We start from the raw sequence: 57671 nt of genomic DNA on the forward strand, positions 1-57671 counted from the left end.
CGTCCCTCGATGTTGGACGACTCCGTCCCGGGTGGCACGAAGGCCTCAACGGCAAGAGCGATCGCGCGGAGCGCCCGGTCCATCGCCGGCTGGGCGTCCGCGAACAAGATCGTCGTCGACGCCTCCTGCACGGTGGCGGTCACCAGCGAGATCAGGGCCAGGCTCTGGTTCTCGCTCGACGAGGCCTCCATCAACTCGAGCGCCTCGACGCAGTCCTGCGCGGCAACCAGGAGCCATTTACGGTAACCCTCCTGGTTGCGTGCCTGGTCACATGCCTGTGCGGCGAAGTAGGCGCTGTCGGCCGCGACGACCCGAGCCGCGAACATCAGGTCGGCGAGCCGCATCCGCCGGGCGGCGCCGGCCATCGCGAGTGCGGACAGCCGCGCGGTCTCGTGCTCCTCTTCGGTTTCAGCGAGCACCTTGTCGATCTCGGTGCGCTTGATTCCGGTGTACACCACGCGCGGCAAGTCCTGGATCTTCAGATACAGCGTCCCGGCGAACGTGAAAGCGGCTCTGGCCCGCCAGAGATCACCGGCGTCGAGGGCCGCGTATCCACTCAGCGCCACGTCGTTCGCGAACTCCAGCGACACCGACTCCATGGCGTCGATGTCCTCGTAAAGCCGTTTCGGGTCGGTGAGCGCCATGGACACGAACGCCTCGACGCTGGTCACAGAATCACCAGCACGGCCCAGGCCAGGGCGCCGACCGCCACCACCTGCCCGACAACCGCCGCGAGCAGCGCCCGCGCCTTCCAGTCGTTGCCTTTCTGCAGTACGGTCAACTGCTCAAGCCTGGTCGCTGTGACCTTCTTCAACGCGAATTCCCTGCCCTTGGGCCAATATCCCGGCAGCAGCTCTGCCAGCGCGTTCGGGTCGGTCAGGCGAACCCGCTGCGGTACGTACGTCGCGATACCGAGCAGCGCCGCCACCACGAACGCGATCACCGCGACCGAGAGCGGCGCCCTGGTCGTGTCGGGCAACACGAAGCCCTGCCGGTTGGGCACAAACGCACCCAACGCGACCAGCAACGTGACAAGTGTCCCCGACACAGTGATCACAGAAGCGCCGCGTGCCTCCAGCGTCTCGCGCCGCTTGTCCTCAACGGCGAGCAGATCCTTGACGAACTCCGGAAACACCGCGTCGTCGCTCACCTGTCGTCCCCCGGGACCTCCGGCTGGGACTCCTGGCCGCTCGGCCGTCGACCGCCACGGAGCCGGCGCTTCGACGGCAGTGGAACCCAGGCGTCGTCCACCTCAGGAGCCGGCTCTTCCTTCTCCACACTGTCGTTCTCCGACACGGACGGAGCTTAGCCGGTGACGTCGGCGCCGGTCGAGGTCGTGGGCGGCGAGGAGCTACCGGGGCGGGCCCTGGTGCTGGGTGCTCCAGGTGGCGATCTGGCTGCGGGACTGGAAGCCCAGGGTGGTCATGATGTTCTGGACGTGGCTCTCGGCGGTGCGTTCGGCGATGTGCAGGGCGGCCGCCAGCTGCTTGTTGGTGTATCCCTTGGCGACCAGCCCGGCCACTTCGACCTGCCGTGGCGTCAGCGGGTGGTCGGCCAGCCGGCTGTCCAATGCGGACACTTGGCCGGCGAGGAGGAGCATACCCAGCCGCTTGGCGGTGGCCGCCGCGGCTCGGACGTGCTGTCTCGCCTCGCCGCTGGCGCCTTTCTCGCACAACGCCCGCGCCAGCTCGTACCGCGACTGGGCCGCGTACGGCAACAGGCCGGCCTCGTCGTTGGCCGCCACAGCCGCGCGGAAGTGGTCGATCGCGGTGTCCCCTTCGGCGGTGAGTCCCAGGTAGTGGTGCGTGGAGCCGAGGGTGATCTGCAGGCCGGCGCCGGTGGTCACGTGCAGGTCGGCATGCGGCGAAAGCGCCTCGTAGTCCCGGCTGGCGGCGGCCTTGTCGCCGAGCGCCGCCGCGGTCGCGCCGTGTACCGCGGTGACCAGCAGGGCCATGTACTGCGGCAGTCGGATCGTCGTGGGAAAACGCTGATAGATATCGGCGGCCTCATCCGTGCGACCGAACGCGAGCAGCCATGGCGCGGTGTGCAGGAACTGGCTTGCCACGCCAAGGGGGTGGTCGGCCGGCGGCAGCTCCCAGCTGTCCGGGTCGACGTGGTCGCCGGTCAACCTGCTCAGCAGCATCGACTGCCCGGCCCAGAACACGCTCTGCGGCCTGAGCAGCCGGATCTCGTCGATCAGCCGGGCGGCGACGGTGAACCGTCCCCGCGCCACCGCGAGGGCGTTCCGGCTGCGCACCAGCTGCCACCGGACGCTGGGGTTGCCCAGCCGGGCGGCGACCGGCTCGACCATGGCGACCTCCGCGTCGGCGGCTGGGACCCGACCGGCCTGCACCATGGCGTCGAACCGCCACAGATGACCCCAGAACATCGCGTCGAGATCACCGGTGACCCGGCCAAGCGTCACCATTTCTGAACCGACGGACAGTCGCTCCAGGTGGCCGTGTGCAGCGGAATGGGCAAGTTGCTTCGCACGCAAGGCGATCCGCGTCGCGACCGTGTCGTCGAGGCGGCGAGCCATCGCGTAGGCCGCGTCACTCACGGCGATGATCCGCTCGGGGTCGTCCCGATGCACGAGGGTCAGCGCGTACTGGGCGAGCACCTGGGCGCGCAGCGAGCTGTCATCGGGCGGCAGGCCGTTGAGGGCTTGCTCGCACCATGCCTCGACCAGGGGCACCCAGGCCGGGTCGGACACCTCGGGCAGGGCCAGGGCCACCCGACCGAGGTGCTCGGCGTCGCCGGTGCGTTGGGCGAGTTGGGCAGCGGACACGCACCGCTGCTGCGCTCCGGCCGTGTCGCCCTGGAAGAAGTGCGACCGGCTCGCATCGATGAGCAAGGCGCAGCGTGCGGCCGATGGCAGGTCGTCGGGTGCCGCGGCGAGCGCGCGGTCGAACAGGCCGGCCGCGTTCTCGAAGGCCAGGTCCGCGAGCGCGGCGTGGCCTGCGGCCCGAGCGCTCGCGCACGCCAATGCCGCGTCGCCGAGCGGCAACGCCGCCAGCCGATGGCGGGCGATCTCCGCGAGCCGCGACTCGGGCAGGCACTCCGCGACCCGCAGATGGATCGCCGACCTGTCCGATATGGACAGATCGAGGCGCAGTGCCTCCTGGAACAGGTCGTGCTGGAACTCGCGTTCCGAGGTCAGCACGCCGGCTGCGACCGCGTGATCCACATGCGACAGTACAGTCCGGACGTCCGCATCGGTGATCATGGCCAGCGCGTCGACATCGATCACCGAACCCATCACCGCCGCGGTGGTCAACGTGCGGAGACAGTCCGCGTCGAGGACAGCGAGGTGCTGGTGGATGGCGTCCCGGATGACCTCGGGCAGCGGTTCGTCCGCGGCCAGCCGGCCGACCTCCAGGACGAACAGGGGGTTGCCCAGCGTGCGGGCGCGGACAGCCTCGGCGTCCGGCTGGTTGCCCAGCAACGCGCCGACCTCGGCGGTGGACAAGCCGGTCAGCCGCAGTTCGACGCCGTTGTCATGTCGCCCGACGAGGGCCCGTAGCCGGTTGCCGTGCGCCCGCGTCGCGAACTCGGCCGGGCGCAGCCCGCCGACGATCATCAACCGGCCGTCGTACTGGCCTCGGACCAGGTGTTCGAACAACGCAAGCGACCCGGCGTCGGCCCAGTGCAGGTCGTCCAGCACGATGAGAGTGGGCGTGGGCGTCGCCGCGAGCGACCGGCCGATCCGGTCGAACACCGCGAACCGCTGTTCGGCGCTGACCGGCGCGTCACCCGTGGCGAACTCAAGAACCTGGCGCCACAGCCAAAAGCCCGGCGCACCGTCCTCATCGGACGCCCGCCCGCGCCGGACTGTCCAGCCACGACTCCCGGCGGTCCGGCCCAGTTCGGTCATCAGACGGGTCTTGCCCATTCCGGGTTCGCCACTGACCAGGGCGAACCCGGTGCCGCCCCGGCCAGCCCGGTCCAGCAGGTCCATCAGCGCGGCGAACTCACCCGCCCGGCCCACGAACCTCGTCATCGTCTCAGTATCGCCGATCAGGGATTTCCACGGTGCCCACGTCGTCGGCGCCGCATACAACGACAGGCATGAACACCGTTGACTGGAGCATGGGCCGGTTCGAACAGATCGCCCCGCAACTGCTGCCCGCCGCCCGCGCCGCTCTCGACCTCATCGCCCTGAAACCCGGCACCCACCTCGTCGACATCGGATGCGGCACCGGCAACGCCGCCCTGCTCGCCGCCCAGGAACCCGGGGTCCTCGTCACCGGCGTGGACCCCGCGCCGCGACTACTGGAGATCGCCCGTCGCGGCGTCGAGCGGCTTGACGTCAAATTCGTGCAGGGCGACGCCGCGGCGATCCCCTTGCCGGACGCGAGCGCGGACGTGGTCATGTCGGTGTTCGGCGTGATCTTCGCCGCCGATCCAGTCGCCGCCGCGGCCGACATGGCCCGTGTCGCCACGTCGGACGGGCAGATCGTGTTCACCGCGTGGCTGCCGGGCGGCCTCATCAACGCGGTGTCCGGCGTGTTCATGGAAGCAGTGGCGAAGGCCACCGGCGGCCCGCCAGGCCCGATGTTCGCCTGGCACGACGAAGCCACTGTGCGCGAACTGTTGCGCCCCCACGGGTTCGACGTGCGACTGCACGAACGTGAACTGACGTTCACCGCGGCCTCGGTCGCCGACTACTGGCAGAACCAGGTACTCGATCACCCGTTCGCCCTCGCCTTCGGCCCCCTGCTGCGCCAGCACGACCTGCAAACCGACGCACAGGAACGGGCGATCGCCCTGCTCACGGAAGGCAACGAGAACCCGGCCGCCTTCCAGGCCACCGCCCGCTACGTCCTGGTCACAGCACGGCGCCAGTGACCAGCGGCGCCGATCTGGGACACTGCTTGTCAGTCGTCCGTGGTCGCGCGCAAGCGCAGACCGCGCCCGGGTTTCTTGGCCTTCATGGCTCGTTGCCGCCTCGCGGCTGTTCTTCGTTGTGTCGCGGGGTCTGGTGGGTCGGGGGGTTTCGGAGGCTGTGGCGGGGGCGGCTGCTCATCCGGTTCCTTGTCTGACGCTGTGGCTTGGGGCGGTCCCGGGTCGCGCTGGAACCAACTGGCGCAGGCCGCCACGAACACTCCCAGCCCGACACCACCGATGACGAGATAGATGAGCTGGTCAGTGCTCATCGGACACCTCGGCCAGCCGCGTCGGTCACTCGCACGCTCACGCTCATCCGTGCGGCGAAGATCAGCAGCCCGACCGCACCCAGCAGGCAGCCGAGCACCGCCACACCGGGCACAGCCGCCTTGATCTCTTGCTTGAGCAGGGCGACCACCACCGTGACGAGGAACCCGATCGCGCTGGTCGCGGCGCCTTTGGCCAGCGCGGCGACCCGGTCCCGCTCCCAGACCACGTACTCCAGCGCGAACGTGTCCGGCCAGACCGGTCGTCCGACCCGGCGCCACCCCCACGACGACAGCGCCGCCCCCGCCGCCAGCGAGACGATCAACGTGAGCCACTGGGCCCACCCTTGCGGCCACAACCCGATCACCGTAGCGACACCTTTCCACGACCCGTGTTGTGTCTCATCGCGAGCGACGCCCAAACGTTGCGCCGCCGTCGAGCTCGGGCTATGTTGTGTACGATACCGTATCGTACACTTCGAGGTGACATGGTCCGAGGAACCGAACGCGAGCAGGCCATCCTGGCCGCGACGCTCGAACTGCTCGGCGAGGTCGGCTACGCGGCGATGACCATCGACGCGGTGGCCGCGCGGGCACACGCCAGCAAAACCACGATCTACCGCCGCTGGAGCGGCAAGCCCGAACTGGTCAAGGCGGCCCTGGACCACCTTGACGCCGATGAGGTGGCCGACCCGCCCGACACCGGCACACTGCGCGGCGATCTCCTGGCCGCGCTGCGCGCGTCCTGCGCGCGGATCGACGACCGGTACGTGGTCCTCATGACCGGCCTGATCCACGCGATGCGGCTGGAGCCCGACCTCGCCGACGCCCTGCGCGCCCATGTGGACAACGAGGACTTGTCACCCTTCCAGGTGATCGTCGTGCGGGCCGCCGTCCGCGGCGAACTGCCCGCCGACACCGACTCACGGCCGGCCCACCACGTGGCCGAAGGTCAGATCCTGCGGCACATGCTGCTCGGCCGACCACTCGACGCCGACTTCCTGACGACCTTGGTCGACACACTCCTGCTCCCGCTGTTGACCCACCACTTCCCCTCGGAGCCAACCTGATGCCCAGCATCCGAGCACGCCTGCTGGCCGCCGCCGTCGCGGCACTGCGTGTGCAGAAAATGTTCGACGGTCCTGAACGGATCCGCCGCTCCGTCGCCGGCGACCGCCGCAAAGGCCCCGCCGCCCCCTCAGCGAAGGTCCGCGAGCGCTTTTCCGTGCGAGAGGAGGAGTTCAGCAGCTGCCGTGTGTACACAGTGGCCCCACGCGACGGCGACTCCCCCGCACGGCGGGTGCTCTACCTGCACGGCGGCGGCTGGACGATGTCGATCACCGAGCCGCACTGGGGCCTGATCGCCAAGCTGGCGCGGCGCCTGGACTGCGCGGTCACCGTGCCGCTGTTCCCGCTGGCACCCGAGCACACCGCCCGCGACACCTTCGCCATGCTGCTGCCCTTCTACGCCGACCTGGCCGCCCAGGGCGAGTTGACGGTGATGGGCGACTCCTCCGGCGGCAACCTGGCGCTCTCGCTCGCTATGCAGGCTCGGTCGGCCGGCATGCCCCAGCCCGCGCGGATCGTGCTGCTGTCCCCCGCCCCGGACGCCACGTTCAGCAATCCCGAGCTCGCCCGACTGGACCACCGCGACCCCATCCTGCCCGCCCGCGGCCTGCCGGAGTTGGGCCGCGTCTACGCCGGCGACCTCGACGTGCGCGACCCGGTGGTCAGCCCCCTGTTCGGGATGCTGACCGGCCTCCCGCCGACCGCGATCTTCACCGGCACCCGGGACATCCTCAACGCCGACGCCCACCGGCTGCGCGAAAAGGCCACCCGGGCAGGGGTTCCGGTGGCCTGGCACGAGTATCCCGACATGCTGCACGTCTGGCCCCTGTTCCCGATCCCCGAGGCCACGCACGCCCTGGAACAGATCGCGGCGTTCATCACCACGGCACCGACGACGTCCCACTCATGACAAGGAAGAAATCCACTATGGACCCGGTCCTGATCGTCGGCGCCGGCCCGAGCGGCCTTACCCTGGCCTGTGAGCTGGCCCGCCGGGGTGTCGCGTGCCGCGTCGTGGAGAAGGCGCCGCACCTGTTCGCCAGCTCCCGTGGCAAGGGCCTGCAACCGCGCACGCTGGAGGTCTTCGACGACCTCGGCGTGATCGACGAGGTGCTGGACGCCGGCATGCCGTTCCCGTCGTTCCGGCTCTACGCCGGCCGCGAGATCGTCTGGGAGCGGACGCTGCAGCAGATGCTGGGTGTCGGCGCGATCGAGCACCGAGCTGACGCGCCGTACCCGTTGCCGTGGCTGCTGCCGCAATGGCGTACCGACGAGATCCTCTTGGCACGATTGCGCGCGCTCGGCGGTGACGTCGAGTTCCAGACCGAGCTCGTGGCGTTGCGCCCCGACGCTGACGGCGTCACCGCCACGGTCTCCCGTGACGGTGACGTGTCCGAGATCCGCGCGGCCTACCTGGTGGGCACGGACGGCGGGCGCAGCACGGTCCGCAAGAGCATCGGCGTCGGCTTCGAGGGTGAGACCTTCGAGAGCGAACGGACCCTGCTCGGCGACGTGCGGGTGGACGGCCTGGACGGCGTTTACTGCCACATGCTGACCCGGGACGGCGACGTCGGCAACCGGTTCTCGTTCTGGAACCTGCCGTGCACACCGTATTTCCAGTTCGTGGTGACCATGCCGACCGAGCAGGTTCCGGAGCTTTCCCTTGACGGGCTGCGCGGCCTGCTCCTGGAACGCACCGGGCGCACCGACATCCGGCTGCACGACCTGCGCTCGATCTCGCTCTACCGCGTGAACGCGCGGATGACACAACAGTTTCGGGTAGGCCGGGTACTACTCGCGGGTGACGCGGCGCACGTGCACTCCTCGGCCGGTGGCCAGGGTCTCAACCTCAGCGTTCAGGACGCGTACAACCTCGGCTGGAAACTCGCCGGAGTGCTCGACGGCGCGCCCAACGCGTTGCTCGACACCTACGAAGCCGAACGATTCCCTGTGGCCGCAGACGTTCTCGGCCTGAGCACCGCGTTGGCCGAGCGTAACTTCGCACCACCATCCAACACCGGCACGAGCCCAGCGATCACCCAACTCGGTATCGGGTACCGCGGCGGCCCACTCGCCGCGGAGAACCGAGCCACGCCGGGCCTGCTCCAGGCAGGCGACCGTGCGCCCGACGGTCCCGTGCACGGTCCAGACGGCGCTCGACTGTTCGACGTCTTCCGCGGCACCCACTTCACCCTGCTTGGGTTCGGTGTGGACGTGGCCGAGTTCGAGCGCCGCCGCCCAGGAGTGGTCCGGGCTCGGACAGTGGGACAGCACGACGGTCAGGTGCGGACCACCTACGACGCGGCCGACGGCGCGCTCTTCCTGATCCGCCCCGACGGCTATGTCGGGGCGGTATCGCAGACACCCGCGGCGATCGAGGACTACCTGTGCCGCGTCACCGGTCGCTGAGGTCAGTTCGAGCGGCGAGTTCGTCGTAGTACGGCTTCATGGCGGGGTAGTACTCGTCGAAGTCCCGCTGCGGCGAACCGTCGCGCGCGGCGACGAGCAGGTCCATGTAGTACTCCCACCCCGGGCCGACCTCGCCGATCTTGTCCACGGTGTCCAGGTGGTTGACGAGCCGAAGTTCGGTCAGGCCCTGCTGTTCCGACAGCAACAGTTCCATCCGCCACGCGCCGGCCTCGTCGGACGAGGAGACCGCCAGGCGCCGCGGCGGTTCGCACGCGTCGATGCGGAGTTCGAACCAGGGTGACTGCTCCTCGAACACCATCTGGACCTTGATCGTCCGGCCGGGCGCGGCATCGCCCTCCCAGGGACCGAACCAGCGGGCGGTGCGTTCGGGTTCGGTGACGCTGGCCCACACGTCCGTGATCGGCGCGCGGAACGTGCGGGGCAGCACCAGGTCACTTCCGACAGCGGTGCGGAACAGTTGGCCGGTGGGCACGAGACTCATGCCGTGTTTTCCTCTCCGTGTTCAGTGGCGTCGCGGGTGACGCGTTCGCGACGAGTGCGGTGGACTTCGGTCTCCAACGCGTCAAGGCGTTGCTGCCAACCAGAAGGCCGGACGAACTGGGCCAGCCACTCGATGAGCTCGGCGAACCGGTGCGCGTCAAGCGCGTAGAACCGTTGCCTGCCAACGAGTTCGTCGTACACCAGGCCGCTGTCCCGCAGCACGCGCAGATGACGGGACACGGCCGGCCGGCTGATCGCGAAGCCCGCGGCGATCTCCCCCGCCGAGAGCCGCCTGTGTCGCAGCATCACGAGGATGTCCCGACGCACCGGGTCCGCTATCGCCCCAGCGATCTGATCCACCCAAGAAGCGTAACCGATGGGTTACGCGTTAGCAAGACCCGAGGTCCTGATGAGCGGCACGTCCCGCGACAACTCCCGGAATCCGACGCTGTAGTACAGCCCGCGCGCCGCGGGATGTCCCGGCCCGCCCAGGCAGGCGACCGTCACGTGAGTGGCCCCGGCTGCCCGCGCCTGACGCATCCCGTGCAGGAGCATCGCCCTGCCCAGTCCCAGCCGCCGGTAGCCCGGATGCGTCCCGACCGGCTCGAACTCGGCGGTCTTGTTCGCTTCGTCGAGCCACATGATCGTCGAGGACGCCATCGTCCCGTCCGGCGCTTCCACCAGGATGTGCAGGTCGCCGCGATACGTCGCGCTCTGCCGGACGCCCTGGTAGCCCTCGGCCGTGTACGTCGACGGGGCCCAGGCGTCCAGGTGGGCCTGGACCGCGGCCGCCGGCCCGGCTTCGTCGGCGGTGCGGAACCGGAATCCGGCCGGCAGTACCGGCTGTTCCACGTCGGTGAGGTCCCGCTCGTTGAGCTGGGTCCATGATCCGGCCGGGTCGGTCTGATAACCGTGCGCCGCCCAGCGCTTCAGGGCGAACTCATCGGCGGCGCCTGGCGACACCGTGCGCTCGATGTCCCCCGCTGTGGCGGCGTACCAGTCGATCACGTCGTCGACCAGCTCGGCGTGGTCGGGATGGACCTGATACGCCAGATAGGCGCCGGTGACGTCCCGCACCGACCCGTCGCTCCGCCGCATCTGGTGTGGCAGATAGACCCAGCCCCACGCCACCAGATCCGCACCGGCGAACCACAGCCGACGCCGCCAGGTCTCGCCGGCGCCGGCGTGCCCCTTGCCCCAGTTCCAGGCCAGCTCGCCGAACGACGCGTCGCTGTTCACCAGGTCCAGGCGCACGGCGGTGACGCGCTGCGCCAGACCCTGCATGAGCTGCACGTCCGCGACGGTCACAAGCTCGACGTTCGTCATAGCGTGTGACTGTGTCAGCACGCCGCGACGCAGTCGAACCGTTTCCCCCGTGGCTAGTGCGGGGCTTGCTGTGAGTGCTTGGGCAGGAGCCTGACCAGCAGCAGCGCCAGGACGAAGACGCCGGCGCAGATGCCGAACACCAGCTCGGCGGCGGCGAAGTAGGACGGGTTGGCGGGCCCGCCGACGCGGGCGAAGAACACGGTGCCGAGCGCGGCGACGCCGATGGCGCCGGCGAACTGTTGGGCGGCGTTGAGGACGCCCGCTCCGGTACCGACTTCTTCGGTGGTGGCGTCGCCGAGGATGAAGTCGAACAGGGGGATGAACAGCAGGCCGGAACCGAGGCCGGTGACGAGCAGGGCGGGCGCCAGTTTCCACAGGGTGATGGCGTCACCCCAGTGTGCGGTGGACCACCAGAGGCCGAGCAGGCCGACGACGGAGATGGCCAGCCCCAGTGACAGGTTGAGGCGGCCGAGTTTCTCGGCGAGCACCGCTCCGGACAGCAGGGTGGCGACCGCGGTGCCCACCGCCCAGGGAATCAGCGCGAAGCCGGTGTGCAGCGGCGTCCAGCCCATGCCTGACTGCAGCAGCAGGTTGATGACCAGGACGAACGCGCTGAGCGCGGCGTAGAACCCGCCGACGATCAGCAGGCCGACCACGAAGCTGCGTTTGCCGAACAGCGACGGGGTGATGACCGGGTGGCCACTGTGGCGTTCGGACACGACGAACAGCCCGAAGGCCACCAGTCCGGCGGCGATCATCGCGTAGGTCCACGCCGGCCAGCCCAGGTCGCGGCCCTGGATGAGCGGCACGATCAACAGCGCCGAACCGGCCGTCAGCAGGCCCACGCCACGCAAGTCGAGGCGGGCGCGGCGGTCCTCGCCACCGTGCCGGGGCAGCACGCTCCAGCCGAGGGCGGCGGCCAGGACGCCGATCGGGACGTTGATCAGGAAGATCGAGCGCCACTGGCTGCCGAACAGGTCAAGGTGCAGCAGCCACCCGGCCAGGATCGGCCCGGCCACCGTGGCCAGCCCCATGATCGGGCCGAACGGCATCAGCGCCTTGCGCAGGTGCTCCGGCCGGAAGACGATCTTCACCAGGGCCAGGCCCTGCGGGATCATCACGGACCCGAACAGGCCCTGGAACACGCGGGCGACGATCAGGAACCGGGCGCCGGGCGCGAGGCCGCAGGCCAGTGACGCGAGGGTGAAGCCGGCCATGCCGAGCAGGAACAGCCGGCGGCGGCCGAGCAGGTCGCCTAGCCGGCCGGAGGTGACCAGGCCGAGCGCGAAGGCCGCGGTGTAGGCGGACAGCACCCACTGCAGGGTCATCGGCCCGCCGCCGAGGTCGGCGCGGATCGAGGGGCCGGCGAGGTTGGCGACGCTGGTGTCGATCAGGTCCATCAGTTCGGCGATGACCACGACCACCAGGACCAGCCACGCCCGGCCGAGCGGAAGCGGAGTCGGGCGAGCCGACTCCAACGAACTTAGTTCAGTACTCACGAACTAAGTTCTAGATGACGAACTTAGTTCGTGTCAAGCTATAGTGACCGACATGCCCACCGACCCCGAACAGCGCCGCGCGGCCCGGCACGCACAGCCCCACCCGGACCCCGCGCCGCCGGCGCAGCGCAAGACACCGATCACGACCGACCGGGTCACCGACGCCGCGTTGCAGGTCATCGCCACCGAGGGCTACGACGCGCTGACCATCCGCCGGGTCGCCGCCGTGCTCGGCACCGGGCCGTCCTCGCTGTACGCGCACATCCTCAACAAGGACGACCTCGACGATCTGATCATCGGCCGGCTCTGCGCCGAGATCGAACTGCCCGAGCCCGACCCGGCCAGGTGGCGGGAGCAGATCCTCGGCGTGTACGCCCAGATGCGCGACCTGTACCTGAAATACCCCGGTGTCTCCCGCGCCGCCCTGGCCATGGTCCCCACCCACCTCGAAACACTGCGGGTCGGTGAGGGAATCCTGGCGATCCTGCTGGCCGGCGGCATCGAACCGCAGGCCGCCGCGTGGGCACGCGACGCGCTCACCCTCTACGTCAACGCCTACGTCCTGGAACGCTCACTCGTTCGACAACGGCAGCAACACCCCGACCACAGCTGGGTGCTCAGCCGTGAAGAACTCGTCGACCGGTTCAGCGCCCTGCCCGCCGACCGCTTTCCGTACACCCGACGCTATGCGGCCGAACTGACCGCCGGCAGCGGACACGACCGGTTCGACTTCACCCTCACCCTGATCGTCGACAACCTCACGGCGTCTCCTTGACCACGTCGTACACGAGGTGCGTCAGCAGGACCGGTCGTCGCAGGTCGCGCAGCATCCGCAGGCCGACCCCGCACCACAGGACCCATCGATGGCCGCCAACGAATAACCGCAGGACAATGCGGGCGCGGCGGTGATTTTCACCGCCGCGTTCGGTGAGCAGTCGTCGGAGTGCGTCCAGCCGTGGATGTAGCGGCCGCGGAGACCTTCGACGAAGGTGGCGATCCGGGACCCGTCGTAGTGATCCAGGTGGTCGATGCGGCCCCATGCGGTGAGTGCGATCCCGGAGTCGAGCTTGTCGTAGGGAGCGAGGACCACGTCGGCCCCGTAGCGCCTGGCGATGCTGTTCAGCGCGTCTATCTGGTCCCCTGGCAGGTTCTGGGCGTACTGGATGACCACGTGACCGTGCTCCATCGCGTGGACAGTCAGGCCTTCGGGAACCGGACTCGGGTATACGCCGGTGGCGATGGTCGCGGCGAAATGCGGGCCCGATGTCGGCGGCACTGAGTCATACCGCACTGACGTCGCGCGCACGGGTGAGATGTGTGGACTGTCGAGAATGGACACTGCGGTGCCCGGCAGGCAGGGCGAATCGCGCTGTATCGCCTTGGATCCGGTGATCGTGGCGGACGAGAAGCTGTACGGGCCGACGACGAGGAGCGCGGCGATGCCGACAACAGCCACGAGCAGCCCGGTTCGCCAAAGCCAGCGTCGAGTCTCGGTCATCGTAGCGCTCCTGTGCGTTGTAGGCGTCGCTCCCGCAGGGCCAGCAATACGGGACCGGCGATCTGGCCGAGAGTCACGAGGATCAGCGCCACGGACTCCCAGAAGGCGACCGAGGTCGGATCGGGGCTGAGCAGGTTGCCCGGGACCCAGACCACCATGCCGAGCAGGAACGGCACGATCCAGGCGAGGAAGACCCAGCCCACGGCGAGCATCCCGGCCAGGTTGACGACGCCGAACCAGCGGGCCACCCGCCGGTCGTGCTCACTGATGGTCGCCAGTTCTTCGGTCTCCTGTGGACTAAGGCGCCACAGGCGGTCTTTGTTGGTGAGCAACGTCGCCCGGTAGAGGTCGTTGCAACGCAGGGCGTTGGCCAGTACGGCATACATGTCGCTGCGCATGAACACCGCGGCGAACTGCCAAACCAGGCCGTAGATCAGCGTCAGCACAAGCGCCGCGAGCAGCCGGTCCATCGTGCCCGGCAGGATGATCGCGGTGGTGCGATTGGCCAGCCGCAGACCCAACGCCGTCGCCAGCCAGACCGAGTCGATGGCCATGCCGGCCAGGAAAGGGCTGTAGCGCTTGTGTCTTGGCACGGTCACGATCTGGGTCAGGTCGGTTTCGAACACCAGAAAGGCGCCGCGGTAGCTGACCCGGAAGACGGCAGGGACGCCGACGGCGCGTCCTGCCAGCCAATGCCATGCCTCGTGGACACCGGCGACCAGGAACCAGATGGGGATGAGCAGCAGCACCGACAACCCCGGATCAGGCAGCCACCAGCTGTCCTCGAACGAGGGGCGCAGATCTGGCCGCAGCAGCAGTATCCCGACCGCGAACGCCGCCGCGGCACAGTAGAGGGTCCAGGCTGTCCGGCCGAACAGCCGACGGGCGACGTTCGGGCTGACGCCTTCTATCCAGCGAATCTGCCGCGACCGGCCGGTCGCGGCGGCGACTTGACCAGGCGGATCGAGCAGGCCGGCGGCGGCGAGTCCGTCGAGGAAGTCCGGTCCGTCGACCTCGGCACCAGCCGCCTCGCTCGCCAGGGCGGTCGCTTCGGCCAGGGAGCCGCCCGACTGCAGGCATTCCACGAACACCGCCCCCGGCTCGGGGACGGCGACATAGACACCGAGGTCCGGGCGACCGACGACGCACTCATCCCGGTCGCGCGCGACGACCAGCCGGCCGATGGCGGCGGCCACGTCGTCGGACACCGTCTCGGTCATGTCTTCTCCTTGGTGGGAAAGGCCCCGGCGCGGTCACAGTCCCGCGCCGGGGCGTCAGGTCACGAGTCGCAACCGGAGGCGACGAGCGTGGGGTGGCAGCTACCCGTGAGCCGCGTGTTCTCGATGCGCTTGATCGTGAGCTTCATTCTGTTTCACCTCCTTGCCGAAACGTTGTGGTCGGGCCGAGCGATCCGCAGATCGCGCAGCTGGGGTCGCGTTGCCACACGGTGTTGTTCCGGGTCGCGCAGGCGTTGGCGAAGTCGATGATCAGCGGCCGTCCGGCATGGGCGGGCGGTTCGAAGTCGGTGAGGTAGCGCAGGACCTCGAAGGCGCAGAACGCACCTAGCAAACCCGCGACCGGCCCGATCCCCCGGTTGGCGCGCGGTTTGCCGCGGAACAATGCGGCGGCCGAACGCTCCTGCGGATCGACGTCGTCGCCCGGACCGTCATCCGGCGAACAGCGCAGGCAACCGCTGACACCGGGGTTGACCGACCACACCACCCCTTGCGTGACGTACATGCCGCCGCGGACATAGGGAGTGCGCCGCGAAACGCAGGCGTCGTTCACCCATCCGTCGATGCCGACCGGACTGTCCACACCGGACATCACCAGATCCGGCCGGAAGCGGTCCAGCAACTCGGTGACCGAGTCGACGCTGTCGATCCGGGCTTCGACCGCGTCCACCTTGATCGCCGGATCGAACGCGCGGACCCAGTCCGCGGCCACGGCCACCTTGTGCGCGCCGAGATCCGACCGGCGATACAAATACTGGCGCGCGAAATTGCGCAACTCGACCGCGTCCCGGTCCAGCAATGTCAGCCGGCCGACACCGAGGCCGCACATGTGTGGAATGGTGTTGGAATTGAGCCCACCGGTGCCGAGCACGAGTACGTGCGCGCCGCGTAACCTTTCCTGGAAATCCTCACGACTGCGCGCCAGGGAACCGAACGACTCGAAGAACGCGAGATTGCTGAAATAGCGTTCCTGCTCGGTTTCGTCAAGGCGACCCAAATGACCGCCGTCTTCGAGCAAACGATAATGGTCGAGCACCTCAACCGCCGCGACCACGTCGTCAACGGGAACCTGTCGGCCCTGCTCACCCAATGCCGCGGCAAGCTCAGACACAGTGCGGCCGCCTGCCCGCAGCAACACCAGCAGCGCTTCGACAGCGCCATCCTCGTCATCGAGGACGAACTGGTCGCGGACGTCGTAAACAAGCCGCAACTGTCGGTCGACACGCTCCCACACGATGCTTTTGAGCTGCGGTCGCATATGTGAGCTCCTCACCGGGCTCGGGTGATCCACGTTCACCATCGTTACCGCATTTCCGACCCGGCGAAACAGCCGGCACTGCAATTGCGGACTTCAGCCCATGCCACTGCACTGACGAGAGCAACGAAAATTCGAACGAAATCACTGTGACAAATGTAACCTCGGCTTGGCCGTGCTCCGCGCCACACCGCGCAGGGCCGCTCATTCCTGCTTGGACAGTCTTGGGTGGATGGTTCACCGGGCCCAGCCGACCGTCGGACACCGCACCTCGGGCCGACGGGACCGACGCCACCCACATGGACGATCGCGCCCCGGTCGCCCCGGGGAGGTTTGTCCGCCTTTCGACGGATGGCGATCGTCGAGCCGACTGAATACCCGGTTGGCTTATTCGCACATGCGACTCTGTTCGGCAGACTGGGCCTTTGTGCGTTGGAAACCTGCCAGCCGACGAACTGGGGGCGAGGGAGTACATTATGACCATCCATCGCCGTGGTACCACAACGGACGCACCGCTCGCTGTTTCGCCGTTGTACGCACATGACATCGACGCCGATGTCGTGCCACGGTTCCAGCTCTGCGAGAACATGGTGTCCGCCCCGCTGGCCACGGCCATTGTGCGGGACGAGTTGCTTCTGGACGGCTCGGCCCGACTGAACGCCGCGACGTTCTGCTCGACTTTCCTGGAGCCGGAGCTGGCCGCGGTCGTCGTGGAGAATCTGACCAAGAACATCACCAACCACGACGAATATCCGGCGAGTGTCGAGTTGGAACGCCGCTGTTTGAATATCCTGGCCGACCTGTGGCACGACGAGGACATGCGTTTCGCCGGCGTCGCCACCACCGGATCTTCGGAAGCAATCCTGCTCGCGGTGCTCGCGGCGCGGACCCGGTGGCGCGATAACGGCCACAACATCGACGGGCGGATGCCGAACCTGGTGTACTCGACTGCCTGTCATCCCTGCTGGGACAAGGCGTGCCGCTACTTCGACGTCGTCCCGCGCAAGATCCCGATCCGGGCCGACCCGACCGGTGTCGGCATGCTGGACGTCGACGCCGCCGTCGCCGCCTGCGACGCGGACACGATCGGGGTGGTCGCCACGCTCGGCTACCCGGCCACCGGTCGCTACGACCCGGTCGCTGAGCTGTGCGCGGCCCTGGACCGACGCGCCGCGCAGGACGGCCTCGATCTGTCAGTGCATGTGGACGCGGCCAGTGGCGGATTTGTCGCTCCGTTCCAAAGTGACGTCGCTCCCTGGGACTTCCGGCTCAACCGGGTCGCCTCCATCAACGCCTCCGGACACAAGTACGGCATGACCAACCTGGGGCTCGGTTGGGTGCTGTGGCGCGATCCGGCGCTGCTGCCGGACTCCCTGTGCTTCGAGGTCAACGTGTTGGGCGGGGAGCCGGTCAAGACGTTCTCGCTCACCTTCTCCCGCCCGGCGGCGCCGGTGATCAACCAGTACACCACGTTCCTCCGGCTCGGCCGGGCCGGCTACCGGTCGCTCATCGACCGGTGCAGCGAGGCCGCCGCGATGATCGCGACCGGCCTGACCGACCAGGGCTTCCGGTTGTGGTCGACCGGGTCGGACCTGCCCGTGGTCAGCTTCGAACTGCCCGATCCGGACACCCGGGGCTGGACCCTGGGGCACCTGTCGGCCAAGCTCCGCGAACGCGGCTGGCAAGTCCCCGCCTATCCCCTGCCCGCGGACGCCGAGAACGTGATGATCGCCCGGGTCGTGTGCCGTCCCGGCTTCTCGGAGAACCTCGCCGGCCGACTGCTCGAAAACGTCGCCTGGGCCATCTCCTCGCTGGACGCGCACAAGGCGGCCCACCCACCCGTCACCGACACCGCTTTCCACCTCGCCTGACCACCCGGCGGCCGGGCACTGGAACGACCCGCACGAACTGGTGCCCGGCGCGCAGGCCAACCTTCGACGAGCCCGCCCCTGACCACCCCGGTGTCCCAGGTTTCGCCGGGACACATGGCTCACGACGCTGGGAACCTGGCCCTGTTAGCTGGTTTCGGGACGACCGGAACACCAGCACGGGGGTGGTTTGCGAATGTGCCGGATCTATGGACACTTCAACTCGGCTGTCCCACCGGCTCACCTGGACATGGTTGCCGATCGGCAGCGGCACGGCGGACCGGACGCACACGGGCGCGCCGCCGGAGCGGAGTGGTCGGTCGGCGCCAATCGGCTGGCGATCATGGATCTGGCTGGCGGGCGGCAGCCGTACCAGCTGGCCGGCGGTGCCGTCCAGGTCGCCTTCAACGGGGAGATCTACAACCACCGGGAGCTCCGCGAATCGCTGCGGCACCGGGGATACCACTTCGCCGACCACTGCGACGGGTCGATCCTCCCGGCGTTGTACGACGTCTACGGGGACGACTTTCCCGACCATCTCGACGGTATGTACGCGGTGGCGGTGCTGGACCTGCGGGGCAAGCCCCGGTTGGTGCTGGCAACCGACCACGTCGGGATGAAACCTCTGTTCTACTCGTGGCATCCGGGGCAGGGTGAGCTGTTCTTCGCGTCCGAGATACCGGCGTTGCTGGCGTTCGAGGCGGTGCCCAGGACACTGTGGACTCCCGGCCTGGACGCCTACCTGGCCACCAAGACCCCGTTCGGCGAGCAGACCATGTTCGCCGGCATCAGGACCCTGCCACCGTCGACCACCGCCGTGTGCGACCACAATGGACTTTGCCTGATTCACCGGACATCGCCCACAACCGAGGTCGATCCGACGGAAACCGTTGTCCGCGACCGGTTGCGCGACGAAGTTCATCGTTTGCTGGCCGCGGACGTCCCGGTCGCCACGATCACTTCGGGCGGGCTTGATTCGAGCCTGGTCACTGTGCTCGCCGCGGAGGTCGCGGCGGACCTGCACACGTTCAACATCGCGTACACCGGTTCGTGGCCCGACGACGAGCGGCATTTCGCCCGGGAGGTCGCGGCCCACGCCGGGGTCACGTACCACCAGGTCGAGATCGACCCGGCCACGTTCCCCGACCTGCTGCCCGAAGTGGTCCGGCACCTGGGCCAGCCCAACGCCGATCCGATCACGCTGAGCAGCCACGCCCTCTTCGCCCGAATCCACGACGCCGGCTTCAAGGTCGCGCTCACCGGTGACGGGGCGGACGAGGTGTTCGGCGGCTACGGGCGGATGCGAGCCGCGACCGAGGCGGCCGCCGCCGGCCAGCCATGGCAATCGTCCTATGTGGACGAGCTGGCGGTGTTGCCCACGGACATGCGCAGAAAGCTCTACACCGCGGACTACGCCGTCGAACTGGACAGCGACGAACCCGCGCTGCCCGCCGCCGCGACAACCGTCCTGGACCGGGGCAAGGGCACGGTTCTTGACCGGATCACCGAGTTCGAACTGGCCCACCGGCTGCCCGCGTACCACCTGCGCCGGGTCGACCACATGAGCATGGCGAGTTCGGTGGAGGCGCGGCTGCCCTACTGCCAGCGGGAGATCGTGGCACTCGGCCGGCGACTGCCCGACCGGCTAAGGATCGAGGGCGGCAAGGTGAAACGCGCACTGAACGCGGCCGCCGCCGGCAGTCTGCCCCCGTCGGTGCTGGCCAGGAAGAAACAGCCGTTCACGCTGCCGATCGCCGCGATGTTCGCCCCGGGGTGGCCGTTGTGGGACTACGCACACGACCTCCTGGCGCCGGACCGCCTGCGTCGCGCAGGTCAGGTCGATCCGCAGGCCGTGCAGGCCCTGTTCGACGTGCAGGCGGTGGGCCCAGACGCTCGGGCGTCGCTCGCGCTGTGGGCGCTGCTGGTCCACGAGGTGTGGCGCGAACAATTCATCGACAACCCGGAAGGGACGTGACACGGTGCTCGGTCATCTCGCGTACGCGGAAGGAAGCCCGTGCCCGACGCTGGTCCTGGACGGCTCCCGAATGCCCCGGCAGCCGGCCGCCCTGCTCGCCGCCCTCACCGAGGTCCGCCGGTGGCTCAGCCGGGCCGGCGGCGGCCACGTGCTGAAGATCGCCCTGGTCGAACCGTCGGCGAACCCGATGTTCGACCTGGACTACCGGTTCGTGCAGGCACTGCCCGAGGCACCGGACCGGTTCGACCTGCGCGGCTCCTGTGGCCACTCGATCCTCTCGGCGATCATCACCGCCGCGCGGTCGGGAATGCTGCCCAGGCTGACCCCGGGCGTGCGGATCGGGGTGAACGTGGTGAACAACGGCGATCATGTGGTCTGCGAGATCGACGAGGTCAACCGGGACGACGCCGTGTTCAGCGTGCATTTCGTGTACCAGCCGCCGATGCCGGTCGACCAGTTGCTGCTGACCGGCCAGCCGGTGACCACTGTGGACGTTCGTGGCCGGGCTGTGCCGGTGTCGTTGGTCTCCGCCGGGAATCCGTACGTCTTCGTGGCCGCCGACACGGTGGGCGTCCGCACTGAGGACGAACTGTTCGCCGACGACCCGGCGTTGTTCGACCAGCTGATGGCCGTCCACGTGGCCGGCGCGCGACACCTCGGCTGGCCGCCGACAGGCGCGTTCCCGAAAGTGGCCGCCACGCTTCCGGTGGGGCAAGGCCGCCTCGCCGTACGCGCGATCTCGGTTCCCAGCTGGCACCCCACGCTCGCGCTCACCGGAGCCGCATGTCTCGGCGCGGCAACCGGAATCGCCGGCACCGTTCCGTGGCAGGCGGCCGGACGACCGGAGGACGCCACAGGCGGCGTCGACATCCGGACTCCAGGAGGAAAGTCGACCGTGGCCGCGGCGACCTGCGGGACGACCGGCGGGCGGGAGCTGACCTGGATCACCGTGGGCAACCGGCGGGTCACCTGTTACGGCTCGTTCCTGCTGCGGCCGTTGGCCGACCTCCGGGCGGAGGAGGTGTCCGAATGTCTGTCGGTGTCGATCTGACCCACCTGCCGGACAGCCTGGCCGACGTCCTGCGCGCGGCCGCCGAGCACACTGTCCACACCGGACTTCCCGACGACGACGCACTGCTGGAGACGCGTAAGTCCGGGCTGTTCGCGGTCGGCGTGCCCGTCGAGCACGGCGGTGCCGGCGGCGACGCGGCTGCGGTCAACGAAATGGTCGAGCAGGTCGCCCGGGTCAACCCGTCGGTCGCGATCATCCTGTTCCAGCATTTCGCGGTCAGCGCCCGGATCGCCGAGTGGGGAACACCCGACCAGCAGGCGGATCTGTTGCCGCGCCTCGCATCCGGGGAGTTACTGGCGGCATCCGCGTGGAGCGAACCGGGTGCCGGCGCGGCCAAGAAACGGATCAGCACCACCGCGTTACGGTTACCCGGCGACCGGTGGCTGCTCGACGGCGCGAAGTCGTTCACGACCGGCGCCACCGTCGCAGACCTCTATCTCGTCCTGGCCAGGACCGGGCCCGCCGACGACGGCTCGACGAGCGCGTACGGCTCGGCCGGGCAGTCGTTCTTCCTGGTCCGGGCCGACAATCCCGGCCTGTGCCCCGATCTTGGCATGGACCTGGCCGGCATGCGCGGCTCGGCCACCGGGTTCGTCTCGTTGCGACAGTGCGAGGTGCCGGACGCCGACCGGCTGGGGCCGCTGGGCGGGGCGCCCCGGATCATCTCCGGCGTCCGCGAGTCCGGGCTCACCCTGGGCGCGGTCTCGGTCGGCATCGCGCAGGCGCTGCTCGACCTTGCCGCCCGCCAGGTGGCCAAAGTGGACACTCCGATCGCCCGCCGTCGCCTGGTCGACCTGGCGACGCAGGTGGAGGCGGTCCGTGCCATGGTGACGTACGCGGGACAGCGCGTCTCGGCCGCGCCCGGCCTGACCACGTTGCACAGCAAGCTGTTCGCGTCCGCGGTGGCCGAACAGGTCGGCGCCGAGGTCGCCCGGCTGATCGGCTCCGCCGGCTACGTCACCGGCCACGAGGTGAACCGGCTGATCGCCGACGCCCGTGCGGTGGCGTTGATGGGTCCGACGAACGAACTGTGCCGAGAGTTGGTGTCCCACGCATGGAACCTGTGATCGATCTGGCGGTCTTGGGCCGCGTGGTGACACCCGACGGGGCCCGGGACGGCGCGGTGCTCGTGTCCGGCGGACGGATCAGCGCCATCCTGCCGACCGCGCCGGACGGGGTGCGCGTGATCGATGCCCGCGGCCGGTATGTGCTCCCTGGGCTGATCGATTCGCACGTCCACTTCCGCACCCCCGGCCTGGAGCACAAGGAGGACTGGGAACACGGCAGCCGAGCCGCGGTGGTCGGCGGTGTCACGACCGTGATCGACATGCCGAACACCGTGCCGCCGGGGCTGGACGAGGCGGCGCTGTGCGCGAAGGCGGACCTGGTCGCCGGCCGGTCCCTGGTGGACTTCCGGTTCCACCTGGGCGCCGACCCGCAGCGCCCGGAGCTGCTGGCCGAGGTCGACCCGTCGGTCGCGACCAGCGCCAAGGTCTTCATGGCCGGGCACCACACCGCGCCGACGGTGGTGCGGGACGCGGAGCAGCTGGAGAAGATCTTCGCCCATGCCGCCGCGGGCAACGTCCGGTTGGTGCTGCACGCCGAGGACGAGGCCGTGTTCGACCTGCTCGACCAGTGGCGCGGCACGGATCCCCAGGAGTACAGCGACTACGAGCGATGGCGGCCACGCACCGGCGCCATCTCGGCCGTCGCGCAGGTGTTGGCACTCGTCCGACGGCACGGCACGAAGACGCACATCCTGCACGTCTCCACGGCTGAGGAAGCCGACCTGCTGGCGGCGGCGCACGCAACTGGACTGCCGGTCACTTTCGAGGTCACCGGCCACCACCTGTCGTTCATCGACCGCGACACGCTCCGCGGCGGCGCCCGGACCCGCCTCTCCCCCGCCATCCGCGGCCAGGCCGACCAGGACAGGCTGTGGACGGCGTTGTACAGCGGCGAGGCAGCAACGGTCGGCAGCGACCACGCGCCGCACACCCGCACCGAGAAGACCCGTCCGATCGCCGACGCGCCCCCGGGCATTCCCGGCGTGCAGGAGCTGGCGACGGCGGTGTGGACCGGGATGCGCCGGCGCCGGCCCGACGAGCACCCGGACGTGGCCGCCGGCCGGCTGGCGCGGTGCCTTGGCGCCGCCCCGGCGGACCTGTTCGGCCTGCCCGGCAAGGGACGTCTGGAGCCCGGCGCCGACGCCGACCTGGTGGTCTTCGATCCGGACCAGCGGTGGATGTTCAGCGCCGAGGACGTGCGGTCGAAGTGCGGCTGGTCGGCGTACGAGGGCTGGAGCATGACCGGCCGGGTGCTGACCACCATCCGGGCCGGCGAGGTCCTGTGGGACGACGAACGGAAGACCTTCGGCCCGGCCACCGGCCGGTGGCTGGGCACGCGGTAGCGCGAACGAAAGGAGCTGTGGCCATGGCGGCCGGTCGAGGAGTGACCGAGGACGAGCTGTACCGGATCATGTACGGCGCCATCGCGTTCGAGATGCTGCACGCGGGCTGGGCCGTGGGCGTCTTCGACCACCTGGGGCGCCATCCCGGAGCGACCACCGCGCAGGTCGCCGAGGCGTTGGGGCTTCAGCGGTATCCCTGCGACGTCCTCGTCACCGGGTTGCGCGGCCTGGAACTCGTCCTCGGCGACGACTCCGGGCTCAGCAACTCGCCGCTCGTCGAACAGTGCTTCGTCCAGGGCGAGGACGGCAGGCACCTGCCGTTCGTACACGACATCGTCAACCCGGGGATCAGCGACTTCATCGGAGCCGTGCGCGCGGGCGCCAACGTGGGCCTCCGGCACTTCCCCGGCGACGGCACGTCCCTGTACGACCGGCTTGAGCACGACCCGGACAAGTTGAAGGTGCTGCACGACCACCTCAGGGCCACTTCGGACGCGACGCTGGCCGACCTGGTCCGGACCGGCGTGCTCGCCGACAGCCGGCACCTGCTGGACATCGGCGGCGGCACCGGCACCAACGCGATCGCTCTCGCCAAGCACTACCCGGACCTGCGGATCACCCTGCTGGACCTGGACAACGTCGTCGCCGAGGCGGCGGACAACATCGCCCGGCACGGCCTGGCCGACCGGGTCGACGTGCACGCGTGCGACGTCTTCGCCGACCCGCTGCCCACCGGCGCGGACACCGCCCTGCTCGCGCACATGCTGCCCATCTGGTCGCCCGAGGCGGACCGGAAGCTGCTCAGGAACGTCTGTTCGGCGCTGCCGGACAACGGGAAGGTGCTGCTGTTCGACCCGTTGCAGAACGACCAACGCGACGGCCCGGACTACGCGATCCTGTTCCCCGCCTACTATCTGGCGATCGCGTCCGGGCACGGCACCTTCTACTCGTGGTCCACTTACGAGGAGTGGATGCGCGAAGCCGGGTTCACCAGGTTCCAACGTTTCCCGGGCCTCGCCGTCGCACACGGCCTGCACGCGGGCTGGAAGCAGTGACGGGCGGGCGGGCGGCGGTGGTCGCCGGCGGCGGGATCGGCGGCCTCGCGACGGGAATCATCTTGCGGCGCAACGGTTTTCACGTCACCGTGGTGGAGCAGGCCGGTCGGTTGGGCCAGGCCGGCTCCGGCATCATGCTGTACCCCAACGGGGTCAAGGCGTTGGACGTGATCAGCCCCCGGCTGGGCCGTGCGGTACGGGCCGCCGGCCACGTCGCCGGGCCGGCGGAGGTCCGGCCGCTGCTCACCCCGGACGGCGCGGTGTTCGCGGCCGATCCGGTCGGGCGACTCGCCAGCGGGTTCGGCGCGCCACAGATTTCGTTGCTGCGGTCGGCACTTCTGGGCGCGTTGCTCCGCGAGGCGTGGGCACTGGGGCTGGGTGTGCGTTCGGGGGTCGCGGTCGACGACCACGTCGACGACGGCGACCAGGTGAAGGTCGTCCTGGCCGACGGGCAGGTCCTGGTGGCGGACCTCCTGGTCGGGGCGGACGGGATCCACTCCGGCGTCCGGGAGCGGACGCTCGCCGACGGCCCGCCCAGGTACCGCGGGTTCACCACGGTCCGTTGCCGGACCCGGGCGCCGGCCGAGTTCCCATCCGGGTTCGTGGTCAAAGGACCAGGTCTGGACATCTTCGCCGCGCCGGTCGGCGGTGGCGACCTGTACTGGACCGCGAAGATCATGGCGGCCGCCGGGGTCTGGCCGGCCATGACGCCCGCCGACGCCTTCGCCGAGCTGGTCACGCTGGTCGCCGACTGGGACACCACGCTCGCGGGCGTGATCCGGGGGACGGACATCCGCGAGGGGATCGTGGTGACCGACATCCGGGACCGGGACCCGGTCGCGGACTGGTCCCGTGGCCTGGTCACCCTTCTGGGCGACGCGGCGCACCCGATGACCCCCGCACTCGGCCAGGGCGCGGGCATGGCGTTCGAGGACGCCGTCGTGTTGACGGCGGCACTGCTGGCGCAGCCGGACACGAGCGCCGCGCTCGCCGCCTATCCCGAGGAACGGGCGGCGCGGATCGCGGACGTGGTCCAGCTGTCCAGGTGGAAGGGCCCGGACGGGGATCCGGCGGCCTTCAACACCCATGAGGAACGCCTGGCCGAATTGTATGGTTGGCAGGCGCCCGCGTTCGGGAGTGAATAACGGGAACGGATAACGGGTAGTAGTTTTCCTGGCCCGACGCGAGGAGGTGCGCGGTGAACAAGGACTCGGGCGTCGCCCAGGCTGTCCCGCCCGCGGGTCTGACCAGCAACCGGGTCTGGCTCCTGGTGGCGTTGGTCCTGATCATGCTCAACCTGCGGCCGGCGATCTCGGCCGTGTCGGCCCTGCTCGGGGCGATCCGATCCGACCTGGGGCTCTCCGGCGCGGCGGTGAGCGTGCTGACCGCCCTGCCGACAGTGGGCCTCGCGGTGTTCGCCTTCCTCGGACCGCGGCTGACCGGCCGCTGGGGCGAGGAACGGCTGATCGCCGGCAGCGGGTTCCTCCTGCTGGCCGGCAACCTGCTGCGGATGGTGCCGGCCGCGGCGGCGCTGTTCGGCGGCACGGCCCTGATCGGCTCGGCCATCGGACTGGTCACCGGGGCCATCCCGGGGCTGGTGAAACGCGCTTTCCCGGACAAGTTCGCGGCCCTGATGGCGCTCTACACGATCACCCTGACCATCGGCGCGTCCGTGGCCTCGGGGTTCGCCACCCCACTGGCCCACGGGCTGGACTCCGCGTGGACGCTCCCCCTGGCGGTGCTCACCGTCCCGATCGGGGTTCTCGCCTGCCTGTGCTGGACGCCGGCGTTGACCAGGTCGGGGCGGTCCCGCACGAACACCCCCATCCCGCCGGGCATGTGGCGGGACCGGGTCGCCTGGCAGGTGACGATCTTCTTCTCCTGCACGGGGTTCATCTACTACTTCGTGTTCAGCTGGCTGCCCACGGTCTGCCACGACCGGGGCATGGACGCCACGGCGAGCGGGTTCGTGCTGTCCGTCGTCGCCTTGGTGCAGGTGGTCGGCTCGCTCGGGGTGCCGGCCGTGATCGCCCGAACGCGGGACCAACGCGGTCTCAGCGTGGTCGTGGCGGTGGTCAACATCGTCGGTCTGGTGGGGGTGACGGTCGGACCGGTGCCCTGGGGCGTCTGGGTGTCCGCGGTCGTGCTCGGACTCAGCCTCGGCGGCGCGTTCGGCCTGGCGATGACGTTGATCGGCCTGCGCGCCCAGGACGCGGTCACCGCGACCGGCCTGTCCGGTATGACGCAGGGCATCGGATACGCGGTCTCCGCCGCCGGCCCGCTGTTCACCGGTCTCCTGCACAGCGCGACCGGCGGCTGGCTCGCCCCGCTCGGCCTGGTCGTGCTCGTGTGCCTGGGCCAGCTGACCTCCGGACTGGAAGCGGGCCGGACCCGGACCGTCCTGGCAGATGTGCCCCAGTGATCATGTTTCAGTGACCGAGTCCGGCCCGACGTGCGTACACCGCCGCTTGGGCGCGGTCGGCGAGGTTCAGCTTGGCGAAGATCCGGGAGAGGTAGTTGCGGACGGTTTTCACCGACAATCCCAGGTCCCGGGCGATCGCCTTGGTCGCCCGGCCGTCCGCGACCAGTTCGAGGACGTCCCGTTCCCGGTCGGTGAGTTCCGGGAACGGTTTGTCGGCCGCGGTGAGGTGCTCCACCGCCCAGTGCCCGCACCGGGCGTCGAACATCACCCCGCCGGCCTGGGCCACCCGCAACGCCAGGATCAGGTCGTCGCGGCAGGCGGTCCGGCACAGGCACCCGCGGGCGCCTGCCCGGACGGCCGACAGGAAGGTGTCCCGGTCGCCGGACGGCACTGTCACGACGACCGGGACGTTCGTGAACCTGTTCACCAGCACCCGAAGCAGATCGATCCCGGTGCCGGCGTCGAGCAGCACGGCGTCCGGGCGTAACGCGCCGACCGCCGCGACAGCTTCGGTTCCGGGCGCGGCGCGACCCACGACATGCAGCGCGGTGGTGTGGCCGGTCCGGAGGCACTGCGGCGGGTCACCCACCACCAGCACAGTGACTTCGCCTAGGTCGGCAGGCGCGATACTCGTTGTCATTCATGCCTTCCGGGCCCGCAGCAGGATGTAGTCCTGTTCGAGCACGAACATCCCGGTGTAGCGGCGCGCGCTTTCGGTCGCCCCGGCCAGACCTTCCTCACCGGCGACCGCCAGCAGCTCCTCGCGGCGTTCCGTCACCGTGTCGACCAGCATCCGCGCGCTCGGCCGTACCTGCTCGGTCAGCTCGCGAATCTCGACGTCACCGAAACCCGCCTGCTCCACCGTTTTCCGCACCTGCTCGGCGGGGACCAACGGCACCGCGCACAACGCCTGCTCCGCGATCGCCTCGTCCTCGGGCGACATCGGCTTGCTCAGCGCGTAGTCGGCGACCACCAGAGTGCCCCCAGGCTTCAGCACCCGGGCGATCTCCGTGAACGCCGCTGCCTTGTCCGACACGTGGAACAGCATGGATTCGATGGCGTACGCGGCGTCGAACGAGGCGTCCGGGAACGGCATGGACACCATGTCCGCGACGGCGAAGTCGACCTGTAGCCCCGAGCGCTCGGCAGCCGCGGTGGCCGCCGCCGCCTGCTGTGGGCTCAGGGTCACGCCGGAGACGCGCACCCCGTGCCGTTGAGCCGCGTGCATGGCCGGGCCACCCACGCCACATCCCACGTCCAGCACCTTGTCGTCCGGCCGCAACGAGCAACCGTCGAACACCTCTTCGTTCAGGTGCGCCTGGGCTTCGACGATCGTCGTCGCCCCGCGCCCGCAGTATCCGGCGTGCACAGAGCCGTCGAACAACGCCGAGAAGGCATCGGTGACCATGTCGTAGAACGCCGCTACCGCGCCGGCGTTCCCGCTTTGGTCGATAATGGACATTCGGGTCTCACCTCGTGATGGTCGTTGGCCGCAAGGAGACGCTGCGTCCAACGCTACTGTGGCCGGCTCTCAAGGCGGTCTCCGTACAGTCCGCCTTCGGCCGATGTCTGTCCACAGTGGCTAGGCGGGCCAGCTGTCGGGTTGCCGGCCGTCGATGTCGGTGAAGCCGTATTCCCTGGCCAGGTCCGCTGAGGTCACCGATCGCTGGTTCCAGCGCGCCTTCTCGGGATCCGCCGCCAGTGCCGCCACCGCCCGGCCGACGTACCGTGGCGACTCCGAGGACTCGAACGCGGGTGGTGCGGTCGGCCGGCCGTCGCCTCGGTCGGGTTTCAGGGCGTCCCGCCAGTTCTCCTCGGTCACCGCGAAGTTGTCGAGCATCATCTCCGAGCGCAGCCAGCCCGGCGTGATCGCCACCGCCGTGCCCTGGTGCGGCGCGAGTTCGTGGCCCTGGGAGAAGCCCAGCCGGTTCACCGCCACCTTGACCAGGTCGTAGAACACCGAGATCCGGTAGTTCTGGCTGTTGTAGTCGGTGGTTCCGTCGGTCACCTCGACGAGCAGGCCGCCGGGTTTCGCCACCAGCAACGGCAGCAGGTGGTGCGAGGTGATCAGGTGGGTTTCCACCCCGAGCTTGAGGATGCGCAGGCCGCTGCCCAGGTCGTGGTCCCAGATCGGGGTGTTCCACTCCGGTGGGGCGCCTTTCAGCCGCTCGGCGCCCCAGATGTCGTTCACCAGGACGTCGATCGCGCCGTGGTCGGCGGCCACTCGCTCGGCCAGCCGGCGGACCTGGTCCGGGTCGAGGTGGTCGACTTGGACGGCGATGCCGGCGCCACCCAAACGGGTGACAATTTCCGCGGTTTCCTCGATCGTCTCCGGTCGGTCGTAGTCTGATTTGGCGTTTCCGGTCCGGCTGCTGCGGCCGGTGCAGATGACCGTCGCTCCCGCTTCTCCCAGCGCCGCGGCGATACCTCGCCCGGCACCGCGGGTCGCTCCGGCGACAACAGCGACACGGCCGCGCAAAGCGTTCTTGTCCACGTTCCGAGCATCTCAGTTGGCCGCTCGACGGGCAACTGTGCGAATTCGCGGGAGAATAGGGCTATGACCAACGACCCGCTCGACCGTCTCCGGGCCACCTGTCTTGCGTTACCCGAGGTCATCGAGAAACTGAACCACGGAATGCCGTCGTGGGTGATCCGACGCAAAACCGTGGTCCAGTTCTACGACGGGCCGCAACGCGGCGAGGATCTCATCGGGATGTGGGCGCCGGCTCCGCCCGGGGTGCTGGAAGCCCAGGTCGCCCAGGAGCCGGACCGGTTCTACCAGCCGCCGTACGGCGGGGTCGGCTGGCTCGGCGTGCGGCTGGACCGCGACCCGGACTGGGCCGAGGTGACCTCGATCGTCGAGGAGGCGTACCGGCTGGTGGCGCCGAACCGGCTGGTGGCACGGTTGAACGCGGGGTCGTCAGCGTAGTTCCAGGAGCTGGAATTCGAGCGTTGTGGCCGGGTCGACCTGCCGGCTTTCCGAACGGACGACCACGGGTTCGAGGCCGGCGTGCGCACAGAATCGCTTGAGAAGCGCGAAGTTGCCGATGGTGCTGAAGCCGAGCATCACCCGTCCGCCGCGCGCCAGGTGCGCCGGCGCCTGTTCGACGAATTGCCGGTGCGTGCGGTAGCTCGGGTCGAAGAACGCGTGATGCAGATCCGTCTCGTTGACGAAATCGTCGGGCGCTTCGGCGAAATTCGAATTCCAGTAGATCAGGTCGAACTCCTCGGCCGGATCCAGTGCGGAGAACAGGTCGCTGTGCAGGACTCGAACGCGGTCTTCGACACCGTGCCGCGCGACATTGAGCCGGGTGTTCGCGACGGCCGCGGTGCTGACGTCCAGCGCGGTGACCGCACGGCAGCCGGACAGGGCCGCGGTCACCGCGGTCACGCCCGTACCCGAACCGACTTCCAGGAACGCGCCGCCGGCCGGATACGGCAGCCAGGTCGAGAACAGCGCCGTGACCGGGGTCTGTGCCGGGCTGAACACCCCGTCGAGCAGGTCCCAGTCCCGACCGAGCAAGCTGAACGTGCTCGGCGGGCTATCGGTCAGGTGCCGTCGCAGCAGGGCTTGCCCGCGCTGGAATCCCGTGTCGTCCATGTCATCGCTCCACGAACGCGAGCACGCGCGTCGGACTGCCCGATCCGCGCACGATCGGCAACGGACCCGCGATCACCACCGCGCCGACAGGCGGCAACAGCGCCAGGTTGCGCAGCTGTGTCAGGCCGTACTTGCCGGCGCCGTGCAGGTACCAGTGGCACGGGTAGGGCTGGTCGAACTCACCGGCCAGCCCCGCGTCGGTCCCCACGGTCTCCACACCTAGGCCCGCCAACGGGGTCTCCTCGGCCAGCCAGCGCGCGCAGTCCGGCGCCACCCCGGGGGTGTGCCGGTCGCCCTGCCGGGGCTCCCAGCCGGTGCGGTAAAGCAGCCAGCCGCCGTCAGGCAGAGCGCCGTGCTCGTCCTGCCACCGCTCGACATGCTCCCGGCGCAGCAGGAAGTCCGGGTCGCGGGCGACGTGGTCGGACATGTCCAGCACGGCCGCCGGACCGACCAGACGGGCCGGCGGCACCTGCGAGACGTCGTGCGACTCCTTGCCGGACAGCCAGTGCACGGGCGCGTCGAAGTGGGTTCCGGTGTGTTCGGACAGCCTGATGTTGTTCCAGTACACCGTCGGTCCGGCACCGTCGTAGTAGCTGATGACCTTGCGGGAGAACGCCCACGGCTGCCCCCGTTCGGGCGGCAGCTCGATGATCGGGGTCTGTTCGGACAGCGGTGTGGTGAGGTCGACGACCTCGACCGCGCCACTGCGCAGCCCGGCCACCAGTGCCGCGAGAACGGCCATCGGAGTCACCTTCCAACGCTTGAGGGTTGCCTCGCCACACCCGCCGCGTGCTCAAGTGCGACGGCCAGGCTCGTGTCGAGTCCTCCTCGGGCGGCGAGGTGACCGTCCGGCCGGGCCAGCCACCACACCGGAGCGTCCGTGCCGCCGTAGGCCGCGGCCAGCCGGTCGTCCTCGGCCACCGCGACGGTGACGTCTGGGGGCGCGGGCACGTCCGTGGGCAGGACGGCCACCAACCCAACCGGAACGGGCCACGAACGCGTCACCATCCGGGCCAGCTCGTCCGTGTTCCTGGCGAAGAGCAGAGCGACGAACCGGTCCCCGAGCAGTTCACGCAACCGGGTCCGCACGCCGTCGACGAGCAGCCAGCCGTCCGGCGCGAACGCACCGAGCACCGGATGTCCTTTTTGGACTATCGGGGAGTCGGTGTACGTGTACGGCTCGGCCATCTTGCCACTGTTGACGTAACGCCGGGCGATCCCCAGCGACTGCGACAACGACAACAGAACCGCCCGCGCCCATCGACGCATCCGGTTGGGCGGCACCATGAACTTCAAGGTCGCCTCGGTGACGCGCAGGTTCTCCCGTGCCGCCGCGTGCCGTTCGACGTGGTACGTCTCCAGCAGATCCGCGCCGGCGTGGCCGGCCAGCACGAACGCGAGCTTCCAGGCCAGGTTGTCGGCGTCCTGGATGCCGCTGTTCATGCCACGCGAACCGTACGGCGGCAGGGCGTGCGCGGCGTCGCCGGCCAGCAGCACCCGGCCCACCCGGAACCGGTCGACCACCCGCTGGTGGAAGCGGTACGTGCTGACCCAGTCCACTTCGTACGGGATGTCCCCGATGACCGCGCGCACCCGTTGGTCGAACCGGCCGTCGGCGCGTTCCGCGGCGATGTCCGCGTCCGGCGGCAACTGCCAGTCGATCCGCCAGATGTCGTCCGGCTGCGGGTGCATCACGAGCTGACGGCCGGGGTTGAACACCGGGTCGTAGTGGAAGTGGCGTTCCCGCGCCAGCGGCAGCTTCGCGCGGATGTCGGTGATCAGGAACCGGTCGCCGTGCGTGTACCCGGTCCACGCCACGCCCAGCTCGTCCCGCAGTCCACTTCGGACGCCGTCACAGCCGACCAGGTAACTGAACCGTCGGTCCACTTCGCCGTCCGCGGTCCGCACGCGGACCGTCACCGAGTCCGCGTCCTGGGTCAGTGCGGTCACCCGGTGGCCTCGGCGCAGGTCGCACAGTGGTTCGGCGGCCACCGCCGCGGTCAGCACCTGCTCGACGCGGTGCTGGGAGATGTTCACGAACGGGCCGAAGCCGAGCCCGCCCTGGTAGCGGGCGGCGCGGATCTCCTGGTTGCGCACGTATGTCCGGGCGACCGTCCACGTCACCCCCTCGTCCGCGAGGGTCCGCGCACAGCCGACCTTGTCCAGGACCTCCAGCACGTCCCCCTGCACCAGGCACGCCTTGGAGCCCTGCTTGACCAGTTCGGGGTCGGCTTCCAGCAGCACGCTGGGCACGCCCAGGCCGGCCAGCCGCAGCGCGGTCACCAGGCCGACCGGGCCGGCGCCGACGATGCCCACCGGGGCGTCGATCTCGGTCATCGCGTCCTCGCCCTTTCGTCGACCGCGCGGAACACCGGGATGTCCCGGACGGCCTTGAGGTACGGAGTGCCTTCGGTGTAGCCGGTGCCGGTTGCCTCGCCGAGCATCCGCACGGCCAGCCGGTAGTGGGTCCGCCGCCAGCGCGTCAACGCACCGGCGAACCCGCTCATCGCCTTGCCCAGCCTGCGGTGGTCCGACTCGCTGAGTTCGCCCGTCTCGCGGACATAGCAGTAGACCTCGTCGAGCGTGGTCTGGCCGACCAGGACGCGCAGCCGCACGTCCGGCGTGGACTCGTAGGCGGCCGAGTCGATCCGGTCCGGGTCGGGCCGCCGGCACAACGACTCGACCAGCTTGTAGTTCTGCGACTGGATGGCGCTGGCGCCCTCGGTGAACTGGCGGAACGTGCGGAACGACTCCACCTGCATGGTGGCCAGCACGGAGAACAGCGGGGCGGACTCGTGCAGCGCGGCCTCCGAGGCGTTCAGAAAGCCGATCGCCTGGTCGACCTCGCCCCGAGGCAACGCCGTGATGACCCCGCGCAGGTGCGTGGCCAGCAACGAGAACGTGGTCTCGAACGCTTGTAGGACACGTAAGAACAGGTATTCGTCGTGGGCCGTGTAGACGGGCAGCATGCTGAGTTCCAGCGCCTGGCGTTCGGTCACGGACATGTCCGCGCGGACCGCCGAGCACGCCTGGCGGGTGAGGTCGGCCGGGTCCGTGGCGGTCAGGTCGGAGTCCAGCGACATCCGGGCCAGTCCCGGCCGCATGACGCGCACCCCGTGCTTGTACCGCTTGCGGATCAGCCCGGCCGGCGGTCGCATCCGCGGCAGCAGACCGGTCCGCCCTTCGGCCTTGGCCAGTTCGAAGGCCAGCGCGTCAGCCACGATCTGGGTGGTGATCCGGTCACACCGGGCGCGGGCGAACGGCGCCTGCTCGACCGGGTCGTCCGCGCCGGGCAGCTGCAACAGCGGCAGGGCCAGGTAGCTGGAGTAGTCGTAGCGGTCGTCCGGCTTGTCCAGCACCGTGTCCAAAAAGGACACAAGGGTGCGCAGTCGGGGCCACGGGCCACTCATCGTCGACAGCCGGGCGCGGGCCGCGGCGAGCAGATCGATCAGTTCCCGCGACACGAAGTGCTTGCCGACGCAGTGGTACTCGCGCAACACGGCGCCGTACGGGAACGTCATCAGGTCGGGTTGACGCAACCAGGACTTCAGCTCAGCTGTGGGCACGGGACGACCTACCTACCACTCGGCTCGTGATCGGTTGTTGTTGGCGCCGGCGCGGCGGTACTCGCCGACGGTGTCGCAGAGCGCGGCCACATCCTCGGTGTTGTTGTAGTAGTGGAACGACACCCGGACCACGTCGCCGCGCGGGCTGACGACGATGTCGCGCTCGGCCAGGTGCCGCGTCAACCCGGCCGGGGCGGGATCGACCAGCCCGATGTGCGCGCCCCGCTGCTCCGCCGGTGGCGCGGACACCCGCTCACCCTGGCCGGTGAGCCGCTCGACGGCCAGTTCGGCCAGGTCCAGCACGTGCGCCCGGACGTTGGTCAGGTCGACCGCGTCCAGCAGGCGCAGCCCGGCGTTGGCCGCGTAGCACGCGGGTACCGCCGGCGTGCCCGTCTGGAACCTGGTCGCGGCCCGCGGAAAGTCCAGCATCCGCGGGTCGAACGAGAACGGGTCGGCGCGGCCGAACCACCCGGTCAGCTCGGGGTCGCGGTCGAGCACGTCCGGCGAACGCACGTACAGGAACGCCACCCCGGGCATGCCGAGCAGGTATTTCATCGTGCCGGCCACCAGGAAGTCGCAGTCCAACTCGGTCACGTCCACCGGCTGCACGCCGACCGCCTGATAGGCGTCGACGAACACGTGCGCCCCGCACTCGTGGGCGCTGCGCGCCAACTCGGCCACCGGCATCCGGTACGAGTGCTGGTAGGTGACCAGCGGCACAGACACCAGCCTGGTCCGCCGGTCCAGCAGGTCCAGGTACGTTTCGCCGTCGTCGGCGTGCACCACCTCGGCTCCCCGTTGCCGTTGCGCCAGCCAGACCTGGGTGATGGACGGGAACTCACCCGTCGTGGTGAGCACCCGCGGCCGACCTACCCAGTCCATTGTGGACGCGATCTGGTACGCGCCGACGGACGCGTTCGGCATCAGCGCGATCTGCTCGGGGTCGGCGCCGATCAGCGCCGCGAACCGGCGCCGCGCCTGTTCGACCTGTTCCTCGAACCGCGGCCACGCCTGCGGACCGGCGGCCATGTCGGCCAGCAACTGCCGGATCGCCGCGTCCAGCTCGACCGACCGGGCACCCAGGCTGCAGCTGGCCAGGTGGACGTGCTGGCCGAGAGTCGGGAAGAGCCCGCGGAACTCGCCGGCCTTCATGTCGACACCCCCGCCGGTCGGCCGCCCATCGGGCCGGTGTCGGTCAGTTCGCCGCGCACCCGCCACAACTCGGGGAAGAACCGGTACGTGACGAGTTTGGCCAACGAGTCCACCGCGTTCCCCTGGGTGCCGACCGACCCGTGGCCGAGAATCCGGGTCGCCATCTTGTAGTGGGAGGCCCGCCACAGCGAGACGCGTTCGTCCCAGTCGATCAACGCCTCGGCCAGCCGGCGCTCGGCGCTGTCGGCCTCGGCGCGGTAGACCTCGACGAGATCCGTGCCGCACCGGGCCACCAGGCTGGCAAAGACCTGGCCGATCCGTCGGCCGTGCCACCGGATCCCCCGCCAGCCCGGCGAATCCGCGCCGGAGCCGTGGCCGAGAACCGTTCTGATCGTCTGGAAGTCCCACGGGGACAGGTGTCGCATCATCTCCAACTGGCCGGTCACCAGCTGCACGCTGAGCGAGGCGCGGCCGACCAGCCGGGCCGCGGTGTCAAGTTCTCCCGAGGCGATCCGGTCGGTCGCCTCGCCCAGTTCCGCGCAGGCCAGTTTCAGCCAGAGCTCGGTCGACTGGTGGACGACCTGGAACAGCAGCTCGTCCCGGTGTACCACCTGGTCGGGCCGCCGCTGCAAGGCCAACAGCGCATCGGTGCGCATGTACCTCGCGTAGTCGTCAGCGCCCTCGCCGGGCAGCACCTGTTGCGAATAGTCCGTCATAGCAAAGACTCTCCGACAGCCACAGGTGGACAGTCACAACAGGAAACTAACTTGGCCGACTATCAATCGAGTCTCACCGTTTCCCGGACCGGTTGCCCGTACCGTGCCGGGTGGGCAGCATGGGCCGCACATGAGTCACACATTCGGGAGATACCGTGTCGGCAGCCCGAAAGATCCTGCTTCTGCTCGCGACGATGTCGCTGGCGACGCCCAGCCCGGCCGCGCAAGCGGAGCCGCCATCAGTGTCCGAAGAGGACGTTTCGTTTCCCGCGGCGGACATCACGTTGCAAGGCACCGTGTTCGCACCGCCGGCCGACGGGCAGCGCCACCCCGCGATGGTTCTCGTTCCCGGCGCCGGGCCGGAACCGTCCCGGACCCAGATCCGGTCGTTCATGGCCCCGTTGACGCGCGCCGGGATCGTCGCGCTCGTGCCACACCGGCGCACGGTCGGCTACTCGGTGACCGAGCGGTCGTACACCCAACTGGCCGACGACACACTGGCCGCCGTCCAGGTGCTCCGGGCGCGGGCGGACGTCGACCCGGGACGCGTCGGCCTGTGGGGCGCGAGCGAGGGCGCGTGGGTGACGCCATTGGCGGCGGCCCGTTCGTCCGAGATCAGCTTCCTGGTGCTGATCTCCGCCAGCGGCGTGCCCCCGGCCCAGCAAACCGCCTGGGAGTTGACGAACACCCTGCGCCGCGACGGCGTTTCCGGCTCGATGGCGGAACACTTGCCAGTCAAGGGAGTCCGGCTGGTGGCCGGGCTCGGCCAGTTCCCCGAGGCCGACTACGACACGGTTCCGGCACTGGAACGGGTCCGTCAGCCGGTGCTGGCGGTGTGGGGCGCGCAGGACCACACGGTTCCGCCGGCGGAGTCGATGTCGATCGTCCGGAACGCGTTGGACCGCGCCGGAAACCGCGACTACGCGTTGAAGGTGTTCCCAGGAGTGGGCCACGCCCTGTCCCGCGCGGGCGACGACTTCGAGAACGCGACCCAAGTCGTCCCGGAGTTCTTCGACATGGTGGACAACTGGGTGAACAGCCACCCCGCCGGCGTGAGCGTCGACCCACCACCTCCCGAGGACCGCGCCAGCGTGCCCGTCACATCTGACAACTGGTACGAATCCACTTGGTCGCAAGCCATGTGGCTGGTTCTGTTCGTGGCCGCCTTCGCCGGGTACCTCGGCGTCGCCGGCTGGCGCAAGCTGCGCCACCGCTCCACGCGTCCGCCGGTGCGTTGGCCGGCCCGGGTGCTGGCGGTCACCGGCCTGCTCGTGCCGTTGGCGTTGCTCGGTTACGTGGTCACAGTCCTGCTCACCCGCTCGGCCGGGGGCGTTGTCGCGGGCTTCGCCGTGCCGTTCCTGGCGATCCGGGTGCTCGCCGTCGTCGCGCTCGTCGCGGCGGTCGCACTGGCCGTCACATGGTGGCGGCGACGTACGGAAGTCCTTGGCGGCGAACGTGTCCGCCTCGGCCTGCTGCTGGCCGGCGGGCTGGCCCTGGTGCCGTGGACGGTCTACTGGGGTCTGCTGGCCCTCTGATTACGTTTTGTGGAAGGAGAAAGAGAATGACGACGACCGAAGTCCCCACCGGGGTCGGCCGGACCGCGATCCTGGTGTCCTGGATCCGGTCGGCCGAGGCCGCCCGCCCGGACGCGCTGTTCCACGACCGCTTCGCCGACGAGGTGCTCGCCGAACTGGCCGAGGCGCCGGACACCGGCGAACTGGTGGCCGCCCTCCGCGGGTCGAGCCCGTTGGCCGAGCAGCTGCGCAGCCCGCGGTTCTCGTTCATCGCGATCCGGACCCGGTACTTCGACGACCGCCTGATCACCGCGATGCACCGGGGAGTGCGCCAGGTGGTCAGCCTCGCGGCCGGCCTGGACGGCCGTACCGTCCGCCTGCACTGTCCCCCCGGCACCCACTGGTACGAAGTGGACCTACCGGTGATGACGGCGTTCAAAGAACATCTGTTGACCCGGTCGAACCTGACACCGACATGTACCCGCGTCGGCGTCACCGCCGACCTGACCGGCGACTGGACCGCCGAACTGCGCGCCGCCGGCTTCGACCCGACCCTGCCGACCGCCTGGCTGATCGAAGGCCTGCTGATGTACCTGACCCCAGCGGCCGGCAACCAGCTGGTGGCCCAAGTGACCGACCTGTCGGTGCCGGGCAGTGAACTGTTGGTGGAGCACCTGTCGGCGCACTCACTCGCGACGCCACAGGCACCACTGCGGGACGTGGTCGAGTCCCAGGGCGCGCAATGGCTGTCCGCCCGGGACGACCTGGCCGACTGGCTCGGCGGCCACGGCTGGCGCACCGACACACACGCCAACAACGACCCCGCCATCAGCTACGGCCGCGCGATCCCAGGAGACGGGGAGACGTGGCTCTGGCTGGCCGACGGCCTGCGGTGAAAGCTGGACGTGAACGCCCGGCGCCCTCGGGCGCCGGGCGTTCACGGTGATGAGCCACGCCAGTCGTTTTGGTTGGGACCCGGTCAGCCCGCCAGCCCGACTTCTGAGCGAGAACGCGTTGACAGTAGCCATTGCGCCCCGGCGCGTGCCCGCGCACCAGTCCTGTGCCTCGTTCTGTCTCCCGGCCGACCTGGGCGCAGCCCAACCACAGGTGTCAAGAGGCTGACAGCGGAGAGCAACCCCGAGCGGGACCCGGCCTCTTGACGCCTGTGGTTGCCTTTGGCAGGTCGGCTGGGAGACAGGACGCGGCCCCTCCTCCTGGTTGATCTGCCGCCCGGCGAGGGCATTCTTGTAGCCACCAGCCCTCCACCAACCAGCTGACTTCGATATCAGCTTGCGAGCACGGCCACCGTTCGTGCGTCACATTTCTCCGCCCACTTCACCGCGGTTCGTTCGGCACGCAGCCAACCCACAGGGTTCGCCATGACCGTTTCCACCACGTCGTCCCCAACCGCCGCACGGGACTGCGACGGATCGACCCGCTTGTCGGTCCGTGCCAGCGCGGAGAGCCATCGCCAGCTCTCGGCCGCGCGGCGCACTGCGGTACGGCGGGCTGTGGTCGGCATCAGTTCGACCGCGCGGTCCCGCGCGTACAGCCGGGTCAGCTCGTCCATCCGGTAACGCACGCCGCCGAGCGCGTCCTCGCCGTCGACCTCCAGCACGCGTCGGTACACCAGTTCGTCCAGCAACTTCTCGGACGCCGTCGTGCCCACGTCCAGCAGTGGTGAGCCGATCCAGAACGGGAAGTCCGGCACGTCCAGCAGGCCGAGGCGGTACCACAGCGCCGTGGCGTCGTCGCCGAGCCGGTGTTCGCTGCCGGCGATCCGGGAACGCAGGTCCAGGCCACCGTGGGTGAGCTCGTCCAGGCGGACGGCGGGGATGCGCAGCCGGTGGGCGAGGTGGACCAGGCGCAGTTGGGGCCGGGCCCGCAGCCGGGCGCCGGCTGCTCGGACCGCGAGGGGCAGGCCGCCGGTGGCGGCGACGATCTCCTTGGCGGCGGCCTGGTCCGCGGTGCTTGTCGGACCGGCGATGCCGCGCAACAGTTCCAGGGCCTCACCGGGGGGCAACGGTCCGAGCTCGACCAGGTGGGCGCCGGGCAGCTCGGTCAGGTTCGACCGGCTGGTCACCAGGACGGCGCTCGACCCGGTGCCGGGCAGCAGTGGCCGCATCTGCTCGGCACCTTCGGCGTCGTCGAGCAGGACGAGCATCCGGCGGGTGGCCAGCAGGCTGCGGTACACCGACGCGGCTTCACGCACGTCCCGTGGGATCGCCTGGTCCGGGACGCCGAGCGCGTGCAGGAACTGGCGCAGGATCTCGGCCGGGTCGGTCGGCTCTGTGCGCGTCCCGCCCAGGTCCGCGTACAGCTGGCCGTCCGGGAATCCTCGGCGGGTCAGGTGTGCGGCGTGCACGGCAAGAGTGGTCTTGCCCGTCCCGCATTTGCCGACCACCACGGTGATCCGGTGGGCTTCGTCTCCCCTGAGGTCTCGCACGATGCCGTCGACCACGTCCGCCCGGCCGGTGAAGTCGCTGATGTCGGCGGTCAGCTGGGCCGGGGCGCGGACGAGCGCGGTGACGTCGGCGGTGGCCGCCATCCGTTCCTTGCCGGACAGGACTTCCCGGTGCACCTCCTGCAGCCGCCGGCCCGGTTCCAGGCCGAGCTGCTCCACCAGGACGTTGCGGCCGTCGCGGAAGACCGCCAGCGCCTCGGCTCGGCGACCGGAGCCGTGCAGCGCGGTCATCAGCAGGCAACGCAGTCCTTCCCGCAACGGGAACTGCGCGACCAGCCGGCGCAGCTTGCCGACCACCTCGCGGTACTTGCCGAGTTTGAGTTCCAGCTCGACGGCCTCTTCCAGGGCGACCAAGCGCCGTTCCTCCCACTGCGCGGCCACCGACGCCACCACCGGGCTGGACAGTTCGGCGAGGACCGGGCCGCGGAACAGGTTCAGCGCGGCCGTGTAGTCGTCCACGGCTCGCGCGTGTTCGCCGGCCGCCGCGATCGACCGGGCCCGGGTGACCAGCCGGTCGAACTCCGCGACGTCGGTCTGGGCCTCGTCGATCCGCAACTTGTAGCCGAGGCTGGTCGTCTCGATGACGTTGGCCGGCGCGCCGGCCGTGCGGAACGCCTTGCGCAGCCGCCACACCGAGGTCTGGATCTGCTCCTCGGCGGTTCGCGGCGGCGTTCCCGACCAGACGGCCTCGACCAGGCTGCGCGCCGACACCGCCCGGTTCGCCTCCAGCGCCAGGCAGGCTATCACCGTCAGCTGTCGGTTCCGGCCGACCGGCAACGGGCTGCCGTGCACGAGTATCTCCAGTGGTCCCAACAGGCGGCAGAACATGAACACCCTCCCCGACGGAAGTCTCCGGCGCCTGAATTCCTTTCGACGACGACCACCCGCCGTGAACGGAAAACGTGGCAGGACAAAACAAAACAGTGATACACATCGGCAAACCGGGAAATCCGCGATCCGCCCGCTGCCGCTGGATGCTAACAGCACGACCGGTGAATGGTTCGCCACGGTGTGCGACTGACGATTTTCCACAGTTGAACACGGCCCGGCCGGGCGCGCTGGACCTGGGTCGACACCACCGATCATCAGGTAGACCGCAGAGTCCACAAAGGACCAATGTGCGTTGCCGAGAATGCCGCGGCCGGCGACCACATCCCAGACCGTCCGTCCAGCCGACCAGAATGTCCTGAGTGGACGGAAGAACGCCGCGCCGCAGGTCCGGCGCCCTGCTCCCCGTCGCAACCCGGACACTCGCACCGGATACCCTCCGCCACCGACAATTAATCATTTCCACCGTGATATCCCCATAAAACACCGTCACCGAACCGCGGTTCGAGCGAATTGCGGGATCCAATTCAGTGCGGTATGAAGGATTGACCAACCGAGCTCCTTCCCCATCGCTCGCGGCCAATGATCGTGGGATGCCGTCAAGTGCATCCACCACAAAACAAGGAGCATTGATGTCCACCGTCGAAGAAATTGTGAACGCGGAACCGAGGTACGCCGAACCACCACGGGAGGCGAACCTGCGAGACCCGCTGTCCGGTGACGCGGCGCTCATCGGGATGCCCGCGTTCCTTGCTTCTTCGCTGGCAATGGCGCTGACCCTGGTCGGCTATGTGCCGTACAGCGCCGTCGCGGCGCCCATCCCGATTCTCACGGTCGGCGGCATCGTGCAGCTGATCGCCGCCTCCCGCGCGGCCAACCGGGGACAGCACCTGATGGCTGGCGCCTTCGCGATATTCAGCGTGTTCTGGCTCAGCTACGCGTTCACCACGCTCGGCCTGGCCAACCACTGGTTCGGGATGGGACCGGACGGCACCATCCCCACCCAGGAGATGTTCCTCATCTGCTGGTTCGCGTTGCTGCTGCTGTTCACCCTGGCGACGCTGCGGCTGCCGGCCGTGATCACCGCGTGGTTCGGGCTGATCACGGTCGCCCTGGGGATGGAACTGCTCGGCACCCTGAACCACGGCCACAACATGTCCATCGGCCTGGGGCGGACGCTGCAGTTCATCGGCGGGATCGGCGTGTTCGGGTTCGTCGCCATGGGCGCCTACCTGCTCGTTCACGTCGCCATGGTGGCGACCGGCGGCCGGGGCCTGCCCCTCGGCAAGCCGACGCTGCGCCGTTGAGGACCGCGCCGCACCAGCCCAACCGGCCAGGTCTCCCCGCGGGGAGACCTGGCCGAACGCGCACGGGCCGCGTCCGTTTGACAGCGGTGGGTAGCCACCCTATGGTCTAAAGCACTGCCGGGAGGAACTACTTGGGGTGAGTCGCCGGGGGCGAGATCGTGCATTCTCCCATGCGATCCGCGGTCGTACCGCATTCCGATCGACGTTGCCCGGTCGGTCATGCCGCTGAATTGTCGCGGAGCCATCCGACCGTTTTTTCTTTGACAATCACGTTCGTCCCGATTCGTCCCTGGGTACTACCAGAGTGTCGATGTGCGCGGATCGGCGAGCCCACGCCGAGGGGAAGTGAACGATGAGCTCTGTCCAGACGACGGGGAAACCTGACGAAATCCGGTCTCGCTGCCCACTCGGGGAGCGAGAACACCAGTTACCCGTCAGCGCCTGCACCCCCGTCCGGGTCAGCCAGCTGCTTCCGTCCGACTCCCCCAGGGTGCACGCGGTGAACCTGGAGCACGTGCGGGCGCTGGCCCAGTCGGAGGCCCCCTTACCGCCGATCATCGTGCACGGCCGGACGAACCGCGTGATCGACGGGATGCACCGGCTGCAGGCCGCGAAGCTCAACGGCGCCGACGAGATCGAAGCGGTGATCTTCGACGGGGACGACGAGGACGCGTTCATCCTCGCGGTCGAATCCAACATCGAGCACGGCCTGCCGCTGTCCCTCGCCGAACGCAGCACCGCGGCCGAACGCATCATCCGGGCCCGTCCCGACTGGTCCGACCGGGCGGTCGCGTTGAGCACCGGGGTCTCCGCCAAGACGGTCAGCGCCATCCGGTCCAGGATCGCCCGGGACATCCCCACCGCGACCAGGCGGATCGGCATGGACGGCCGGGTCCGTCCGGTGGACAGCACCAGTGGCCGCCGCGCCGCCGCCGAACTGCTCGCCGCCGACCCGTCCCTGTCGTTGCGCAAGGTGGCCAAGGAGTCCGGGGTGTCCCCGTCGACCGTCCGCGACGTCCGGGAACGGTTGGACCGCGGCGACAACCCGGTGCCGCCCACCTACCGGGTCGCGCCCAAGCCGGACCCGGCCGAGCCGCCGGCCCAGAACGACGACAAGGGCCCGCCCAGCAATCCGGCGGACGTGGCGCACTCACTGAGCAACCTGAGATCCGACCCGGCCGTCCGGTTCAACGAGTGCGGCCGGATGCTGCTGCGGCTGCTGGATCCCCAGTTCATCACCGCCGACGCGCACGAACGCCTGCTCGACGCCGTGCCCCCGTACTGGGCCGGCGACCTGGCCGGGATCGCCCGCGCCTACGCCTCTGCGTGGAACCACTTCGCCAACGCCCTGGAAGACATGGAACCCACCCAGGACTCCTGACAGACACCGAAAAGCGCCGGACTCCGCGGAGTCCGGCGCTTTTCGGGTCAGCGGGCCACCATGCTGTGGTCGTCCTGGTACCGCAGAGCCAGGACCGTCTGCCGGAAGCTGTCCAGGTCGGCCAGCAGGGTGCGCTCCGCTTCCCGCTCCAGCGCGATCTCGTCGCCGATCAGGCGAAGCTGGTCACGCACCAGGCAGTAGCCACGCACCACGTGCCGGGCACCGAGGGCGTTCAGCACCGGGATCAGCGCGTAGTCCAGGGCTAGTACGTGCGCGCGGCTGCCGACGATCACCAACGGCAGCACGGCTTTCCCCGTCAGGGCGTACCTCGGCAGCAGATCCAGGAACACTTTGAGCAGTCCGGAGTACGAGGCGTGGTGGGTCGGTGTCACCACGATGACGCCGTCGGCGTTCGCCACGCTCGCCAGTGCCCGCGCCACGGCCACATCGCCGGTGTCGGCGCGTACCAACGCTTCGGCGGGTAAGTCCCGGACGCGGATGTGCCGGACGAAGATCCCGTCGACGGCCAGCCTGTCCAGGCCGAACTCGGCGACCCGGCTCGTCGCGGACCCGGCGTGGCTGCTCGCCGAGATCGCCACCACACTGGACACGGGCGCGCCGGTCAACGGCATTGCCCGTCGATGATCTCGTCCTCGATCCGGCACGCCTCGGCGACGATCAGCTCGGCCAGTGCGCGCATGAAACCGGGATCGAGGTCCAACCGCCGGCCGCGGTCGGCGTACGACTCCCGCACCCGGGCGACCCGGTCCGGTTGCATCATCGGGATGCCCTCGGCGCGTTTGAGCTCCGCGACCCGCGCGCACACAGTCAACCGGGCCGCGAGCAACTCGGCCAGCCTGGTGTCCAACGCGTCCAGCTCGGCGCGGTACGGCCCCAGTTTCGCGTCGGCTTTCATCGCCGCCCTCCCGTTCATGTCCGTAGGTCGTGTTTCAGATGTCCCGGTCGATGAGAGCCTGCCCCGGCCGGAGGCCGAAATCGGGCTTCCGCGGGGCGGTTCCTGGCGTCGCCGGCGGGACGCCGCGAATACTGGTTGTCTTTGGGCGTTCCGCCGGTGGCGTCAGGGACCGCATCCGGCCCGGCTATCGCGATCGGGACATCTGAAACACGGCCTAGTTCCGGCCTGGCCAACATCTCGGCGCATCGCGCGGCCAGGTCTCCGCCGCACGGACCGAGCTTGTCGGCGATCTCGTCCAGGGTCCTGGCGAAGCCCGGCCGGTGCGCGAAGGTGACCACAGTGGACAGATGGTCGAGACCGGCGCGCAGGTCCTGCCTGGCCCGCTCGGCCTCGGCGTTGCCGGCCTGGATGTCCCAGTACACCTCCGGGCTGCCGCGCACGATCCTGGCCAACAGCGCCAGCATGGCCAGGTGGGGCGGCGGCGCGAGCCGCACGAGCTTGTCCACGTCACAGCCGCCCGCCACCAGTGCCTGGCCGAAAGCCAGCACGCTGGCGTGCGTCGCGACCTGCGTCAGCGCTGTCAGGTGGTCGTGCTCGTCCGCGGTGACTGGGACGAGCCGCAGGCTCGCGTCGCGCAGCAGCCGACAGACAAGGTCCGTCCGTGGGCCGCCGCGGATCGTGACCGTCGCCACCGGTCGTCCGGCCGGATCGAGGGTCGGTGCGAACATCGGGTTCAGGCTCAACGTTTCCAGATCGTGCCGCTCGGCGGCCTCCGCCAGCAGTGCCGCCACCGTCGCCTTGACCGAGGACGTGTCTGCCAGCAGCGCGCCGGCCCGCATCGTAGACGCGACAACGGGAATCGCTGCTTCGCAGGCCTTCTCGGGCAGGGCCAGCAGCACCACGTCCGCCGTGGCGAGGACAGCGTTGACATTCCGGGAAGGGTGGGTGACATCGCCCTGGACATGGCGGCCCTGCTCACGATCGACCGTCACCACATCGCCGGAATTGCCGAACAGCCGGCAGAACAGGCCGCCCACGCTCCCCGCCCCGCCGCACACCACGAAATTCGTCATCGCGCACCTCCTGCCGGCTGGTACAGCTCGACCGGTTCGTGGCCGTCGGCCGACTGCCGGTGCAGGAACAGCAGGTCGACCTTGTGGTCGACGGCACTGCTCGACCACGTGACCAGCACCCGGTAGCCAAGACGTTCGCCGAGGTGGACGGCTTCGAGCGGGTCCACCCCGCACGCGGCCCGGGACCTGCCGGTCCGGGCGACGCCGAGCAGCCACCGGTCCGGCACGCCCACCACGCGGACCCGGTCCGGCGCCGGGCCGCCAAGCAGCGCGGCCATGCCGGCCAGGTCGATGACCTCGCGATGCCACCGTAACGTCGGCACCTGGGCCAACGGCAGCGGCTCGACCGGCTGTTTGTACAGCACGGCGTCGTATCGGTCACGGGCCAGCGGGTTCTGCAGGCTCCCCCTGGGCAGGCGCACGTCCACCGCGCTCAGCCCACGGACGTCGGTGCGCAGCCCGGCGAAGAAGGCGGGGTCGATCGGCGGGACCCGCACACCGGCCGAACCGCGGCTGACCGCGTTACGGTAGGCCAGCAACCGCGGATTGCCCAACCCGGTGAAGTAGACGGCGCCGCGGTCGGCGAGCTTGGGCATGACCGCGTGCAACAGGCACAACACCGCGTGCTCGTTGGACAGGCCGAGCGCGGAGGCGTTGACCACGACTGTGTCGAAGTGTTCGAACGGCAGCGCGTCCAGGGAAAAGGCGTGGTACACCTTCAGTTCGACCCGCCCGGCCACCTCCGGATCGCGGCACAGCCACGACCGCAACGCGGCGATGGTGTCGGCCGACGGGTCCCCTGCCCACAACTCGTCGCACAGCGGCGCGAGCGCGGACACCGTCACGCCCGATCCCACTCCGATGTGCATCACGCGGCGTGGTCGCAGGTCCATGATACGTTCCAAAGTGGACATCGGACGTCACCTCTCCGCGGCGGTCCGGTCGAGCAGGTGTCGCAGCAGTTGGTCGACCTGCCCGGAAGCCAGGTCGTCCACTGTGGACGTTTGGTCGGGCGGTGGTTCGATGTCGCCGCGCAGCGCCTGCGTGTCCACCTTTCCGTTGGCGTTCCTGGGCAACGCGTCCAGCACCCCGATGTCCGCCGGACGCATGTAGGCCGGCAGCCGGTCCGCCAACCATGTCCCGACCTCATCCGGCGTGAGGGTGTCCGCGGGCGAGACATAGGCGACGAGCCTGTCGTCACGCAGGACGACCGCGGCCGCACCGACCGCGGGATGGGACAGGAGCGTGTTCTCGATCTCGCCGAGTTCGATCCGGAAACCCCTGACCTTCACCTGGCTGTCCACCCGGCCGAGGATCTCCAGCTCGCCGTCCGGCCGCTGGCGGACCCGGTCGCCGGTGCGGTACAGCCGGGCACCTGGCTGATCGCCGTGCGGGTCGGGGAGGAACTTCTCGGCGGTGAGTCCCGACCGGCCGTGGTATCCGCGTGCCACGGCGTCACCGCCGAGGTACAACTCTCCGCTGATCCCGGGTGGCACGGGCCGGAGACTCTGATCGAGAACGTACGCGCGGTAGTTCGGCAGCGGCGGGCCGATCGGGACGGACGGCGCCGAACCGTCGGCGGGCGAGCAGACGTGTGCGGCGGACCACACAGTGGCCTCGGTGGGACCGTAGTCGTTGAGGAGCAAGGCTTTCGGGTGGGCGGCGAAGTGTCGTTCGACCAGTTTCGGCGGCAGCGGCTCACCGCCGACGGACACCAGTCGCAGCCCGGCCAGCCCGTGCTCGGCGCCCGCCTCACGCAGCAGCGCGTAGTGCGACGGGATCGAGTGAATGTGGGTCACGGACCGCGCCTCGGCCACCTTGGCCAGCAGTCGTGCGTCGCGCGCCTCGGCATCGGTGGGCAGCAGAACCGTGCCGCCAGTGGTGAGCGTCCAGTACAGACCACCGGCGGAGCCGTCGAACGACAGCGGCATGGTCACCAGGTCCACGACAGGCGCGGAGCCGCCGACCCGACGGGCGAACGTGGACAGCGTCAGGCCGCGGTGGGTGACCGCGACTCCCTTGGGCCGCCCGGTGGACCCGGAGGTGTAGATCAGGTACGCCAAACTGCCCGAGTGGGGCTCCAGTTCGACCGGGTCCACCGGGCCGCGCGACAGCTCGACCGTGGGCACCGGCAGCGCCGGCAGACCGTCGAGCTGTTCGCGGGTGCCCAACAGCAGGAAGGCACCGGAATCCCGGACCATCCAACGAATTCGTTCGTCCGGGTAGGACGGATCGATCGGGACGTACGCGGCGCCGGCGCACAACACAGCCAGCAGTCCGACCACGGCGTCAACCGAACGATCAGCCACGACGCCAACCACACGCTCCGGCCCAGCGCCCTGCTCCCTCAACTCGCGTGCGGTGTGGCTGGCACGTGCCATCAGTTCGCCGTACGTGAGCTGCTCGCTCCCGCAGACCACCGCGAGCTTCGCCGGCGCCTGCGCCCGAACGAGTTCGTGCACCGGAATGTCCGGAAAGGACTGACGCGGGCCCTGCCATTCGGTCAGCACGGCGTGCAGTTCCGCGTCGGTCAGCGCGGAGAATTCGTCCATTGTGGTCAATTCGGTGATCGCGGACCAAGCCCGGACCAACCGCGCGAGGAAACGTTGGGCGCTGGGGAAACCGAACAGGTCGGTGTCGTAGTCCACCAGGACGTCCAGGCCGTCCGTGTCCCGGAGGACAGTCACCCGCAGGTCCCGGTCGGTCCATCCGGTGTCGATCGGGACGACGCCTTCCGCGTACGTGAAAAGGACCTGCCCCGCCGGCACCTCGGCCCCGGGCGACCGGGCGGTCACCTTGTCGACGAGGGTGACCGGCGTGTCCGAGTCCGACCAGGGCACCCGGACCGTGCTGGCCCCGGTCGGGAGATCGGCCGCGAACGTGACGTCCTCGTCGTCACAGTACCTGGCCAACACCGCGGCCAGCCCGGCGAGCAGCAGGTCGACAAACTCGACGTCGTGGTCCGCGCACCAGGTGAGCAACGCAGTGTCGCTATGGCGTTCGGACACCGTCGCGCCACGGAATCGCCGGGTCGCCGGGCGGGGGCGGTCGGTCGGCAGGGCTAGCGGAGGCATCGGGGCCGGCGGCTCCCCGGGCACCCACCTGACGTCCCGGGCCTGGAGCAACTCCGCGACCATCGCGCCCAGCTCGGATGTGGCGAGCGGCCGTCGGGTGGTGCAGAGAACGACTTGTTCGCGCTCGCCGAGCCGAACCAGGCAGATCCGGGCGGTCGGGCCGAGCCGCTGGGCCTCCTGGACAGCGAGCTGTTCCAGGCCGTCCCGCGAGCTGTGCCGCAGGTCCACCACGGTCACCGGGACAGGGCCCGCGGCCCGCCTCAGCTCGGCCACGTCCAGCTCGCCCGACACGGGCCACCCCCACCGCGCGGGCGCGACGATCGACGCCATCTAACACACCACTCGCGCACCGGCCGCCGGCCGAAGCGAACGGGATTTCCGCAGGTCACGCGAGCACACCGCTTTCTTCAACCAGCGGTCGGTCCCGTCGTAGCGGGCCTGGAACGCGCTGCGGCCGTGCACCGCCTTGTAGTTGTCGACGATGAACAGGTCACCCGGACCGACGGTCACTTCGCGCAACTGGTCCTCCAGTTGGTTCACCAGGTCGGCGAGCGCGTCCTTCGCTTCGGTGTCACCGGGCAGCGGTTCCATGAACGCGGGGTCCACCCGCAGGTACGGCTGCTGGTCGTCGCCGAACAGCACCGCGCACGGTTCGGGCGCGTCCTGCATCACCTGCATGCTGTGGGTACGGCCGGTGCCGGCCACGAGATCCGCGGCCCGGTTGAGATGTTCGTTGTCCGGGCGGATCAGGAACCTCGACTGACGCAGCACGGCCCGGCGTTCCGGCGTGACCGACACGGCGTCGACACCGGCCACCGTGGTGCCCACCTCGTCCGGGTTGCGCAGGCCCAGCAACAGCAGGTAGTCGCAGCGGAACGGGTGGAAGCCGTCCTCGGTGTGCCACTCCAGGCGGACCGTGCCGTGGCCGCTCTGCTCGTCCTTCTCCGCCGGCATCGGCAGCACGTCGTGCACGAGCCGGCCGTCCTGCAACGTGGACCAGCCGAACACCTCGCCAAGCGCGGCGCTGACGAGCAGCAGGTACAGCTCGTACCGCCGGGTGGCCGCCGGGTTAGCCCGGTGGCGCCAGTTCAGCGGGGTGGGGCCGAGCTCGGTGTCGTCGACGCCGAGGCCGCGCACCACGAGGCTGGCCGAGGTCTCCTCGCGGCGGAACGCGCCGACGGCATCGAGCAGCCGGTCGGGCAACTGGGCGGCCAGCCGGCCAGCCGAGGCGACGAACTCGTGGTCCTCCGCGGAGTCGTAGCGTCCGGCCAGGGTCCGCAGCAGGTCGTCGGTCTGCGCGCGTTCGTCGTCGGCGAGATCGAAGTAGGCGACGGTCGGGGTCATGGCGAGTTCCTTCTCCCCTTACATGGTCCGGTCAGCCGACCGCGGCGACCGGCTGGCTGTCCGGCTCCGGCAGGAAACCCGTGGCCACCAGGTAGCGGAAGCACGAGTGCGCCCACTCCTCGTTGACCGGCGGACACTCGATGCCGGAGCCGTCGAGCGCGTCGAGCAGGACTCGGCACTCGTCCACCGGGTTCACCTGTTTCTGCAGGTCCGGGTCCAGGGCCGCGTGCCGCATGGTGGCCACCCGCAAGATCGGGGTCATCGGGTACAGGACGTGGTCCTGGTCGACGTCCAGTGCCTTGGTGCGGGCCTCCTCCTCGTCGACGACGTTGAGGCGGTAGCCGAACGACCGCAGCCACTCGTAGCACTGGGTCATGGTGGCCGGCTCGGCGTTGGTGATGTTGAAGTTCTTGCCGAAGTTCTCCGCGCGCAGCGACGTGTACACGACCGACTTGGCGGTGAAGTCCACCGGCACGGCGTTGACCACGTCGTTGTACAGCGGCAGCAGGCCCAGTTCCAGGAACCCCTTGAGGTACACGTACAGGTAGTCGGTGTGGTGCGACGCGCCGGTCTCGGTGTGGCCGGTGATCATCCACGGCCGTTGGATGGTCAGCGGCAGGCCGCGGTCGCGCGCGATGGCAACGATCTTCTCGGCGACCCACTTGGTGCGCGGATAGCCGGTGGGCACGCGGATCGGCTTGTCCGTCAGGTCCTGCTCGGTGAACGGCCGCTTCGCCCCGGTCCCCATGAAGACGTCCACACTGGACACATGGTGGAACGCCTTCACCTTGGTGCGGCACGCCAGTCGCAGCAGTTCCTCGGTGCCGTGCACGTTGGCCGGTTTCATGGCGTCGTACGGGTAGGTGAAGTTGACGATCGCCGCGCTGTGGTAGATCGAGTCGATCGTGCCGGCCAGCTCGTCGAACTGGTCCCGGCTCAGGTCGAGCATGGGCTTGCCGATGTCGCCGATGACCGGTCGGATCCTTGCCCGGTAGGACTCGTCCCAGGCCAGGTAGCGGCGCAGCACCTGCTCGATCCGTTCCTCCCCGGCCTCGGCGCTCTCCGCGCGGACCAGGCAGTGGATCGTCGCGTCGGTCCGCTTGACCAGTTCGACGACGAGGAACGCGCCCAGGTAGCCGGTCGCGCCGGTGACCAGGATGTGCCTCGGGTTGAGATAGTCGGCGTGCGGCAGGCCGTCCGGGCGGATGCTCGGGTCCAGCTTGACGTCGGCGAGCAGTTCCGCGGACTGCTGCGCGTACAGCGCCGCGCTGTCCACTTTGTCCTTGCGCTGCTCGTGGGTGGTCACCGTCCTGGCGATGCCCTCGACCGTCGGCACCCGGAAGATCTCGTCGATGGGCAGGTCCACGTCGTGCTCCCGGGACAGCCGGGCGGCCAGCCGGGCCACCAGCAGGGAGTTGCCGCCCAGGTCGAAGAAGCTGGCCGTGGCGCTGATCTTGCCCTGGCCGAGCACGGCGGCGAAGGTCTCGGCGATGTCGGCCTCCAGCTGGTCGCGTGGCTCGACGTAGCCACCGCTGAAGATCTCCTCGGGCGCCGGCAACGCGGCGATGTCGATCTTGCCGTGCCGGGTCAGCGGGAGCCGTTCCAGGCTCACGAAGTGCGCGGGCACCATGTAGTCGGGCAGGTGCCCGACCGCGTGGGCGGTCAACGTGTCGTGGGTGACCACCCGGCCGGCGACCGGCACGACGTACGCGACCAGGCGCTGCACCCCGGGCTGGTCCTCCAGCACGCGCACGACCACCTCGGTGACCAGCGGGTGCCGCAGCAGCACGTTCTCGATCTCGGCCAGCTCGACCCGGAAACCGCGGATCTTGACCTGGTTGTCGACCCGGCCGAGGAACTCGATCGACCCGTCCGGCCGGTACCGAGCGCGGTCACCGGTGCGGTACAGCCGCGCGCCGCTGTACGGGTCGGGCAGGAAGCGTTCGGCCGTGGTGCCCGGCCGGCCGACGTACCCGCGGGTCACGCCCCCGCCGCCGATGTAGAGCTCGCCGGCGACCCCGGGCGGCACCGGGTTGAACTGCTCGTCCAGCAGGTAGATCTTGGCGTTCGGGATCGGTTTGCCGATCGGGACGCGGACGGTGTCGGCGTCTTCGGGCTGGCAGGCGTGCACGGCCGCCCACACTGTGGCTTCGGTGGGGCCGTACTCGTTGAACAGCGCGGCCTTCGGCGAACGCTCGAAGTGGTCACGGACCAGGGCAGGCGGCAACGCCTCGCCGGCCAGCACGCAGGTGCGTACCGACTCGTGCGAGCCCAGGTCGGTGTCCAGCAGCACGCTGTACTGCGCTGGGACGCCGTCGAAGTGGGTGATCTCCAGCCGGCGGATGAGGCTGCCCAGCTGCCGCGGGTCGTAGACCTCGCTGTCGGTCGGGAACACCAGGGTGCCGCCCCTGGTCAGCGTCCAGTACACGCCGCCTGCGGACGCGTCGAACGTCAGCGGCGCGAGCACCAGGTACCGCTCGGGCAGCCCGGTGGTCTCGCATGCCGACCGGGCGCTGGTGGAGTGGACGATCTGGCGGTGTTCGACCGCGACGCCCTTGGGCCGTCCGGTGGAGCCGGACGTGTAGATCAGGTATGCCAGGTTGTCCGGCCGGACCTGGACAGCGGGCTTGCCGTTTATATCCACGGTGGATATATCGATGGTGGTGACCGGGAGCATGGGCAGGTCGGCCAGTTGCCTGGCCGTGCCGACGAGCAGGGCGATGCCCGCGTCGTCCACAATGTACTTCAGCCGGTCGGTCGGGTAGGCCGGGTCCAGCGGCACGTACGCGGCGCCGGACTTGAGCACGCCGAGCAGCCCGACCATCGCGTCGACCGACCGGTCCACCAGGACCCCGATCCGCGATTCCGGCTGCGCACCCAACTCGACCAGCCGCCCGGCCAGCGCGTTCGCCCGGTCGTCCAGCTCGCGGTAGGTCAGGCGGTCGTCGCCGACGATCACCGCGATGTCGTCCGCGTGCTCCCGTGCGGCCTGCTCGACGAGTTCGTGCAGGCAGCGGTCCTTCGGGGAGTCCTGCTCGGTCGCGTTCCACGAGGTCAGGACCGTGGCCAGGTCCGCGTCGTCGAGCAGCGCGATCCGGCCGAGCGGGCGGGTCGGTTCGGCCACCGCGGCCCGCAGCAGCAGGACGATCCGTTCCACCAGGCCTCGGACCGTGTCGCGGTCGAACAGGTCGCGGTTGAAGTCCGCCCGCAGCCGCATGTCCGGGCCGCGCCGCACCGCGAACAGGTCGATGTCGTGCGGCGTCCAGCCGTTGTCCACCTCTTCGGTGGTCGCGGTGGCGCCGGCGAGGTCACGCGTCGGCGGCTCGTCGTCGACCGTGAAGAACGTCTGGAACAACGGGGTGTGGCTGAGGTCGCGCTGCGGGCTGGCCGCCGTCACGATCCGTTCGAACGGCAGCCGGCCGTGCGCCAGCGCCGCGGTCATGCTCTGGCCGACACCGTTGGCGAGGTCGTCCAGGCTCGGGTCGCCGGACAGGTCGACGCGGACCGGGAGCATGTTCTCCAGCGGGCCCACCAAGGTGTCGGTGTCGGCGAGCCCGGCGATGCCGATCGCCAGGTCGGTCCGCAACGAGTACCGGCCCAGCACCGCGGCGAACCCGGCCATCAGCACGGTCGACAGATCGTGGCCGCCGCGTTCGGCGTACGCGAGGACCGCGGACACCAGGTCGGCGTCGAGGTCGACCCCGACCGAGTCGCCGTTGATCGTCTTCATCAACGGGCGCGGCCGGTCGGTCGGCAGTTCGAGGGGAACCAGCCCGGTCAGGCGGTCCCGCCAGTACTCGGTGTCCTCGGCCGCCTCGGCACTGCCGAGCCATTCCCGTTGCGCGGTCACGAACTCGCTGAAGTGGGCACGCGCCGGAGGCAGCTTGGCGTCACCGCCGTCAACCAAGGCGGCGTACGTCGTGAGCAGTTCCGCGACGAACAGCCGCATCGACCGACGGTCGGCGACCAGCTGGTGCATGGTGATCGCCAGGACGTGATCATCCGGCCCGCGCCGGACGACAGTGGCCCGGACCAACGGGCCCTTCTCGATGTCGAACGGGCTCTGCGCCTCGCGAACCGCCAGCCGGGCGAGTTCGGCGTCGAGGTCGTCCGCAAGCTCGACCACCGGCAGCCGGAGCGTAACGGCCGAGGCGACGCTGCCCACCGGTTGCCCGTTGACGTTCACGAACACCATCCGCAGCACCTCGTGCCGCTGCACGAGTTCGGTGAGCGCGAGCTGCATCGCGGCCAGGTCGAGCGGTCCGGTGACGCGCAACGCGGTGAACAGCTGCCAGGGTTTCGTCTCGTCGAGCTGGAGCAGCATCCACAGCCGGCGTTGCTCCAGGGACAGGGTGGACGGCACGTCTTCCGGCGAGCGGTCCAGCAGCTGAGCGAGCAGCTCGCGCTTCTCCGCTGCGGACATCGACTCCAGGTCGTGTTGCTGCTGGCTCATCGACCAGACCCTTTCTGTATGTAGCCTGCGTGGTCAGGCGGTCATCCGCGCGCGGACCGACCGGGGCCGCATGTCGGTCCAGACCTTCTCGATGTGGTCAAGGCACTCCTTCTTGGTGCCGCGGGTGCCGTCCGCGGTCCAGCCGGCCGGCACGTCCCGGTCGGCGAACCAGATCGAGTACTGGTCCTCGTCGTTGACGACCACCTGGAAAACCGTGTCCGGGTTGTCGATGCTCATCGCTGTCCTCCGTTCCTTGGGTCACTCACCGCATCCGGGCGAGCAGACTGTTCACCTCGTCGTCCGACATCCGCGCCAACGCCCGCGCGGTCGCGTCGTCGGCCTGCCTGCTCTCCTCGGCCGCGCCGACCGACTCGGCCAACCCGGCGGCCGTGGGGCGCCGGAAGAACTCCCGGACCTGGACGGGCACACCGAACTCCTGGCGCACCCGGGCGATCACCTTCGCGGCGAGCAGCGAATGGCCGCCCAGGCCGAAGAAGTTCGCGTGCACACCCGGTCGCGGCACGTCCAGCAACTCGCCGAACAGGTCGGCGATGATCCGTTCCACGCGGTTGCGCGGCCGGGTCTGGTCGGTCGACCCGAACACCGCCTCGGCTTGCCTGGCCCGCAACATCCGACGGTCGACCGCGCCATTTTCCTTGCGGGGCAACGTGTCCAGCACGCCGAACACGGACGGCACCAGGTGTTCGGGGAGGTGTCGGGCGGCTGCGACCCGTACCTGGCGGACGAGTTCGGCGTCGGTGCCTGGTCGGCCCTGACCACGCGCGAGCCACCCGACGAGCGTGGTCTCGTCGCCGAACTCGCCCGCCACCACCGCGGCCTCGGCCACGTGTTCCTGCTGGCCGAGCGCGGTCGCCACCACCGCCGGGTCGACCCAGTGGTCGCGGAGTTCGATCCGGTCGTCGGCCGGTCCGACGACCTCAAGCTGTCCGTCCGTTGTGTACCGGGCGCGGAGGGCGGTCCGGCACAGCTCCTCGCCCACACCACCGATGTACAACTCCCCTACCGTGCCAACGGGTACCGGTTCAAGCCGTCCGTCGAGCAGGTGACGTGAGGTGTTCGCGAGCGGCGGCCCTGCCTGCCCGACCCGTTCCACGCCGGCCAGCACCCCTGCCTCGGCCACACCGTGCGCGCGCCATACCTGCGCGCCCGTGTCCTGCAGGCTCCGCACGAGTTCAGCCTCGAACGGCTCGCCCACGCACACGGCACGGGACACGGGTGTTCGGCCGGCAGACAGCAGGGCACGCCACTTCGCGGCGGTGCCGAACACGACTGTCGACTCGGCGTCCGTCAGGGTGGTCCGAGCCCCGGTGGCCAGCGGCAAGAGCAGCTCCACCAGGGCGAGCGCGGAACCTGGCTCGGCGACTGCCCCGATGACGTCGTCGCCGGACAGGCCGAGGCTGTCCCGAACGCCGGTGACCAGGTTGGCCAATGCCCGGTGGGAGATCCGTACCGGGTCGACCGTCCCCTGTGGATAGACGACGGCGGCCAGGTCATCCGGGCTTGGCTTGTCTTCGACTTCGCCACCGGCCTGGTGCGCGTCGACAAGCAGGACTCGTTGCCAGGACACGGTTTCAGCCAGTTCGGACGTGGTGAGCAGGATCGCGGGATCCGCGTCGGCCAGGATCGTTTCGGCCCGGTCGGGGTCAAGCATGAGGACCGCCGCGCCGGCTGTCAGCACCGCGCACACGCCGACCAGCAGCTCCGGCGTACGCGGCAAGTGGACGGCGACGACCTGCCCTGGCGCCACCCCTGCCGAACGCAGTCCACGCGCGAGGCTGTTCCCTCGGTCACGCAGCTCTGGGAACGTCAGGCCGTCGATCGCCGTTCCGTCCGCCGGGATGTCGAGCAGGTCCGTCAGCGGCTGGATCAGGCCGTACGTCCACTCCGGCGGGGGTGTGCCCGCGGCCACGCGCGTCACCGAACTGCTCGGGTCCTCGGCGATCCGCGACAGCATGTCCAGGTACTGGGCGAGCAGGCGCTCGGCGGTGGCGTCGTCGAACAGGTCGGTGTTGTACTCCAGCCGCAGCCTCAGCCCTTCCGCACTGGGCACACCTGTCAACCACAGGTCGAACTTGGCCGAGCCATCAGTGAGCTCGATCGGCTCCACGCGCAACCCGGGCAGGTCCAGCGTGACACCGGGCGTGGTCTGCAACGCGAACATCACCTGGAACAACGGGGTGCGGCTGAGGTCGCGCGGCGGGCGCAGCTCTGCCACCAGGCGATCGAACGGCATCTCCCGGTGCGCGAACGAGTCCAGGCACGTCGACCGGACCGCGCCGAGCACGTCGGCGAACGGCGCTTCGACGTCGATGTCGTCGGACAGCACCAGGGTGTTGGCGAAGAACCCGATGACGTCGTCGGCGTCCGGGTGTTCCCGACCCGCCACCGGGGTGCCCACCGCGATCTCCCGCTGGCCGGACAGGTGCGCGAGCAGCAGCTTGAACCCGCTCAGCAGCACCATGAACAGCGTGGCGTCGTTCGTCCGGCCCAGCGTGGTCAGCCGTTCGACCAGGTCCGCCGGGACGGACTCGGTACGCACCGCACCGCGAACCGTGCGCACGGGCGGCCGGGGCCGGTCGGTCGGCAGGTCCAGTGAGGGCACGCCGGCCAGTTGCGGACGCCAGTACTCGAGCAGGCGGTCCATTCCACCGTCGGCGAGGTGTTCCTCCTGCCACACCACGTAGTCGGCGTACTGAATGGGCGGCTCGCCGTCGAGCCCAGCGGTGTAGGCGCGTGCCAGGTCGCGGAAGAACAGTTCGATGGACCAGCCATCGCAGACCGTGTGGTGAATCGTGACGACTAGGACGTGCTCGTCGGCGGACATGCGCAACAACACCATCCGCACCAGCGGCGGTTCGTGCAGGACGAACGGGCGGCCCGCTTCGGCCCGTACGGCCACCCTCAGCCTCGCGTCCCGGTCGAGCGTGGAGCAGTCGATCATGGGCAGGGCCACCAGCGCCGACGGGGCCACCACCTGCTGCGGCTCGCCGTCGACCAGCGCGACACCCGTGCGCAACGCTTCGTGCCGGGCGATCACGGCGTCGACGGCGTGCTGGAGGTGCAGGCGGTCCAGGTCACCGGTCATCCGCACCGCGCTCGTGACGTTGTACGCGGCGTTGCTCTCCGGTTCGAGTTGGCACAGGAACCACAGGCGCTTCTGCGCCGAGGACGCCGGGAACACGTAGTAGCCGGTGAAGTCGTGCTCCTTCCCGGCCCCGGTCGCGCCGAGGTACGACGAGCTGGCCATTGCGCTGAGACCCTTTCGAAGACGTGCGACTACCGGATATCGCTCTCGATGGCCGAGAGGATTCTCGGTACGTGCTCACGGAAGAAGAAGTGGTCACCGGGGAAAATGTCGACGGCGAAACGTCCGGTGGTCAGCTCGCGCCATTTCCTGGCCTGCGCGACCGGTGTGCCGACGTCGTCCTTACCGCACAACACTCGCACCGGAATATCGAGCGATTCGCCGGGACGGTAACGATAGTCGTCCACCAGCCGCATGTCCGCCCGGACTG

50 protein-coding genes (2 of these 50 running past the window's edge) are annotated in these 57671 nt (G+C 69.6%); 18 read left to right on the top strand and 32 right to left on the bottom strand.

Translation table 11 applies throughout. The features are described from left to right. The 4 genes in view from EV192_RS32765 to EV192_RS32775 are tightly spaced (at most 55 nt apart) and all read right to left on the bottom strand, a layout consistent with a single transcriptional unit that may run on beyond the window. Nucleotides 1–671 carry the 5' portion of a CHAT domain-containing protein gene (locus tag EV192_RS32765; RefSeq protein WP_132122341.1) on the bottom strand. Its footprint begins 1771 nt before the window's first position, so the window shows 671 of its 2442 coding nt (coding positions 1–671); its start codon is at nucleotides 669–671; its stop codon lies off the left edge, out of view. After that, nucleotides 668–1150: a hypothetical protein gene (locus EV192_RS32770; protein ID WP_132122343.1), complete on the bottom strand. Its 483-nt coding sequence runs from the start codon at nucleotides 1148–1150 to the stop codon at nucleotides 668–670. The genes EV192_RS32765 and EV192_RS32770 overlap by 4 nt, the downstream gene beginning before the upstream one ends. Continuing rightward, nucleotides 1147–1296 carry a hypothetical protein gene (locus tag EV192_RS54235; RefSeq protein WP_165960744.1) on the bottom strand — a complete coding sequence of 50 codons (150 nt, stop codon included), beginning with the start codon at nucleotides 1294–1296 and terminating at the stop codon, nucleotides 1147–1149. The genes EV192_RS32770 and EV192_RS54235 overlap by 4 nt, the downstream gene beginning before the upstream one ends. A 55-nt stretch (nucleotides 1297–1351) precedes the next feature. Further along, nucleotides 1352–4000: an ATP-binding protein gene (locus tag EV192_RS32775; protein WP_132122345.1), complete on the bottom strand. Its 2649-nt coding sequence runs from the start codon at nucleotides 3998–4000 to the stop codon at nucleotides 1352–1354. A 68-nt stretch (nucleotides 4001–4068) separates the two neighbouring features. Here EV192_RS32775 and EV192_RS32780 point away from each other — a divergent pair, with 68 nt between their 5' ends. Continuing rightward, nucleotides 4069–4848, top strand: a complete 780-nt coding sequence (locus EV192_RS32780) for a class I SAM-dependent methyltransferase (RefSeq protein WP_132122347.1) — start codon at nucleotides 4069–4071, stop codon at nucleotides 4846–4848. 304 nt (nucleotides 4849–5152) lie between these two features. On the opposite strand, the gene EV192_RS32785 is transcribed toward EV192_RS32780, so the two are convergent. Beyond that, complete coding sequence (locus tag EV192_RS32785) at nucleotides 5153–5521, bottom strand: hypothetical protein (RefSeq protein ID WP_132122349.1); 369 nt, start codon at nucleotides 5519–5521, stop codon at nucleotides 5153–5155. Nucleotides 5522–5641: 120 nt separating this feature from the next. Between EV192_RS32785 and EV192_RS32790 the strand changes: the two genes are divergently transcribed. The 3 genes from EV192_RS32790 to EV192_RS32800 are packed head-to-tail and all read left to right on the top strand — an operon-like array spanning nucleotide 5642 to nucleotide 8630. Then, nucleotides 5642–6223, top strand: a complete 582-nt coding sequence (locus EV192_RS32790) for a TetR/AcrR family transcriptional regulator (protein ID WP_132122351.1) — start codon at nucleotides 5642–5644, stop codon at nucleotides 6221–6223. After that, complete coding sequence (locus EV192_RS32795) at nucleotides 6223–7131, top strand: alpha/beta hydrolase (protein WP_132122353.1); 909 nt, start codon at nucleotides 6223–6225, stop codon at nucleotides 7129–7131. The genes EV192_RS32790 and EV192_RS32795 overlap by 1 nt, the downstream gene beginning before the upstream one ends. After that, nucleotides 7128–8630 (top strand): FAD-dependent monooxygenase, encoded by a 1503-nt coding sequence (locus tag EV192_RS32800; RefSeq protein ID WP_132122355.1) that lies wholly within the window; start codon nucleotides 7128–7130, stop codon nucleotides 8628–8630. Before EV192_RS32795 ends, EV192_RS32800 begins: the two co-directional genes overlap by 4 nt. Here the strand turns inward: EV192_RS32800 and EV192_RS32805 are convergent. From EV192_RS32805 to EV192_RS32820, 4 genes are read right to left on the bottom strand one after another with little or no spacing between them, the layout of a single operon-like run. Next, nucleotides 8617–9132 carry an SRPBCC family protein gene (locus EV192_RS32805; protein WP_132122357.1) on the bottom strand — a complete coding sequence of 172 codons (516 nt, stop codon included), beginning with the start codon at nucleotides 9130–9132 and terminating at the stop codon, nucleotides 8617–8619. The genes EV192_RS32800 and EV192_RS32805 overlap by 14 nt on opposite strands. Then, entirely contained in the window at nucleotides 9129–9491 is a 363-nt protein-coding gene (locus EV192_RS32810; RefSeq protein ID WP_132122359.1) for a metalloregulator ArsR/SmtB family transcription factor, read from the bottom strand. Before EV192_RS32810 ends, EV192_RS32805 begins: the two co-directional genes overlap by 4 nt. A 21-nt stretch (nucleotides 9492–9512) precedes the next feature. Further along, the gene (locus EV192_RS32815; RefSeq protein WP_132122361.1) at nucleotides 9513–10457 is read right to left on the bottom strand and encodes a GNAT family N-acetyltransferase; all 945 of its coding nucleotides are present in this window, start codon (nucleotides 10455–10457) and stop codon (nucleotides 9513–9515) included. Nucleotides 10458–10510: 53 nt separating this feature from the next. After that, nucleotides 10511–11956 carry an MFS transporter gene (locus EV192_RS32820; RefSeq protein WP_243727224.1) on the bottom strand — a complete coding sequence of 482 codons (1446 nt, stop codon included), beginning with the start codon at nucleotides 11954–11956 and terminating at the stop codon, nucleotides 10511–10513. 52 nt (nucleotides 11957–12008) lie between these two features. On the opposite strand from EV192_RS32820, the gene EV192_RS32825 reads away from it, so the two are divergent. Beyond that, nucleotides 12009–12731 (top strand): TetR/AcrR family transcriptional regulator, encoded by a 723-nt coding sequence (locus tag EV192_RS32825; RefSeq protein ID WP_132122363.1) that lies wholly within the window; start codon nucleotides 12009–12011, stop codon nucleotides 12729–12731. Nucleotides 12732–12752: 21 nt separating this feature from the next. Here EV192_RS32825 and EV192_RS32830 read toward each other — a convergent pair whose 3' ends face one another. The 3 genes from EV192_RS32830 to EV192_RS32840 form a co-directional block, all read right to left on the bottom strand. Beyond that, nucleotides 12753–13454, bottom strand: a complete 702-nt coding sequence (locus EV192_RS32830) for a DUF3105 domain-containing protein (RefSeq protein ID WP_132122365.1) — start codon at nucleotides 13452–13454, stop codon at nucleotides 12753–12755. Next, nucleotides 13451–14674 (bottom strand): hypothetical protein, encoded by a 1224-nt coding sequence (locus EV192_RS32835; protein WP_132122367.1) that lies wholly within the window; start codon nucleotides 14672–14674, stop codon nucleotides 13451–13453. The genes EV192_RS32830 and EV192_RS32835 overlap by 4 nt, the downstream gene beginning before the upstream one ends. Nucleotides 14675–14816: 142 nt before the next feature. Further along, nucleotides 14817–16031, bottom strand: a complete 1215-nt coding sequence (locus tag EV192_RS32840) for a HesA/MoeB/ThiF family protein (protein WP_207926327.1) — start codon at nucleotides 16029–16031, stop codon at nucleotides 14817–14819. A 389-nt stretch (nucleotides 16032–16420) separates the two neighbouring features. Between EV192_RS32840 and gad the strand changes: the two genes are divergently transcribed. From gad to EV192_RS32880, 8 genes are all read left to right on the top strand, one after another. Then, on the top strand, nucleotides 16421–17815 hold the full coding sequence (gene gad, locus EV192_RS32845; protein WP_132122369.1) for a glutamate decarboxylase: 1395 nt from the start codon (nucleotides 16421–16423) through the stop codon (nucleotides 17813–17815). Nucleotides 17816–18008: 193 nt separating this feature from the next. Beyond that, the gene (gene asnB / locus EV192_RS32850) at nucleotides 18009–19787 is read left to right on the top strand and encodes an asparagine synthase (glutamine-hydrolyzing) (RefSeq protein ID WP_132122371.1); all 1779 of its coding nucleotides are present in this window, start codon (nucleotides 18009–18011) and stop codon (nucleotides 19785–19787) included. Between the two features lie 4 nt (nucleotides 19788–19791). Continuing rightward, complete coding sequence (locus EV192_RS32855) at nucleotides 19792–20838, top strand: PrpF domain-containing protein (protein WP_132122373.1); 1047 nt, start codon at nucleotides 19792–19794, stop codon at nucleotides 20836–20838. After that, a complete protein-coding gene (locus EV192_RS32860; protein WP_132122375.1) occupies nucleotides 20817–21926 on the top strand; it encodes an acyl-CoA dehydrogenase family protein in 1110 nt (369 codons plus the stop codon). The genes EV192_RS32855 and EV192_RS32860 overlap by 22 nt, the downstream gene beginning before the upstream one ends. Continuing rightward, a complete protein-coding gene (locus tag EV192_RS32865; protein WP_132122377.1) occupies nucleotides 21914–23269 on the top strand; it encodes a dihydroorotase in 1356 nt (451 codons plus the stop codon). The genes EV192_RS32860 and EV192_RS32865 overlap by 13 nt, the downstream gene beginning before the upstream one ends. A gap of 23 nt (nucleotides 23270–23292) precedes the next feature. Continuing rightward, complete coding sequence (locus tag EV192_RS32870) at nucleotides 23293–24324, top strand: methyltransferase (protein WP_132122379.1); 1032 nt, start codon at nucleotides 23293–23295, stop codon at nucleotides 24322–24324. After that, the gene (locus EV192_RS32875) at nucleotides 24321–25469 is read left to right on the top strand and encodes an FAD-dependent monooxygenase (protein WP_165960745.1); all 1149 of its coding nucleotides are present in this window, start codon (nucleotides 24321–24323) and stop codon (nucleotides 25467–25469) included. Before EV192_RS32870 ends, EV192_RS32875 begins: the two co-directional genes overlap by 4 nt. Before the next feature lie 53 nt (nucleotides 25470–25522). Beyond that, nucleotides 25523–26746, top strand: a complete 1224-nt coding sequence (locus EV192_RS32880; protein WP_132122383.1) for a CynX/NimT family MFS transporter — start codon at nucleotides 25523–25525, stop codon at nucleotides 26744–26746. A gap of 7 nt (nucleotides 26747–26753) precedes the next feature. On the opposite strand, the gene EV192_RS32885 is transcribed toward EV192_RS32880, so the two are convergent. From EV192_RS32885 to EV192_RS32895, 3 genes are all read right to left on the bottom strand, one after another. Then, nucleotides 26754–27386, bottom strand: coding sequence for a LuxR C-terminal-related transcriptional regulator (locus tag EV192_RS32885; RefSeq protein ID WP_132122385.1), 633 nt, complete (start codon nucleotides 27384–27386; stop codon nucleotides 26754–26756). Continuing rightward, nucleotides 27387–28208, bottom strand: coding sequence for an SAM-dependent methyltransferase (locus EV192_RS32890; RefSeq protein WP_132122386.1), 822 nt, complete (start codon nucleotides 28206–28208; stop codon nucleotides 27387–27389). A gap of 120 nt (nucleotides 28209–28328) precedes the next feature. Next, nucleotides 28329–29240, bottom strand: a complete 912-nt coding sequence (locus EV192_RS32895) for an SDR family oxidoreductase (protein ID WP_132122387.1) — start codon at nucleotides 29238–29240, stop codon at nucleotides 28329–28331. Between the two features lie 63 nt (nucleotides 29241–29303). Between EV192_RS32895 and EV192_RS32900 the strand changes: the two genes are divergently transcribed. Then, on the top strand, nucleotides 29304–29675 hold the full coding sequence (locus EV192_RS32900) for an MmcQ/YjbR family DNA-binding protein (protein ID WP_132122388.1): 372 nt from the start codon (nucleotides 29304–29306) through the stop codon (nucleotides 29673–29675). Here EV192_RS32900 and EV192_RS32905 read toward each other — a convergent pair. The 6 genes from EV192_RS32905 to EV192_RS32930 are packed head-to-tail and all read right to left on the bottom strand — an operon-like array spanning nucleotide 29667 to nucleotide 35781. Then, complete coding sequence (locus tag EV192_RS32905; RefSeq protein WP_132122389.1) at nucleotides 29667–30347, bottom strand: methyltransferase; 681 nt, start codon at nucleotides 30345–30347, stop codon at nucleotides 29667–29669. The two genes, EV192_RS32900 and EV192_RS32905, sit on opposite strands and share 9 nt — an antisense overlap. Before the next feature lies 1 nt (nucleotide 30348). Beyond that, nucleotides 30349–31089: a cyclase family protein gene (locus tag EV192_RS32910; RefSeq protein ID WP_132122390.1), complete on the bottom strand. Its 741-nt coding sequence runs from the start codon at nucleotides 31087–31089 to the stop codon at nucleotides 30349–30351. A gap of 5 nt (nucleotides 31090–31094) precedes the next feature. Next, complete coding sequence (locus tag EV192_RS32915; RefSeq protein WP_132122391.1) at nucleotides 31095–32684, bottom strand: FAD-dependent monooxygenase; 1590 nt, start codon at nucleotides 32682–32684, stop codon at nucleotides 31095–31097. Continuing rightward, a complete protein-coding gene (locus EV192_RS32920) occupies nucleotides 32681–33913 on the bottom strand; it encodes a tryptophan 2,3-dioxygenase (protein ID WP_132122392.1) in 1233 nt (410 codons plus the stop codon). Before EV192_RS32920 ends, EV192_RS32915 begins: the two co-directional genes overlap by 4 nt. A 12-nt stretch (nucleotides 33914–33925) precedes the next feature. Next, complete coding sequence (locus tag EV192_RS32925) at nucleotides 33926–35065, bottom strand: aminotransferase class V-fold PLP-dependent enzyme (protein ID WP_132122393.1); 1140 nt, start codon at nucleotides 35063–35065, stop codon at nucleotides 33926–33928. Further along, nucleotides 35062–35781: a tryptophan 2,3-dioxygenase family protein gene (locus EV192_RS32930; protein ID WP_132122395.1), complete on the bottom strand. Its 720-nt coding sequence runs from the start codon at nucleotides 35779–35781 to the stop codon at nucleotides 35062–35064. Before EV192_RS32930 ends, EV192_RS32925 begins: the two co-directional genes overlap by 4 nt. Nucleotides 35782–35936: 155 nt before the next feature. On the opposite strand from EV192_RS32930, the gene EV192_RS32935 reads away from it, so the two are divergent. Both EV192_RS32935 and EV192_RS32940 read left to right on the top strand, forming a co-directional pair. After that, entirely contained in the window at nucleotides 35937–37316 is a 1380-nt protein-coding gene (locus tag EV192_RS32935) for an alpha/beta hydrolase family protein (protein ID WP_132122398.1), read from the top strand. Nucleotides 37317–37342: 26 nt separating this feature from the next. Further along, nucleotides 37343–38191 carry an SAM-dependent methyltransferase gene (locus EV192_RS32940; protein ID WP_165960746.1) on the top strand — a complete coding sequence of 283 codons (849 nt, stop codon included), beginning with the start codon at nucleotides 37343–37345 and terminating at the stop codon, nucleotides 38189–38191. A gap of 389 nt (nucleotides 38192–38580) precedes the next feature. Here EV192_RS32940 and EV192_RS32945 read toward each other — a convergent pair whose 3' ends face one another. Next, complete coding sequence (locus EV192_RS32945) at nucleotides 38581–40587, bottom strand: AfsR/SARP family transcriptional regulator (protein ID WP_165960747.1); 2007 nt, start codon at nucleotides 40585–40587, stop codon at nucleotides 38581–38583. Between the two features lie 632 nt (nucleotides 40588–41219). On the opposite strand from EV192_RS32945, the gene EV192_RS32950 reads away from it, so the two are divergent. Together EV192_RS32950 and EV192_RS32955 are read left to right on the top strand one after the other, a co-directional pair. Beyond that, a complete protein-coding gene (locus EV192_RS32950) occupies nucleotides 41220–41894 on the top strand; it encodes a GPR1/FUN34/YaaH family transporter (RefSeq protein ID WP_132122404.1) in 675 nt (224 codons plus the stop codon). A gap of 352 nt (nucleotides 41895–42246) precedes the next feature. After that, a complete protein-coding gene (locus tag EV192_RS32955) occupies nucleotides 42247–43275 on the top strand; it encodes a ParB/RepB/Spo0J family partition protein (protein ID WP_132122406.1) in 1029 nt (342 codons plus the stop codon). Between the two features lie 47 nt (nucleotides 43276–43322). Here the strand turns inward: EV192_RS32955 and EV192_RS32960 are convergent, their stop codons facing one another. The 10 genes in view from EV192_RS32960 to EV192_RS33005 are tightly spaced (at most 33 nt apart) and all read right to left on the bottom strand, a layout consistent with a single transcriptional unit that may run on beyond the window. Beyond that, on the bottom strand, nucleotides 43323–43907 hold the full coding sequence (locus tag EV192_RS32960; RefSeq protein ID WP_132122408.1) for an NAD(P)H-dependent oxidoreductase: 585 nt from the start codon (nucleotides 43905–43907) through the stop codon (nucleotides 43323–43325). Next, a complete protein-coding gene (locus tag EV192_RS32965) occupies nucleotides 43898–44191 on the bottom strand; it encodes a chorismate mutase (protein WP_165960749.1) in 294 nt (97 codons plus the stop codon). Before EV192_RS32965 ends, EV192_RS32960 begins: the two co-directional genes overlap by 10 nt. Nucleotides 44192–44205: 14 nt before the next feature. Beyond that, nucleotides 44206–45264: a prephenate dehydrogenase/arogenate dehydrogenase family protein gene (locus EV192_RS32970; protein ID WP_132122412.1), complete on the bottom strand. Its 1059-nt coding sequence runs from the start codon at nucleotides 45262–45264 to the stop codon at nucleotides 44206–44208. Continuing rightward, the gene (locus tag EV192_RS32975) at nucleotides 45261–46157 is read right to left on the bottom strand and encodes a class I SAM-dependent methyltransferase (RefSeq protein WP_132122414.1); all 897 of its coding nucleotides are present in this window, start codon (nucleotides 46155–46157) and stop codon (nucleotides 45261–45263) included. The genes EV192_RS32970 and EV192_RS32975 overlap by 4 nt, the downstream gene beginning before the upstream one ends. Before the next feature lie 27 nt (nucleotides 46158–46184). Then, on the bottom strand, nucleotides 46185–48668 hold the full coding sequence (locus EV192_RS32980) for a non-ribosomal peptide synthetase (protein WP_132122416.1): 2484 nt from the start codon (nucleotides 48666–48668) through the stop codon (nucleotides 46185–46187). Continuing rightward, nucleotides 48669–49682 (bottom strand): guanitoxin biosynthesis L-enduracididine beta-hydroxylase GntD, encoded by a 1014-nt coding sequence (gene gntD, locus EV192_RS32985; protein ID WP_132122418.1) that lies wholly within the window; start codon nucleotides 49680–49682, stop codon nucleotides 48669–48671. It abuts the gene before it with no gap. A gap of 31 nt (nucleotides 49683–49713) precedes the next feature. Beyond that, nucleotides 49714–54135, bottom strand: a complete 4422-nt coding sequence (locus EV192_RS32990; protein WP_132122420.1) for a non-ribosomal peptide synthetase — start codon at nucleotides 54133–54135, stop codon at nucleotides 49714–49716. Between the two features lie 33 nt (nucleotides 54136–54168). Continuing rightward, complete coding sequence (locus EV192_RS32995; protein WP_132122422.1) at nucleotides 54169–54372, bottom strand: MbtH family protein; 204 nt, start codon at nucleotides 54370–54372, stop codon at nucleotides 54169–54171. Between the two features lie 25 nt (nucleotides 54373–54397). After that, a complete protein-coding gene (locus EV192_RS33000; RefSeq protein ID WP_132122424.1) occupies nucleotides 54398–57403 on the bottom strand; it encodes a condensation domain-containing protein in 3006 nt (1001 codons plus the stop codon). Nucleotides 57404–57432: 29 nt separating this feature from the next. Next, nucleotides 57433–57671 carry the 3' end of a thioesterase II family protein gene (locus EV192_RS33005; RefSeq protein WP_132122426.1) on the bottom strand. 529 nt of this gene lie beyond the right edge of the window, so 239 of the gene's 768 nt are visible here — the last part of the coding sequence; the start codon falls outside the window, past its right edge; its stop codon occupies nucleotides 57433–57435.

Origin of the sequence: Actinocrispum wychmicini (assembly GCF_004345645.1) — a bacterium.
Lineage (GTDB): Bacteria > Actinomycetota > Actinomycetes > Mycobacteriales > Pseudonocardiaceae > Kibdelosporangium > Kibdelosporangium wychmicini.

Coding starts and splice junctions, on each gene's coding strand:
- EV192_RS32775 (WP_132122345.1), bottom strand. CDS start 4,000: ATGACGAGGTTCGTGGGCCGGGCGGGTGAGTTCGCCGCGCTGATGGAC.
- EV192_RS32780 (WP_132122347.1), top strand. CDS start 4,069: ATGAACACCGTTGACTGGAGCATGGGCCGGTTCGAACAGATCGCCCCG.
- EV192_RS32790 (WP_132122351.1), top strand. CDS start 5,642: ATGGTCCGAGGAACCGAACGCGAGCAGGCCATCCTGGCCGCGACGCTC.
- EV192_RS32795 (WP_132122353.1), top strand. CDS start 6,223: ATGCCCAGCATCCGAGCACGCCTGCTGGCCGCCGCCGTCGCGGCACTG.
- EV192_RS32800 (WP_132122355.1), top strand. CDS start 7,128: ATGACAAGGAAGAAATCCACTATGGACCCGGTCCTGATCGTCGGCGCC.
- EV192_RS32805 (WP_132122357.1), bottom strand. CDS start 9,132: ATGAGTCTCGTGCCCACCGGCCAACTGTTCCGCACCGCTGTCGGAAGT.
- EV192_RS32815 (WP_132122361.1), bottom strand. CDS start 10,457: ATGACGAACGTCGAGCTTGTGACCGTCGCGGACGTGCAGCTCATGCAG.
- EV192_RS32825 (WP_132122363.1), top strand. CDS start 12,009: ATGCCCACCGACCCCGAACAGCGCCGCGCGGCCCGGCACGCACAGCCC.
- EV192_RS32830 (WP_132122365.1), bottom strand. CDS start 13,454: ATGACCGAGACTCGACGCTGGCTTTGGCGAACCGGGCTGCTCGTGGCT.
- EV192_RS32835 (WP_132122367.1), bottom strand. CDS start 14,674: ATGACCGAGACGGTGTCCGACGACGTGGCCGCCGCCATCGGCCGGCTG.
- gad (WP_132122369.1), top strand. CDS start 16,421: ATGACCATCCATCGCCGTGGTACCACAACGGACGCACCGCTCGCTGTT.
- asnB (WP_132122371.1), top strand. CDS start 18,009: ATGTGCCGGATCTATGGACACTTCAACTCGGCTGTCCCACCGGCTCAC.
- EV192_RS32860 (WP_132122375.1), top strand. CDS start 20,817: ATGTCTGTCGGTGTCGATCTGACCCACCTGCCGGACAGCCTGGCCGAC.
- EV192_RS32865 (WP_132122377.1), top strand. CDS start 21,914: ATGGAACCTGTGATCGATCTGGCGGTCTTGGGCCGCGTGGTGACACCC.
- EV192_RS32870 (WP_132122379.1), top strand. CDS start 23,293: ATGGCGGCCGGTCGAGGAGTGACCGAGGACGAGCTGTACCGGATCATG.
- EV192_RS32885 (WP_132122385.1), bottom strand. CDS start 27,386: ATGACAACGAGTATCGCGCCTGCCGACCTAGGCGAAGTCACTGTGCTG.
- EV192_RS32890 (WP_132122386.1), bottom strand. CDS start 28,208: ATGTCCATTATCGACCAAAGCGGGAACGCCGGCGCGGTAGCGGCGTTC.
- EV192_RS32900 (WP_132122388.1), top strand. CDS start 29,304: ATGACCAACGACCCGCTCGACCGTCTCCGGGCCACCTGTCTTGCGTTA.
- EV192_RS32905 (WP_132122389.1), bottom strand. CDS start 30,347: ATGGACGACACGGGATTCCAGCGCGGGCAAGCCCTGCTGCGACGGCAC.
- EV192_RS32910 (WP_132122390.1), bottom strand. CDS start 31,089: ATGGCCGTTCTCGCGGCACTGGTGGCCGGGCTGCGCAGTGGCGCGGTC.
- EV192_RS32915 (WP_132122391.1), bottom strand. CDS start 32,684: ATGACCGAGATCGACGCCCCGGTGGGCATCGTCGGCGCCGGCCCGGTC.
- EV192_RS32925 (WP_132122393.1), bottom strand. CDS start 35,065: ATGAAGGCCGGCGAGTTCCGCGGGCTCTTCCCGACTCTCGGCCAGCAC.
- EV192_RS32930 (WP_132122395.1), bottom strand. CDS start 35,781: ATGACGGACTATTCGCAACAGGTGCTGCCCGGCGAGGGCGCTGACGAC.
- EV192_RS32940 (WP_165960746.1), top strand. CDS start 37,343: ATGACGACGACCGAAGTCCCCACCGGGGTCGGCCGGACCGCGATCCTG.
- EV192_RS32945 (WP_165960747.1), bottom strand. CDS start 40,587: ATGTTCTGCCGCCTGTTGGGACCACTGGAGATACTCGTGCACGGCAGC.
- EV192_RS32950 (WP_132122404.1), top strand. CDS start 41,220: ATGTCCACCGTCGAAGAAATTGTGAACGCGGAACCGAGGTACGCCGAA.
- EV192_RS32955 (WP_132122406.1), top strand. CDS start 42,247: ATGAGCTCTGTCCAGACGACGGGGAAACCTGACGAAATCCGGTCTCGC.
- EV192_RS32960 (WP_132122408.1), bottom strand. CDS start 43,907: ATGCCGTTGACCGGCGCGCCCGTGTCCAGTGTGGTGGCGATCTCGGCG.
- EV192_RS32965 (WP_165960749.1), bottom strand. CDS start 44,191: ATGAAAGCCGACGCGAAACTGGGGCCGTACCGCGCCGAGCTGGACGCG.
- EV192_RS32970 (WP_132122412.1), bottom strand. CDS start 45,264: ATGACGAATTTCGTGGTGTGCGGCGGGGCGGGGAGCGTGGGCGGCCTG.
- EV192_RS32975 (WP_132122414.1), bottom strand. CDS start 46,157: ATGGACCTGCGACCACGCCGCGTGATGCACATCGGAGTGGGATCGGGC.
- EV192_RS32980 (WP_132122416.1), bottom strand. CDS start 48,668: ATGGCGTCGATCGTCGCGCCCGCGCGGTGGGGGTGGCCCGTGTCGGGC.
- gntD (WP_132122418.1), bottom strand. CDS start 49,682: ATGACCCCGACCGTCGCCTACTTCGATCTCGCCGACGACGAACGCGCG.
- EV192_RS32990 (WP_132122420.1), bottom strand. CDS start 54,135: ATGAGCCAGCAGCAACACGACCTGGAGTCGATGTCCGCAGCGGAGAAG.
- EV192_RS32995 (WP_132122422.1), bottom strand. CDS start 54,372: ATGAGCATCGACAACCCGGACACGGTTTTCCAGGTGGTCGTCAACGAC.
- EV192_RS33000 (WP_132122424.1), bottom strand. CDS start 57,403: ATGGCCAGCTCGTCGTACCTCGGCGCGACCGGGGCCGGGAAGGAGCAC.